Genomic DNA, 51948 nt, shown 5'->3' on the forward strand with positions numbered 1-51948 from the left:
GGGTCCTGACCATCCCTCGACGGCTGCGAGCTACAACAACCTGGCTTCCAATCTGGACGCCCAGGGGCGGGCGGGTGAGGCGGAGCCGCTCTATCGCAAGGCGCTCGAAATCCGCGAGCGTATGCTGGGTCCTGACCATCTCTCGACGGCTGCCGCTCACCTTCCGCTTCATACTGATTGAGGTGAGGAGGTATGGTCTTTCCGGCTTGCGTCTGCCCCGGCCGAGCCTAGCCCGGGAAGGCTGACCGCGACGTGGTCGCGAATGCGACCCGCGCGGCGAGTGTTCGTCCGCGAGAAGCCTTACCACCCGTTCAGTCCACGATTCGTCCGCCAGGGCGACAAGGGGCTCGTTCAGCGGGATGCCGGCCCCAACCGCAGACGCCCCGCGGGACGCGTGCTGCGGAGTACGCTGGAACCCCGCGGAGGCTGAGCCGTTGTCGGCTGAACCTCGACGGGGGCGCGACGGGAGAGACATCCCGTCCGGCCCTCTCGAGGGCACTGGCAATCGGGAAGCAGAGCATGCGCACTTTGGTGATTCTGGCCCTCGCGTTCGTGGCCGTCGACGCCTTCGCCTTCCAGTGGCGCTACAGCACCGAGGCGTGCAACACCATGAGGCCGTATTGCCCTTCGATGGTCCAGGACGTCAAAGACATCTTCCGCGGCGCCCGCTAGACGCCGACGGCCCGAGCACGATCGCCGAGGCCGCCGCGCTTTGGCCGCTTTGGCGTCGCATCCTGCGTCCGGATCGATGGACCGGACGATGTTCAGCAAGCTCGCAGCCACGGCCTTCGCCGTCATCGCTCTCGCGGTGGCCCCTGGACGGGCCTTGGCCTCCTGCGCCTCCGCCGGAGCTTCGATCACGTCGCCCACTTCGGCGCCCTGCGCAGCCGTCGCCCCTTCTCGCGAGCGTAAGGTCACCACGGCCAGAACGGCCCCTGCGACTGCGCGGGTCAAGGCGCCGAAGCCGGCCTCCTCCCAGCAGGACGACGACGACCAGGACCCGTCCGTCGCCATTCCCCTGGCCGGCGGCGTGAACCTGGACGGCCGCATCGGGTCCCTGCGCGCCGGCGATGGCCAGGCCACCAGCGTCGACGACGTTTCCAACCGCCGCCGGGGGACGGTGCTGCCCCGGACACGGGCCTTCTCCGGAGACGGCTTCAGGACCGCCGGTCCCCAGGCCCTGCGCAAGCGGGCGGGCGACGGCGCCGCGGTCGGATTGACGTTCGACCTGCCGCAGTAGACGCGACGAGCGTCTGCCGCCCGCCCTCGGCAGCGGCGGTCACATCACGCCGAACGTCGCGAAAGCCTCGCAGGCACTCATGCCACCCCGGATCGCCTTGGCGACCCGGTTTTCGGTACTGGCCTTCTCGAGCGCGCGGGCAATCGCTTCCTGTTCCGCCTCGCGCGGGATGATGAGCACGCCCTCGCGGTCGGCATAGACGAGGTCGCCGGGCGCGACGCGGACGCCGCCGATCTCGACCGTGCAGCGATAGTCGATGACCTTGCCCCGAGGCCCCTGGTCCTGCGCATAGAGACCCCGGCTGAACACGGGGAACCCCAGCGCCTCGATCTCCCCGGCATCCCGCGCGAAGCCATCCAGGATCGCGCCCGCCGCTTTGAGGATCTGTGCGCGCGTCGACATGAGGCCGCCCCACAGCGCGTAGCGCAGCGACGAGCCGGTGGCCACGTAGACCTCGTTCTCCCGCAGGTCGTCGAGAGCCTCCATCATGAGGCCGAAGGGCTTGCGCGCCAGCGGCCCGATCGAGCCGGCGTCGCCATCCGAGAACACGTCCGCCTCCAGCACGGGCATGGCGCGGCCCACGATCTTCATGCCCGGCTGCAACGGAGCGATGCCTGGGCTGAGGAACTGGCGACGGTAGCCCATCACGTCCAGCACGTCGCCGATGACGGCGGTGAAGAGGTCACTTCTCAGCATCTCGAAAAGGGCGGCGTCACCGGCCGCCGCTGACCCTGTGGTCATCGCTCTGTCTCCCCTTGAATGGCCCCTTGAGCATTTTCCGACGAAGTGGATTCCGGTTCGTCGAAAGAAAATGCGACAAAAAAAGAAGCTGGAGCGGTCGACATGACGCAATCAGGTCGACCGCTTTAGAACCCGTGCAGGGCGCCGCCATCGACCACGAGGACGTGGCCGGTCACGTAGGCTGCCGCGGGCGAGGCGAGGTAGGTCATGGCCCAGCCGATGTCGCTCGCCTCGCCGAAGCGGCCCATCGGGATCCGGCCCATGATCCTGCGCAGCCGTTCGGGATCGGTCCGGGTCGCCTGCTGGAGCAGGGCGGTGTCGATCCAGCCCGGCGCCACCCCGTTCACCCGCACCCCGTCGGGCGCGAGCTCGGTGGCGAGCGCGCGGACCATGCCGGCCTGTGCCGCCTTGGCGGCGGAGTATCCGATGACGTTGGGAATGCCGAGGAACGAACTCATCGAGGCGGTGAAGAGGATGCTGCCCCGCGCCGCGCGCAGCTGCGAGAGGAAGGCCCGCGAGAGAGCGAAGGCGCCGCGCACGTGAACGTCGAGCACCGCGTCGAACTCGTCCTGGGTCATCTCGCCCAGGGCCTTTTTCCGGGTGTTGCCGGCGTTGTTGACGAGGATCGAGACCGGGCCTCTCCGCACGGCGACGTCGTCGGCGAAGGCTCCCGCGTTCTCGACCCGCGTCACGTCGAACACCGCGTGCCCCGCCTCCGGCCCGAGCTCCGGAACGGCGGCAGCGAGCTTCTCCGCGTTGGTCCCAGCGATCGTGACGCGTGCCCCGGCCTGCGCGAAGCAGCGGGCGATGGCCAGCCCGAGGCCGCTGCCGCCCCCGGTCACCAGCGCGTGGTGACCCTTCAATCCGAAGATCGCATCGAGGCTCATGCCTCGTCCTCCCCGTCGAGCCTGACCATGATCTTGGTGAAGGCGCCGGGCTCCCGGTCCCACGCGGCCATGGCGTCGGGCGCCTCGTCCAGCGGCACGATCCGGGAGACGATGGTCTGCGAGGTGTCGGGCTCCTGTCGCAGCCAGGCCACCACGGCATCGAAATCCTGCAGCTGGGAGCCGCGCGATCCCCGGATGTCGAGTTCCTTCAGCAGGAACTGCTTGGTGTCGTAGGCCACGGGATGCTTGGCGTAGCCGACATAGACGACACGTGCGCAGGACGCGGCGATGTCGACGGCCTGGAGGAAGGTCACGGCCGAGCCGACGGCCTCGATCACCACGTCGCTGCCTTCGCCGCCGGTCGATGCCCGCACCCGGTCGGCGACGTCCTCGCGCGACGCATCGACGACCTCGTCCGCGCCCAGGCGGCGCGCCACGTCGAGCTTCTCGGCGCTCAGGTCGACGGCGATCGTCCTCGCGCCGCGGGCACGGGCCCCGAGCAAGGCGCCGAGCCCGATGACCCCGCTGCCCAGGATGACCACCGTCTCGTCCGCCTGAATATCCGCCCGCCGCACCGCGTGGAAGCCGACCGCAAGCGGCTCGACCAGCGCGAGATCGCGCAGCCGCAGTCCCTCGGCGGCAACCACCTTGGTGGCCGGCACCACGACGGCACCGGTCATGGCGCCCTCGCGCTGGACGCCCATGGTCTGGTTGTTGCGACAGGCGTTGAGCCGGCCCATGCGGCAGGCGTGGCAGGAGCCGCAGTTGAAGTAGGGCAGGATGGTCACCGCCTGCCCGGGGGCGAGGCCGTCGACGCCGTCGCCGAGCGCCTCCACCGTGCCGGCGATCTCGTGGCCCAGCACCCGGGGGTAGGAGATCAGCGGGTTGGCACCCCGGAACGAGGTCAGGTCGGATCCGCAGTAGCCCACCATGCGCACGCGCACGAGGACCTCGCCCGCGCCGGGTGCCGCCGGCCAGGGCCGCTCCACGATGCTGATGCGGCCGGGCTCTTCGAGTTGAAGCGCGCGCATGCCCGTCACACCTGTGCGATCGTGCAGTTGTCGATGTCGTCCCAATCGATCTCGACGCCGAGGCCCGGGCCGTCCGGCGGAGTGGCCATGCCGTCGCGGATCGGCAGCGGGGCCTTCAGCCCGAACGCGAAATTCTCGATCGGATAGAGGACCTCGAAGAAGTCGCAGTTCTTGATCGCGGCCGCGCAATGCAGGTTCACGATCTCCAGGGGGTGGAAGATCGAGGTGTGCACCTCGCAATTGACCCCAAAGGCTTCGGCCAGCCGCGCCGTCTTCATGACGCCGGTGACGCCGCCGGTCCACGACACGTCGGCCCGGACGCGGTCGACCACCCGCGTCGCGATGCACTCGGCGATGCTGTAGGGGTGCTTCGCCAGCACCTCGGTGCCCACGACCGGGATCTCGAGCGTGCGCGTGAGCTCGCGCAGCGCGTGGACGTCCTCGTCGTAGAGCGGTTCCTCGAGCCAGTAGTAGCCGAGCCGCTCGAGCTCGCGACCGAACCGGATCGACTGCTCCAGGTTGAACATCGAAACCGGGTCCGACATCAGCCGGTAGTCCGGGCCCACCGCCTCGCGAACCTTGCGATGCACGTCGATGTCGTAGTCCAGGTCGTGGCCCGGCGTGTGGAGCTTGTAGGCCTTGAGGCCTTCGGCCTTGGCCCGCAGCGCCTCCGCGACATAGGCCTGCGGGTCGGCCAGGATCATCGAGCTTGCATAGACCGGCACGCTGTCGCGGAAGGCGCCCAGATACTTGTAGAGCGGCTGTCCGGCATCGAGCGCCGACAGCAGCCAGAGGCAGGTGTCGAAAGGACCGTAGCCGTAGATGGGCAGGTGGCCCCACCAGCGATCGGCGACCCGGAAGTCGTGCCACGCCTTCTCCCGGTCCAGAGGGTCGCGCCCCAGGAAGAAGGGACGCAGCGTGTCGGCGATGAGCCGGCCCGCGCCGGCCGCCGACCGACCCGCGAAGCCGAACGTGGTGGCCTCCAGCCCCGTGTCGGTGGTCATGGTGACCACGATGAACTCGAACTTGGCGAGGTCGCCGGTGCGGAACGCGTTGGCCGCGAACTCGCCGGGCCGGCGCTGGCAGCAGCGCACCTTCACGTCGGTGATTTTCATGATAGCTGGCCCTTGTCCGGCGGCATCGACACGGGAGGGAGCGGTCCTGGACGGATCCAGGACCGTGTCCTCGTCAGAAGCGGGGCAGTTCGACTTCGCCGCCCATCCACTTGCGCTGCAGCTCGCCGATCTCCCCATTGGTCTGGAGCATGAAGATCTCGGTGTTGAGCCAGTGCAGGAAGTCCGCGTCGCCGCGACGCAGGCCGATGCCCATCGGCGCCTGCGACACGATGAACTGGACCTTCAGCTTGGGATTGCGCTGCTCGATGGCGCGGGCCAGCGCGCCGCTGGTCACGATGCCTTCGACCTGGCCGGCCAGAAGGGCCTGCGAGGTGGACGCGTCGTCCTCGTAGCGCTGCACGGTGGCGCCCTGCGGGGCCTTGCGGGTCATGACGATGTCGTTGGTGCTGGCCCGGGTGACGCCGGTCTTCTTGCCGACGAGGTCGTCGAGCTTGGTCGCGGGCTTGTCCGACGCACTGACGTAGACCTGGCTGTCGACGTAGACCGTGTTGGTGAAGGCGATGGTCCGCGCGCGCTCGGCCGTGATCGAGAACGAGTAGATGACGATGTCGAGCTTGCCGGAGGTGAGGTTGGGGATGCGGTTGGCCGCGGTCGTGTCGACCAGGTTCACCTTCACGCCGAGATCGCGTGCGATCAGCTTGGCCAGCGACACGTCGTAGCCGTCGGGCTGCATGTTGGCGTCCATCAGGCCGTAGGGCGGGGTGCCCAGCCCGACGCCGACGTTGATCACGCCGCGCTGGATCACGGCGTCGAGCGTGCTCGTGGTGGTCTGGGCCTTGGCCGGAAGCACCGTGGCGGCAAGCGCCACGAGACCCATGGCGAGATTTCTGAGATTCATGATGAAGTCCTCCCTGTTGATTGGTTCAGGCGGGCGTGGTGGCCAGTCGCTGCTCGAGGCGGCGGCTGGCGTAGGCGAGCGTCGAGCAGATCGCGAAGTAGATCGCCGCGACGCAGAGGTAGACCTGGAGGGGCTGGAACGTCGCGCTGGACACGATCTGGCCGGCCCGCGTCAGCTCGATGAAGCCGACGATGGACGCGAGCGCGGTGTTCTTGACCAGCTGGACGCAGAACCCGACGGTCGGCGGCAGGGCCACCCGGACGGCCTGGGGGACCACGATCTTCTGCATCGTCCGCCACCAGCCCAGGCCCAGCGCGAAAGCGCCTTCCCACTGGCCGCGGCCGACCGACTGGACCGCGCCGCGCCAGATCTCGCCGAGGAAGGCACCGCTGTAGAGGGTGAAGCCGATGGCCGCCGCCGCCAGCGCCGGCAGATCGAAGCCAAGTCCGGCGATGCCGAAATACACGATGAACAGGGTCACCAGCAGCGGCGTGCCCTGCAGCACGTAGATGTAGACCCGCGCGATCCCGTCGACCCAGCGGTTGCCGGAGATCCGCATAAGCGCGATGAGGGCACCGCCGACGGCCCCGCCCACCAGCGCGATCGCCGACAGGAGCAGCGTCCAGGTCGTGCTCTGGAGCAGGAAGCCGACGTGGTTCAGGCCGAAGGTCTGGAACATGGCCGCCTACCGCTCCGCCGCGCGGAACGTGAACAGCGAGCGGTCGACCGCGCCGAACGCCGTCTTGAACACGGCCGTCAGGCCGAGATAGAGCGCCGCGACGACCAGGTAGGCCTCGAGGCTGCGGAAGGTCTGGCCCTGGATGTCGTTGGCCACGCCCGTGAGCTCCGGCACCGAGATGGCGGACACCACGCTGGAGGCCAGCATGATCAGGACGAACTGGCTGGTCAGGGCGGGGTAGATCGCCGAAAGGGCAGGGACCAGCACGACGTGGCGGAACACCTGGTGGGGGCGAAGGCCCAGCGCCAGGGCGGCCTCCCGCTGGCCCTTGCCGACCGTGTCGATGCCCGCACGGATGATCTCCGTGAGGTAGGCCCCTGCATAGAGCGTGAGCGAGAGCACCGCGGCCGCCATCTCGGAGATGCGCAGGCCCACCGCCGGCAGCCCGAAATAGACGATGTAGATCTGCACCAGGAAGGGCGTGTTGCGGATCAGCTCCACATAGCCCATGGCGATCCCCGACAGGATCCGCGAGCGCGACCGACGCATCGCGGCCCCGACCATGCCGAGCATCGTGCCCAGCACCAGGGCCGAGGCGGAGAGGATCAGCGTCAGCAGCGCGCCGTGCACGAACAGGTCGCTGCGCGACAGGATGCCGGAGAAGTCGAGGTAGCCCATGGTCCCGCTCACGCCGTGAGGGAGGCCGGGGCCTGTCGCCCGGCGAGAACGCTGAACAGGTGGAGCGTGTTCTTGCGACTGCGCTCCAGGTGGCGGCGCATGGCCTCGACGACCTTGGCGCAGTCGCGCGCCACGACGGCCGCCAGGATGTCCTCGTGCTCTTCGACGGAGCGGCTGTAGTCGCCGGGGACCGACACGAACACCGTGTGCGTCTGGCTCACGATGCGGGCATGCGTCTCCGAGATCATCGGGATCCCGGCCGCGTCCACCAGGGCGCTGTGGAAGAGCCGGTCATGCGTGAGCGCCTTGGCGAGATCGTCGAGGGAGGAACTCGTGGCGTAGCGGCGGTGCTGCTCGACCGCGCGCGTCAGCCGGCGCACCAGCGCGTCATCGATGCGGCCGGTCTCGAACGCGACCTCGACCGCGCCTTTCTCGATCAGGATGCGGGCCGCATAGAGCTGCTCGACATCCGTCTCGGTGAGGCTGCGCACGACCATGCCGCGGCGCGGAACGGTGGTCACCAGCCCGTCGGCCTCCAGCCTCAGGCAGGCCTCCTTCACCGGCGTGGGGCTGATGCCCAGATCCGCCGCCAGCTCGTTGACGAGGAGCCGCTGCCCACCCGCCAGCTGGCCGCCGACGATGCGGGACCGCAGCTCCCGATAGGCCTGCTCGGCCAATGTCGTCTTGATCACGCTCATGCCTCCAGATCAGCGCATCGCGGCTCGCCAGGCAAGAAAAATTAAAAATAAAAAATTTTATTTTTGCTGGCACCCGGAGCCGTGTATGGGTCGAGGGTCACAGGCGGGTCAGGCCGCGGCCCGCGCGGCGCCCGCCGGCCCACGGAAGGGAAACACCGTGAAGATCGTCTCCGTCGACCCGTTCATCCTGCACCTGCCGCTGACCAGCGATTCGATCTCCGACTCGACCCACAGCATCACGCACTGGGGGGTGGTCGGCGCCCGCATTGCCACGTCCGACGGGCTGGTCGGATACGGTTTCACCGGAACGCATGCTCACCTGCCGTCGGACCGGCTCGTCACCTCGTGCATCGCCCATTGCTACGCGCCGCTCCTGCTGGGCGAGGACGCGGGCGACCATGCCCGGCTCTGGACGAAGCTCGCTCGCAATCCCGCCCTGCAATGGGTGGGACGCGCGGGCATCACCCACCTGGCTCTGGCTGCCGTCGACGTCGCCCTGTGGGACCTCGCCGCCAAGCGTGCCGGCGTGCCGCTCTGGCAGCATCTGGGCGGCGCGCGGCCGGCGCCCGTGGAAGCCTACAACACGGACATCGGCTGGCTCTCCTTCGACCTGCCCACGCTCATCGACAAGTCCGCCCGGGCGGTGGAGGAGGAAGGCTTCACCCGCATCAAGGTGAAGGTCGGCCACGCCGATCCCGGCACGGACATCGCGCGGCTGGCGGCGCTGCGGCAGCGGCTCGGCTCGGCCGTGCGGATCGCCATCGATGGAAACGGCAAGTGGGACCTTCCCACCTGCCAGCGCTTCTGCACGCTGGCGCGCGACCTCGACATCTTCTGGTTCGAGGAGCCGCTCTGGTACGACGACGTGGCGGGACACGCGAAACTGGCGCGCTCCACGTCCATTCCCGTGGCGCTCGGGGAGCAGCTCTACACGGTGGATGCCTTCAATGCCTTCGTTTCGGCCGGGGCCGTCGCCTATGTCCAGCCCGACGTGACGCGGCTCGGCGGCATCTCGGAATACATCCAGGTGGCGGATCTCGCTCATGCCAACCGGCTGCCGGTGGCCCCCCATGCCGGCGAGATGAGCCAGGTGCACGTGCACCTGAGCACGTGGCATCCGGCAAGCGGCATCCTGGAATACATCCCCTGGATCAAGGACCAGTTCGAGGAGCCGATCGCGGTGCGAGACGGCCTCTTCGCGCGCCCTCAGCAGCCTGGCGCCAGCACGACGCCCAAGGCGGAGGCGTTCTCCCGCTTCGGGAAGCCGCTGTCCTGAACCGCAGCTAGTCGAACCGCGGCGGTCCCGAGGTTCCGGCCTGGGCCGGGGCCTGTGCGAAGACGTGGGCCGAGCCGGTGACCGTAATGACGACGGCGGACCCCGGGGAGGGGGCCTTCGGGCTCGGGCAGGTGAGGTGGAGCAGGCCCAGCAGGCCGGCCGTCGGCGAGCCCGGAGCCTCGTCCAGGATCTCGACCGTCACGGCCGAGTGCCCGCCCTCGAAGATCACCTGCCGGACGCGGCCGGCCGCGCCGAACGTGGCCGCGGCGCCCGTCGGCGCGGGGCGGAACTCGATCTGCGACGGGCGGAGCATCATCGAGACGGGCCCGACGCGCCCGCCGGGCTCGGCGGCGACGAGGCCCAGCGCGCAGCGCACGCCCTCCGGTCCCGCCGTGCCGCGCAGGATCACCGCATCGCCCGTGAACAGGGCGGTGTCGGGATCGGCGGGGTGCAGATAGACCTGCTGCGGCGAGCCCACCTGGGCGAAGCGCCCATCGCGGATCACCGCGACCTGGTCGGCGAAGGAGAGCGCTTCCGACCGATCATGGGTGACGAGGATGCTGCCGATGCCCGCCTCGCGCAGCACGCGGCCCACCACGTCGCGTATGCTCTGGCGCAGGCCGGTGTCGAGGGCGGAGAAGGGCTCGTCGAGCAGCATCAGCCCGGGCCGGCGCGCCAGCGCGCGGGCCAGCGCGACGCGCTGCTGCTGGCCGCCCGACAATTCGTGGGGGCGCCGGTCGGCCATGGAACGGGCGAGTTCGACGGCGTCCATGAGCCCGGCGATGCGCTTGCCGCGGTCCTCGCCGGCCTCGAGCCCGAACCCGATGTTGTCCGAAACGCTCAGATGGGGGAACAGCGCGCCGTCCTGCGACACGATGCCGATGCCGCGCTTGTGCGCCGGCACCACCGCGCCCGGGCCGGCGAGCAGCCGGTCGCCGAGGCTGATCGTGCCCTCGTCCGGCATCTCGAAGCCGGCGACGAGGCGCAGGAGCGTCGACTTACCCGATCCCGACGGCCCGACGATGGCCGTGCGCCCGCCCGCCTTCACGTCGAGGTCCACGCCGCCGAGCGCCTCGACCTGGCCGAAGCGCTTGGCCAGGCCGCGAATGACGAGGTCGTTCATCGGCCGGACATCCGCCGCGACTGCGCGTGCAGGATCAGGGTCAGGGGCAGGGTCGCGATCACCATGACAGCGGCATAGGGGGCCGCGGCGGCATAGTCCAGTTCGCTGGTGAGCGACCAGAACGCGGTCGCCAGCGTCCGCGTGCCGTTGGGGGCCAGCATCAGCGTGGCCGTGAGCTCGGTGGCGGTGCCGAGCGCCACCAGGCCGAAGCTCGCGGCGACGCCGGGCGCCGCCAGCCGCAAGGTGACCTCCAGCGTGGCGCGCATGGGCGAGCGGCCGAGCGCCTGCGCCGCCCGCTCCAGCTCCACGGGCGCCTGGGCGAGGCTCGGCCGCAGGCCGGCGAGCGCCCGGGACAGGAACAGGAGCACATAGGCGACCATCACCGTGGCGGCGGTCTGGTAGAGGGGCTGGGCGACGCGCACCGTCACCGCCACCAGCGCGAGGCCGACGACGACGCCCGGCAGCGACGAGACGTAGAGATGGCACGCCTCGAGCACGCGCTGGGCCCAGCCCGGCCGGCGTACGCAGAGCCAGGCCATCGGGAAGGCCGCGACGGTGGTGGCGGCCGCGCCCGCGGTGGAGAGCGCCACGGTCTGCCAGAAGGCGGAGACGAGCTCAGGCCGCCAGATCTCGGTCCCGCCTGCCACGATCCAGCGCCCCATGATGACGGCCGGCACGCCGAGCACCAGCGCCGCGCAAAGGACCAGGAACGCGATGCTGGGCCAGCGCCAGGCGCCCAGCCGCACGCGGGGCGCGACCCGCGCCGAGCCGGGTCCCAGGCGGGCGTAGCGCTCGTTGCGCCGCAGGAGGCCGTCGCCGAACAGCAGAGCCAGGCACATCACCACCAGCACCGCCGACATCATGTCGGCGGCCGGGCCCCCGTAGGACGACTGGAACTGGTCCATGATCGCGGTCGTGAAGGTGTCGAACCGGATCATGGCGTAGAGGCCGTACTCGGACAGCAGGTGCAGCGCCACGAGAATGGAGCCTGCACCGATGCCCAGGCGGAGCTGCGGCAGGACGACGCGGTGGAAACGGCGCCAGGGGCCGTTGCCCAGCGAAGCGGCCACGTCCTCCAGCGCCGGATCGAGCCGCCGCAACTGTGCGGCGATCGGCATGTAGAGGAAGGGGTAGTAGGAGAGGACAGACACGGCCACGGCGGCCCACAGGCCGTGGAAGCCGGGCGCCAGGGTGTTCCAGGCGTAGCTCTGGACGAAGGCGGGGACGGCGAGCGGGGCGACTGCAAGCCAGGCCCAGGCGGGAGCGGCGGGAAGGTCGGTGCGTTCCGTGAGCCAGGCCGTCGCCAGCGCCAGCGCGATGGCGGGCGGAAGGGTCAGCGCCTCCAGGAGCAGCGTGTTGACGAGGAGCTCCAGCACGCGGGGCCGCAGCAGCGTCGCGACCACGACCGGGCCGCCCGCGTGGATGGCCGCCCACGCCACGAAACCCAGCGGCACGAGCGACAGCAGGGCGACCAGGAGCGCGGCCCACGTCATCGCGCTGGCCCGCTGCCCGGGATCGCCGCCCCGCAAACGCCACCAGCCGCCGGGGGACCGGCGGCCGGGCACTCTGGATGTCACTGCCGACACGCGGCTCCTCGCATCAGTGGACCTGAAGGGGGCCAGGCCTCACAGGAGACCGGCAGCCGTCATGAGCTCGATCACCTTGGGGCTGTCAAGCTTGGTCGGATCGACTTTCGGGGACTGCAGGTCGTCGAGCGGCACGAGCTTGGGATGGGAGGCCTGGCCGACACCCACCGCATACTCGAAGGCGTTGCCGGTGCGCAGGATCTCCTGGCCGCCCTTGCCCGCCACGAAGCGCAGGAAGGCCTCGGCCTCCGTCGGACGCTTGGTGGAGGCCAGGATGCCGCCGCCGGAGATCGACACGAAGGCGCCCGGATCCTGCCCGCGGAAATAATGCAGGGCCACGTTGCCGCTGTTCTCGCCGGTCTTCGCCTGGTCGCCGAACCAGTAGTAGTGGTAGATCACCGCGCCCTGGATCTCGCCGGCGTTCACCGCCTTCATGGCGGTGCTGTTGCCGCGATAGGCCACCGAGTTCTGCTTCATGGCCACGAGCCAGTCGCGGGTGGCGGCCTCGCCCTTCAGGGCGAGCATCGCGCTGACGATCGCCTGGAAGTCGGCGCCGGACGGGGAGGCGGCCCAGCGGCCTTTCCACTCGGGCTTGGCGAGGTCCATGATCGACTTGGGCAGCGTGTCGGCGTTGAGCTTGCGCTTGTCGTAGGCGAACACGGTGGAGCGCGCGGCGATGCCGACCCACTTGCCGCTCGACGGACGGAACTGCTCCGGCGCCAGCGCCAGGAGCTCTGGCGACAGCGGCTTGAACAGGCCGGCACGCTCGACGACCGCCATGGCGGGCGAGTTCTCGGTCAGGAACACGTCGGCCGGGGAGGCCGCGCCTTCCTGCACGATCTGGTTGGCGAACTGCATGTCGCTGCCCTGCCGCATCACGACCTTGATGCCGGTTTCCTTGGTGAAGGCATCGACCCAGGCCTGCGTCAGCGTGTCGTGCTGGGCGTTGTAGACGACGAGCGGGCCGTTGCCCTGTGCCACGGCCGGCGCTGCCGCAAAGGCGGCCAGCGCCACCACGAGGCCCCTGACGAGGCGGGGGAAGTCTCTGAGCATGTCCTGCAGTCCCATCAACACGGCGTTACGGGGCGACAGCTAGGGCAACTGGACAGAACGCGTCAACAATTATGTTCTTTCTTTATAATAATTCAAAACTGGGAAATTCTGAGCCGCCCGAGCAGACCGGGACGCTTTGCTGGCCGGCGGCAAGTATTGACGGAGAAAGCCCGTTGATTGACCGCGGTCCTCGGGCCGCCGGCCCCTTTGCGCTCTGTCAAGGCGGCGATGCGCGATCTGTGGTTTGCTTGGCACCATGCGGAGGAGCGACATGGGCAAGACAGACGAGATCTCGAACGGCAGGACGCGACCGACCCGGGCCAACGGAGCGCGCCGACCGGCCGCGAAGACGGCATCGCCCGCCACGGCCGACATGCCCGAGCCCGCGGCCGTCGAGGCCGTGGCCATCGAGCCCGCGGCCCCCGCGCCCGACGGCGGCGACACGGGCCGCCCGATCGTGACGGCCGCGGCTGCGCTGGGGGCGGCCACCGGCGCGGAGCGCAAGGCGCGCTCGCCGGCGAAGCGGCGCCACGACCCCGACGCCATCCGGCGGGCCTTCGAGACGGGGGAGTTCCCCTACGCCACCCGGCTCACCGAGAAGGCCTATCTCGAGCACGTGCTGCCGCTCCAGGTCGAGCTGCTCAAGCTCCAGAACTGGGTCAAGGAATCCGGCGAGAAGATCGTGGTGCTCTTCGAGGGCCGCGACGCGGCCGGCAAGGGCGGCACGATCAAGCGCTTCATGGAGCATCTCAACCCCCGCGGCGCGCGGGTGGTGGCGCTGGAAAAGCCGACCGACCGCGAGCGGACGCAGTGGTACTTCCAGCGCTACGTGGAGCAACTGCCGGCCGGGGGCGAGATCGTGTTCTTCGACCGCTCCTGGTACAACCGGGCGGGCGTCGAACGGGTCATGGGCTTCTGCTCGCCGCAGGAGTACCTGGAGTTCATGCGCCAGACGCCGGATCTCGAGCGCATGCTGGTGCGCTCCGGCATCCGCCTCTTCAAGTTCTGGTTCTCGGTGACGCGCGACGAGCAGGCCCGCCGGTTCAAGGCCCGCGAGACGGACCCGCTCAAGCAGTGGAAGCTGTCGCCCATCGACCGCGCCTCGCTCGACAAGTGGGATGACTACACCGAGGCCAAGGAAGCGATGTTCTTCTACACCGACACCGCCGATGCGCCGTGGACGGTGATCAAGTCGAACGACAAGAAGCGCGCCCGCCTCAACGCGATGCAGTTCTTCCTGTCCTCGTTGCCTTATCCCGACAAGGACCAGCACGTGGTGCGCGGGCCCGACCCCCTGATCGTCGGCTCGACGGCCGCGGTGCTGGGCATGGATCCGGGCCTGATCGGGCGCACAGTCCACCCCGATATCAAGCGCGGCGGCTGAGACGGCGCGCCGCGACCGCGGCGCCGACCCGAATCCCGCGAGAGGGGACGCGCGAACCGCCGGTCGGTCGCGGGTCCCCGCGCGTCGTTCTACCCCCTGGGGCATTGCACCTCATCCAAACGGGGCAGTGAGAACGCGCCAAATGCGACCGCCGCGTTAACTTAACCCAATGGTAAACGCAGGCGGAGGCTGGGCGGGCTCGGACCGGCGGCGGAGCTTGCGGTGACGGCCACGCAGCCGGCCCGAGTCTCCGCCTGCAGCCAAAAGACCAATGAATCCAGTGCCTCGACCGTGTCGGCTGTGTCCGATGGAGCCAAAGTGGCCTCCTGGCGGTGTCACGCGCGGGTTGCCTCGGGATTGCCCGGATGAGCCGCACCGGTCCGGTGACAATGTTAAATAGAACTTTACATATAAACGCGAACTGATTAGGTTGAAGCATCACTTAACTCACCCCCCGGAATGAGACGGGGGTGCCGAAACGGTCTTCGACCTTCGGTCATCGGGAGTGCCACATGGGCAACGGTACGCGAGCGATAGTGGTAGAGGCCGATCCGATCTACCGCGAAGGTCTCATCCGGGTGATGACCGCGGCGGGCTTCCACGCGGCGCAGGCGTTCGACGGGCTGGACCCGTTCATGACGGGCGTCGAGCCGTCGTCCGACAACCTTCTGCTGCTCATGGGGCTCGGCCATGCCGCGGCGGGCGTCGGTCCCGACGTCGAGAGCCTTCGCCGCCGGTTCCCCGGCGCCAAGCTGGTGATCCTTGCTGAAACGGGCAGCGAGCGCGATCTCGTCGATGCCCTGCAGGCCGGCGTCGACGGGCTTCTCGTGAAGCCCATCGGCTGCGACGCCCTGGTCAAGTCGCTCGAACTCGTGATGCTCGGCGAGAAGATCTTCCCGGCGCACTTCATCCGCCTGCTCGCCTGCGAGCCGGCGCCGGTCCCGGTCAAGACGGCCGATCATCATCGCGTCTTCGAGAAGCTGTCGGCGCGCGAGATGGACGTGCTGCAGGAGCTCAGCCAGGGCAGCCCCAACAAGATCATCGCGCGCCGGTTCGGCATCACGGAGGCGACCGTCAAGGTTCACGTGAAGGCGATCCTGCGGAAGATCTCCGCCCGCAACCGCACGGAAGCGGCCATCTGGGCGTGCAACTACCTGGCGCAGGTCGACCCCGGCAAACTGCAGTCGAAGGCCGTCCCGCAGCTGGCGTTCGCGGGAAGCCATTGAGCCCTTTCCAGCCCGGTTTTTCCCGAGGGAAATGCCGGGCTCGGCCGTGGCGTTTTGGCATCACGTCCGCTCTTTAAATCAATCACTCCGCACGTGTCTGTGAGTGGGTTGATCCGAGGGGAAGAATCAACGTTAACGCGAGTTGACACCCGTTTCCCGTTGCTTAACGGTTCGGATGAGTTCAGGGATTTAGGTGTCTTCCTGATTGGAAATCGAAATGCGCGCAACAAGCTCCGCTCCCGAAGGTCGAGCCATGTCCGGCGACGGTCGCGTTCCGTGGGTCGACTACTCCAAGGGTATCTGCATCATCCTCGTGGTCATGATGCATACGTCCCTGAACGTGACCGCGCGCGTCGGCGACGCCGGGTTCATGGATCATGTCGTCGCCTTCGCGCGTCCTTTCCGGATGCCCGACTTCTTCCTGCTGTCGGGGCTGTTCCTGTCGCGCGTCATCGACCGCAATTGGCGGTCGTTCAGTGACACGCGCGTGGTCCACTTCGCGTACTTCTATGTCCTCTGGACGCTCATTCTGTTCTTGTTCAAGCTGCCGATCGGCCTGGCGAAGCACGACTACGAGCTCCTGACGCCCTTCGCATGGACGTGGATCGAGCCCTACGAAGCGCTCTGGTTCATCTACATGCTCCCGATCTTCGCCGTGGTGTGCAAGCTGGCCATCAAGGTGCCGCCGCTGCTCATGCTCGCCTTCGCGGCCGTCCTGGAGAGCCTACGGATCCACACGGGCTGGACGCTCGTCGACGAGTTCGCGGCCCGGTACTTCTACTTCCTCGTCGGCTGGTACGGAGCGCGCTACTTCTTCAAGTGGGCGCAGTACATGTCGGCGAACCTCGGCGTCGCCGTCGGCTACCTGGCGGTCTGGGCGCTGGTCAACGCCGGCATGGTCTTCGCGACGGCAGGTCTCTTCCCGGGACTGCCGGCCGACATGCCGGCCAGCCAGCTTCCCGTGGTCAGCCTGGTGCTCGGGCTGGCGGGCAGCCTCGCGGTGATCACGCTCGGCTGCATCATGAGCCGCTTCAACCTGTTCGACTTCATCAGGTACTGCGGCGAGAACTCGATCGTGGTCTACTTGTCGTTCTCCATTCCGATGGTCGCCGTGAGGGCCGTGGTCCTGATGGTGCCTGGAATGACGGCAGGCTGGGCGACGCTGATCGTGACGGCCAGTGCGGTGGCCATCCCGCTCGTGTTCCATGCCCTGATCAAGAACACGAGCCTGCGGTTCCTCTATGAGCGTCCGGCGCGGTTCCGGTTGACGGGCCCCCGCACTGCGCCCGTGCCCGCATAGGTGGTGCGGCTTGTTAAGCGCGCCGGGCTAAAGTGCTCGTCCGGCGTGCTTCTTGCCTTCCGTCAAAGTGCGAATTGTAAGTTCATGCTCAGATCCGAATCAAACCGTTGAATTCTGGAACGAGGCCGACTTGATGCTCGACTACCGCCCCAGGACTTCCACCGGTGCCGGCCAATATGCCGTTTCCGCAAGTCTCGTGGCCGCTTCAGAGGAGTGGCTGCGTGAAATCCTGCGCATCCTGCAACGTCGCAGCAGGATGATCATCCTGATTGCCGGAACCATCCTGGCCCTGGGCGTGATCTACACGCTCGTGGCGGCGCGGATTTACACGGCGACGGCCACCATTCTGGTCGGGTCGAACCGGGTCAGCATCATGGCCACCGATCTGGCCAACTCGATGGGCTCGACAGAGACTTTCGTCGAGAGTCAGGTTCAGATCCTCCAGTCGGAGGCCATCGCCCGCCGCGTGATCGCCAAGCTGGAGCTGATGAAGGACCCCGAGCTGAATGGGGAACGTCCCGGTCTGGTCGGCCGTGTGGTCAACAGCGTGATCGACACGGTCGACGGCGTTATTCCTTCCTTCATGCCTCTCGACGGCCTGCGCGCAGGCGTGCAGCCGCGGGATCTGCCGCCCGAGGTGCTCGAGCGGCTGGTGATGCGCAACCTCCTGCGCAACCTCTCGGTTTCGCGACCGGTCCGGACCTTCGTGATCCGGCTGTCCTACTCGTCTCAGAGTCCGTCCAAGGCCGCCACCATCGCCAATGGGTTCGCCGAGGCGTTCATGGTGGACCAGCTCGAGGTCCAGTACGACCAAACGCGCCGGGCCGCGGCCTGGCTGAACGAGCGCCTGGAGGAGATGAGGGGCAATGTCGAGGCCGCCGAGCGGCGCGTGGAGGCCTACAGGGCCGAGAACAACCTGACGGCAGTCAGCGGGCGCCTTCTCGCCGACCAGCAAATGCAGGAACTCGACAGCCAGCTGACGGTCGCCCGTGCCAACGTGGCCGAAGCGCGGGCCAAGCTCGCGCAGATCGAAGCGATCATGAGGTCGGGCGCCGATCCCAGCGCGATGCCCGAGGCTCTGACCTCTCAGGCCATCGCTCAGCTCAAGGCCCAGTTCACCGAGGTGAGCCGCAACGCCGCGGACCTTTCCAACCGCTACGGCGCCAAGCATCCGCTGGTGCTCAGCGCCATCGAGCAGCAGGCCGGCATTCGCAAGCTGATCGACGAGGAAGTGCAGCGTATCGCGCAGACCTACAAGAACCAGGTGGACGTCGCCCTGGCACGCGAAGACTCGCTCAAGCAGACCTATGCTGAGCTCGAGGCCCGGAACGTCGAAGGCAACCGCGCGCAGATCAAGCTGCGCGAGCTCGAACGGGACGCAGCCTCCACGCGGCTCGTGTTTGAACGGTTCTTGAACCGCTTCAAGGAAATGACCGCCAACGAGAACCTTCCCAACCCCGACGCGCGCGTCCTTGCCCCGGCGTCCTTTCCCGCCAGCGCCGACCAGCCCAAGGTTCTGCTGATCATTGCTGCATCGCTCGGATTGGGCCTTCTGCTGGGCTTTGGCGCGGCATTCACGGTCGAACAGCTCGACGCGGGGCTGCGGACTCGGTCGCAGGTGGAGCAGTTGTTCGACCTGCCGTTCCTGACGTTCGTTCCGATGGCGCGCGGACGCTCACAGCAGGTGATGACCAACTTTGCCATCGAGCATCCGCTATCGAGCTACGCGGAGGCGATCCGCTCGCTGCGGATGAGCATCCGCCTCATGTCCGCCGCCGAGGAAATCAAGGTCGTCGCCGTGGCGTCGGCGCTCCCCGGGGAGGGCAAGTCGACCACCGCGATCAACCTGGCGAAGTATGCCGCCTCCTCGGGCAGCAGGACGCTCCTGATCGACGCGGACATGCGGCGGCCGACGACGACCCTGATGATGGCCAAGGCGCCTGGCACCGGCCTGCGTGAGGTGATCCAGGGCACGTCGAAGCTCGCCGACGCGGTGATCAACGACCCGCGCACCGGCCTCGATTTCCTGCCCACGGTGCGCGGCAACACCCAGGCGAACACCGGTGAACTCCTCTCGTCGGAGGAGTTCGCAAACCTGGTAGAAGTCTGCCGCCGCTCCTATGACCTCGTCGTCATCGACGTCTCGCCGATCCTGCCGGTCGTCGATGGTCGGGCCGTTCTCAACTACGTCGACAAGGTCGTGCTGATCGTCGAGTGGAACAAGACCTCCCGGCAGGTTCTGAACGAGGCTCTCCAGCTCATCAGGATGTGGAGGGAAAGCATCCTCGGCGTTGTCCTGAACAAGGCCGACATGCAGCGCATCCATCACTACGAGAGCTACAACGTCAAAAGCTACTCCAGCAAGTATCCGACCTACTACGGTCAGAGCCACTGAGCTGATAGCGGCATTCGCAACGGATCGACACCTGTGAAGAAGACCTTGATCTATCGGCTGGCCGCAGCGCTGGCGCTTGTCGTGGTTGGCTTGCCAGCCGCCGCGCAGGCTCAATATCGTCTCGGTGCGGGGGACAAGATCGAGGTCTCGGTCTACGGCGCTCCGGACCTGCAGCGTCGCGGCGCCATCAGCGCGGACGGCACGTTTCCCATCCCGCTCGTCGGCAACGTGACGCTGAAGGGGCTGACGCTCGACGAGGCCAAGGAGCGCCTGCAGGGGCTCCTGAAGGACAAGGGAATCGTCAAACTGCCGGACGTCTCCATCGACGTTTCGGAGTATCGACCGTTCTTCATGTCGGGCGACCTGTCACGCCCGGGCTCCTATCCCTATCAGCCGGGTTTGACCGTCCGCCAGGCGGTGGCTCTGGCGGGGGGCTACGACCTCGTGCGGTTCCATTTCGGCCAGAACCCGTTTGTTCAGGCCGCCGAGCTGCGCTCGGACTACGACACGTTGCGCAACGACCTCATGCGCGAGCAGCTTCGGCTGCGCCGCGTCATGGCTGAACTCGACGGCAAGCCGACCGCGAATTTCGGCTCGTTCTCCGACGTTCCGACCGATCCGGCCGTCTTCGACGAGGCCGTCGCCATCGAGCGCAGGCGCCTCGCCGAGAACCTGGACAGCGCCAAGCGCGAGCGGGCCTCCCTCGGACGCTCGCTGGACCTGGCGCGCGAGCGCCTCGTGACGCTGAAGGAGCAGGCCACGGAGGAAGTGGCCGGAACCAAGCAGCAGGACGATCAGGTCGACAAGGTTCGCCAGCTCTACGACAAGGGTCTCGTGGCCGCACAGCGGCTCCTCGACGAACAGCGCTCGGCGCTGCTCAACCGCTCGCGCCTGGCGTCGATCACCAGCGAAGCGGCGGCGGCCAAGCGTGCGGTGGAGGAGGCCGAGCGCCAGACGCAGCGCTTCGAAGAGAACCGCACGGCAAGCCTCCTGAAAGAAAAGGCCGAGGCCTTGTCGACGCTCGATCGGCTTCAGTCCCGGATCACGAGCACGGCCGAGAAGTTCGCGATCATCGGTTCCGCGCGCTCGGCGGTCGTCACGGCCGCCGGAACGGTGCCCGAAGTCACGATATTCCGCCGCACCGGTGAAAAGGCGGTCCGGATCCAGACGGACGAGGACGCGACCCTCCTTCCGGGCGACGTGGTGGAGATCACCCTGAAGGCCGGAAAGCTCTTGGGAATGGCCGTTCAGTAGGGAAGGCCGATCGGAGCTCACATGGCCAGCGAAACGCCGTCGTCCCATCCGTTCAGCATCCCTTTCGTCGCGAGGACGGAGGATGAGTTCGCGCAAGAGCTCGCCACCTCCAGCCCGCCGGCGGGCGGCGGAGCGGCGCTGATCGTGACGGCGAACGTGGCGCATATCGTCGAACTCAGGCGCAACGCCCGATTTCGCCGCGCCTACTCCCACGCGTGGCGGGCCACGGCGGACGGAACCCCCGTGTACCTTTATGCGAACGCGCGAGGGGCGAACCTCCCCGGGCGACTGACCGGCTCCGGATGCTTCGCAAAGCTGATGGATAAGTTGCGGCCCGACGCCCACAGGTGCTTCTTCGTTGCTCCGTCCGACGAGGCGGGCGCCCGATGCTGCAAGTGGCTGCAAGAACGTGGCTTTCCTGCCGAGCAGAACGCCTACGTGGTGCCTCAATACGGATTCGAGCAGGATGACGCGGCGTCGCTGAGCTTGGCGCGGGCCATCCGGGCCCACCGGGCGACCCATGTGTTCTTCGCCGTGGGTGCCCCGAAATCGGAGATCTGGATCCACGAGCATAGCGGCGAACTGGGTGATTGTTTCGCGATGTGCATCGGCGCCGGCATCGAGTTTTTCGTGGGCATCAAGAGCAGGGGCCCGCACTGGATGGGGGCCGTCGGCATGGAGTGGCTGTTCAGGTTGCTGAGCGAGCCACGCCGTCTGGGGTCGCGCTACCTCGTCGAGTCGTGGTCGTTCCTGGCTGCCGTCTGGGACGACGTAACCGGTCGCCGCCTCGTGCGAAGCGAGTAGCCCTTCATCGGATCGAACGCGGGGCCCCTGGCCGACGCAACAGTGGCGGTATGAGTATGTCGGACAACGCACCAACCCGTACGATGCCGACGACGTCGGCCCACGGTGTCGCCGCCCGCGCCGCTCCCGCTCGCTTCATTCATCTGGACTTCCTCCGGGGCGTCGCCGCGCTGATCGTCACGGCGGGACACCTGAGACATTTCCTGTTCGAGACCTATGCCAACATGGCGGCGGCCGGCGTTCAGGTCGGGCTCTTCTGGAAGGCGTTCTATTTCATCTCCGGGCTGAGCCACGAGTCCGTCATCGCGTTCTTCGCCTTGAGCGGCTTCCTTGTCGGAGGCAAGGTCCTCTCTGACCTCAGGCGCGATCGGTTTTCGTGGATCACGTTCCTCCTGAGGCGTTTTTCGAGGCTGTGGATCGTCATCCTTCCCACCCTTGCGCTCACGTTCCTGTTCGATCGCCTGGGCGTTGCCTTCTCGGATGGGGCGCTCTACGCGGGAAACTACTACAAGATCTACTCGTCGGGCCCGGATGGCGTATCTGACCTGAAGCTCACGACTTTCCTGGGGAACATCTTGTTTCTCCAGAAGATCTTCGTTCCGACCTACGGCACCAACACGCCGATGTGGAGCCTGGCCAACGAGTTCTGGTACTACATCTTCTTCGCGGCCGCATTCTGGGCGCTGCTGCGGCGCAGCGCCGTGTCGATCCTCGTGGGTCTGCCCCTCGCCGCGGGCGTTGCCTTGCTGGTTCCGACCTATTTCTACGAAGGGGCGGGAATCTGGCTGGCCGGCGCCTGTTCGGCCTGGATCGCCCAGGAACGCAGCTTCCACCGTGTTCTTGCAGACTGGCGGGTGCGCGTCGCGTGCCTGGCGATCGCGGCAGCAGGGATCGTCCTCACCAAGGCGGTACCCGATCACATGTCCGACCTGGCGCTCGGCCTCATGATCAGCGTCGCGCTTCCCGCCCTGGCTCACACCCGGAGTTCCAGCAGGGCTTACGACGCGACGGCCAAGTGGCTCTCCGACATCTCGTACACTCTCTACCTCACGCACATGCCGCTGGTCGTGGCGATCGTCGCGATCGTCTTCGCGCCCCAGCGCTCCGTCCCGAACATCGGTCAGTTCGGGATCTTCCTTCTGCTGCTGACGATCTGCCTGATCTGGGCACGGGCGGTGTGGCACGTCTTCGAGCGGAACACCGATGTCGTCTACGCGAGCCTGAGCAAGACGTTCTCAGGTCCGGCGGTTCGCCTCAGCACCCGCGGGGAACCGTCCCCCTGACACGCCGAGCATCGCCCGCATCCCGCGCACTCTCGCCGCGATCGCGCGGCCTCGCCCGACGACTCGCCTTCATGACACCGCTGTCAGGCATCCGCTTCGTCGGTCAACCTCAGCAGCATCGACGCGCGCAGAGTTCCGAGGAGCAGCCAGAAATACCAATTGAAGCTCAGGTAGCCGAGAATATTGTCCGAGTAACAGATCGACATGTAGAACGCGACGAGGGCGATCGTGAAGGCTGCCGCCTCGCGAGACCTGCGGTAATTCTTGAGAGCCCCCCAGGCTATCCAGAGGAACAGGGCGACGTAGGCGAGAAAACCGAAGACACCGGTTTCGAAGAGCAGTTGCACGTAGACGCTGTGTGCGTTGAAGCCTTCGGTGTCCAGGAAAAAGAAGGTGGGCGCATGGATCTGGAATGAGAACAATCCGTAACCGAAGATCGGGTCCTGTCTGATCCATGTGAACGCGGCGTCCCACAGCATCAACCTCCACTCGTAGGAGTTGACGATGATGCCGTTGCCGATGAACTCTGTTTCGCCCTTGAGGTCGAGCAGGCGCTCCTGGATCTGCGGGACGAGCAGGAGCAAGGGCGCGAACAGAGCGCCCCAGAGCAGCTTGCGATGGTGGAGGAGGGCGATCAGGCCGAAGGCCAGAGCGATCCCGACCCACGCGCCCCGGGTCTGCGTCATGACCAGGAGCAGGCTTGCCGCTCCCCCGACGCCGGCGAGCAGTGCCCGCTCGGCCGTGGTGTGGCTGTAGAGGCGGGAGAACCACACGAAGACGAGCGTGATCAAGAGGACGGCCAGGTAGAACGCAAAGATGTTGGGGTGCGGAAACGTCGACTGCGCGCGCTCCGCGTCGAACCGAATGAAACCGTAGATGATCGGCACGGCACTCGATGCGATGATGACGTTCAGGATCTTGACGATGTCGCGCGGGTGCCGGATCAGCCCGAAGGGCGCCGCGAACAAGGCGCAGTAGGTCAGCAGCGTGGCCAGGTATCGCACCGCCCCGACCTTGTCCGGGGTATGGAGGATGGAAAACCCGCACAGGACGAAGAAAATCGGCCACACCGGTCCGATCGCATTGCGCTTGTCGCCCGAGGACGCTCGCAACAGGATCACCGCTGCCGCGATCACCACGATGTTCAGGACGGCACCGATGGGACCGCCCAGGGCATTCAGGGCATTATCGAGTGACGCACGGACGAGCAGGACCCCGAACAGCACCTGACGTGCCGCATTGGCAAGTCCATAGGAGCCTTGCGGTGCAGCCAGGACCTGGCCATTGGGATCGAGCACTGTCTCTGAAGGCGACTGCACCGGCGATGCTCCATCACGTACGAATGCGTCAGCCGCTGATCATGTGCCGGCGGCTGCGCTCGGCGCTTTCCTGTAGATCAGGATGTTGCCCAAGGCGAAGGGCGATAGCCGGTCCCGCATCATGATCCTGTGATTGAGAGTATACACGAGCCGCTTGCCCCACTGGGTCGGCACGCGCGTGTAAAGCTCGGTCCATTGCTCCGAGAATGCGGCGGCCCTGTGGAACCCTCTCTTTTCGAGGAAGCGGTCGAAGTAGGCGAAGTTGGACTTGCGGACGAGAAGCCCGGCCCCGTCGTCGGTTTGACCGTCGGACGGAAACCATTCCTCCACGCCTCTCTCGCTCCAGTTCCGGGTGTTCCGGCGCCGGCCAAGGATCGCCTTGGCCGCGCGGATCAGCGGCTCGACGACCTTCACGTCGAACGACTCGCAACTGTTTTCCGAAAGGACGAGGTAACCGCCGGGCTCGACGACGCGGCTCAACTCGGAGAGGGACTTGTCCAGTTCGGGGACGTGCATGAGGACGCCCCAACTGAACACGACGGGAAAGGCACTGTCCGGAAACGGCAGTTCCAGCAGGTTGGCTTTCTGAACCGATACGGACATGCCTTTGCTCGCGGCAATCCTTTGCCGAGCGTGTTCCAGCGCAACGTCCGAAAAGTCGACGCCCGTGACGTCGAACCCGTGCGCCGCGAGCCGAAGGGCGTGATAGGCGTAGCCGCAACCGGCATCGAGCAGGCGGGTCCCCGGCGGCATGGACAAATGCTTTGCGATGAGCGCTATGGCGTCATCGTAAAGGGCGTCCATGGCAGGGTTAAGATAGTCGTCCTCCCACTCGGCGTGGATCTGGGGCATTTGCAGGAAAGTCTCGCTGTGCTCGGATTTGCTCACCAGTATGCTCCTCAGGCGAACGAACCATCCATGGACGACGTAGCCTATCTTGCCATGTGTCCAAGCGAAACGGGATTAACCCGAATTGGCTCTGAGCTATCTGTAGTCCACACCAAATTCGCCCTGCTTGGTAAATGTAGCCAGTTGTCAAAGACGTTGCTGGTCTATCCGTTCAGTTGGCGCTCGATACTCTGGCCCGCTCGTGCTACGCAGGCCGAAGCCCTGACCGAATGACGAACGTGGAAAGCTCGCCGTTTGCTTGCTGATGGCGATGGAGTGAACCGAAGGTGCATGACAGATCTCTTCGCATTTTAACAACGCAGGGAGAGTTGGCGTCGGTCAGATCGGATTGGGAGGACCTCGCGCAGGCCGCCGGCAGCGTTCTCCTCGATGTCGATTACGTTCTGGCGTTCCTGGAAGCGTTCGGTCCGGGATCGGTCTGCGTCTTCGTCCTGGAGCGTCAGGGCCGCGTGCGGGCCATCGCTCCGTTGAGGGTTGCGCGGCGCGGTGGAGTCAATTGGCTTGAATTCTTCGATGCCCCGACGCAGGAGGTCCATGCCGGCTTCCTGCACGAGACCGCCGATGACGCCTTCGCTCTTTGCGAGCACCTGGTCCGCCACGGGATGCCCATCAAGCTCGTCCGCATTCCTCGCGTGTCGCCGGTCGTCGAGGCTTTCTCACGGCTTCGCGCACGGCGGACCTGCGTCTGCAGGACCAGCCACGGCGCACCGACTGCCGAAGTCCGCTTTCCCGATGGAGGACCGGACAAGCTCACGAGCGCGGACGGCGCGAAAAAGCTGCGTTATCTGCTCCGCAAGGCCGGGGAAATCGGCGACGTCTCTTTCGCGTTCAACACGCCGGGGGAGGGTGAGGCAGGAGTGCTTTTCGACCAGTTCGTAGACGTCGAAGCCGCCGGCTGGAAGGGCCAGCAGCGGACGAGCCTTTCGCATGATCCGGTCCAGCGCGCCTTTTTCCGACAGGTGGCCGGAAAGGCCGCAGCACGGGGGCAACTCATGATCGGGATTATGAGCATCGCAGGTCGGCCGGCCGCTGCGCGTCTGTGCAGCGCCAGGTACGGTGCGTTGTGGGACCACAAGATCGGCTACGACGAACAGTTCGCGGCCATTTCGCCGGGGATCCTCCTGACGGCCGAGACACTGAGGTGGTCTGCCGCACGGGGGTTCGACCGGCATGTCTTTCTCGGCAATCACGAGAAGTGGCAGGACCGTTGGCGTCCCGATGTCCATGAGACCGTGACGCTCACGATCTATCCGCGCGCAGTGGCGGGGATGATCGGCCTCCTGGCAGACGCATTTTCAGCGGGATTACGCCGCGCCGCGGCGAAGCGCGCCCCGGCTACAACGTCCTGAGGCTCACATGCTTCGCTCGAAGGGCCCGTCGTCGCCACGCACCGCGTTGGCAGAAATGCTTCTCCTGCGCGGCATCTTCGCCGTCGTTTCCCTCGGCTCGCTGGTCGTCTTCGGCCGTCTGCTGGATGCCAAGCAGTTCGGTCTGATGGCCATGGCGACGACCGTATTGTCCGTCGTTGGGATCTTCCGGGATTTCGGACTGGCGGCTGCCTGCATCCAGAGGGAACACCTTTCACAGGACGACCGCGACGAACTGTTTTTCCTCAGCATCATCGTGGCAGGGCTGTCGTTCGCGTTCGTGGTGGTCGCAGCGCCGCTCTTCGCCAGGCTTTATGGCGAGACGGACCTCGTGCCCATTCTCATTGCCTCGTCGGTCTCCTACCTGGCGTGGGGACTGCAGGCGCAGCACGCCGCCAACCTCCGTCGCCAGATGCATTTCCGACCGATCCTCGTCGCCGAAGGTTGCGGCGTCGTGATGGGCCTCGTGGTCGGAGCGTGGGTCGCCTTCGTCCGCCAGGACGTGTGGGCACTCGTCGCCACGAATCTCACGCAGGCGGTGGTCACCGCGATCCTCATGTTCGCGGCCCATCCCTGGCTCCCCGGTGCCTGGAGGCGACCCAGCCACTTGCGGGAATACCTGCTCTTCGGCCGCGACTACATGAGCCACGGCCTCCTGAACTACCTCTCGGGCAACTGGGGTCAGATCGTGCTCGGCATCCGCATGGGGGCCGTCGACCTGGGATACTTCAACCGGGCCCAGCAGATTTCCGCCTTTCCGCAAACGCTCCTGCTGAACCCGCTCCAGGAAGTCTCCACGCCGATGCTGAGCAGGCAGCAGGAGGACAAGGACCGCTACCACGCCACCTACATCGAGCTTCTGCGCCGCGCCACGCTCGTGATGTTCCCCATCGCGATCCTGCTGCCCATCCTTGCCGTGGATGTCGTCCAATTCCTGTTGGGCGGCGGATGGGAGGAGGCCGGCCGCGTGCTCGGATGGCTTGCCCCGACACTGGCGGCGCAGGGCGTCGTGATGGCCGCCCAGGTCGGTCTGCTGTCGATGGGCCGCGTTGCCGAGATGAGAAACTTCGGCCTGCTCGATTCCGCTCTCAAGCTGATGGCGAGTTTGGCCGGCCTTCACTTTGGGACCGTCGGCGTCGCAGCGGGCATGTCGATCGCGAGCCTGCTCGTCGCAGCGCCGGTCGGTCTTTGGATCGTTTCACGTCGGGGGCCGTCGTTCGGCACCCAGGCCGCGGTCGTCCGCGACTCGGCACTCGCTGCCATGGCCGCGGGGCTCGCAGCCCTCGCGGTGTCGAGCAGCGTTCACGCGATGATACCCTCCGCGTTCCTGCGGCTCGTGGCGATCACGGGTTGCGCCATGATCCCCGCCGCGGCGGTCGCCCTCGTCCTGCCCGGGTCCCGCGCGACCATTCTGGCTGTCCTGAAGATTGTGGCGAGGCGACGGTCGGCGGTCGCCTGAAAGGTCAATCGGCCGAGGCTTCCTCGGCCGGATGCGGGCGGTTCTTCTTGACGATCTGGCGGATGCGTCGCGCGCTTTCGCGCAGCCCGAGCGCAGCCGTGCCCACCACGCTGAGCGACTTCCTCAGCTCGAAGAGCGGACTGGTCGCCGGGCTCCATTCCTGCTTGTAGCGTTCGTCTCCGATCGTCAGATCGACGGCCTTGAGGCCGTTGTCGAAGGCCCACATGAGTTCTTGGTCGAGCAGCATCTGGCCAGGAGAGAACGCCGCCCACTGCTCGCCACGGAACGTGGGCATGTACCAGAAGAGACAGCCGCCCTCGACGAGACCGAGGTGAACCGCGATCGGCTCTCCGGACACGCTCAGGACCGCGACGTGAACCCGCGCAACCAGCAAAGGATCCGACACGAGTTGTTCGCAGAAGCGGACCGCGTCGCCATTTTCCAGGACGTTGATGTCCCAGTTGCGTGTCTTGGCCCGTTTGCTCCGCTCTTCGATTGTGAAGGCCAGGGCGCTCCGCCGGGCCTGCGGCTCCTCGACGACCGCGAACGAGACCTCGCCCTTCTGGGACAGCTTCTTTGCCTTCCGGCGACGGGTCGCACGGCTGGACGTGCTGACCTTGGCCGCGAGAAACGTGTCCCATGCGCCATCCAGAACGATGGCATGGCTGGAGTACTCCATGGGCGTCGAATCCGGGTCGCCGGCCAGCGGATTGACGATGCCGCGTTCGCCGATCCGGGGCGGCATCTTCTGCAGGTGCAGGATGTCAGCCCGGGGCAGTCCTGCGTAGAACGCCGTTCGGATCGCGGCCCCCTCGGCTTCGTCGACGTCGTCACGCAGGAGCACCGGCGCGATGTAGTCCGACAGGCCACCGTCCATGCCCTTCAGCATCGATAGACCGTAGGCGCGCCTGCTCACCATCGGCATGAGCATGACGGGGTGACCCTCCTGGTCGTCCACGCGGACGAAAAAGGGGCGCTCGATTTCACGGTCGAGAACCAGATCGATCCAGTTCCTGATCCAATAGGCCGATTGGAAGGGAGACGCGAAACCTCTATTCAGAGCCTCATTCGCGAGATCCGCATAGGCTTCGAACGAGTCCGTTGTGGTCGCCGTGTAACGCATCTAACCATCTTGCAATGAAACGGGCCGCGGGCCATCGAGGAAGCATTACACGAAAATCGACTCTAACAACGTTAACGTTCAGCGATTAAAGCTCGCTTAGTGAACGAAGATATACCTTGTTGCGAGCAGGCGGAAACTGGAGTGATGACGAGCGTCTCGGTTGTAATCCCTGCGTACAATGCGCGGGAGACGGTCGGTCCTGCCGTGCGATCCGTGCTGGAGCAAAGCCGGGCTCCGGACCAGGTGGTCGTGGTGGACGACGGCTCCACCGACGGCACAGGCGCGGTCCTGGCGGAGTTCGGAAACCGGATCGTCGTCGTCCGCCAGAACAATGGTGGCCTCGCTGCCGCGCGCAATGCCGGGTGTTCCCAGGCGACCGGCGACATGATCGCGTTCATGGATGCCGACGATCTCGCCCACCCGGATCGCATCGCCTTGCAATTGGCGGCAATGGAGGCTCGACCCGACGCCGTCCTTTGCCACACGGAGTTCTCGTCGTTCGGCGACGGCGATCCGATCGAGCGCTTCCAAAGTCGATACTACCGCGTCATGCAGGTCCATGCCGATCTGGCGAAGGCGTGTTTTGCCAGTGAAGGGACGCTGCTCCTCGAGGACGTGTCCGGCGCGGGTTCGACGGTCGTCCAGGTGGGACGCCTGCGCGAGCTTCAGGCGCACGGCAATGCGGTTCACCCGCCGACCTTGCTGTTCCGCCGCTCACTCCTGGAGTCCATCGGCGCATTCGATCCGGCGATCCGCAACATGTGCGACTGGGAATGGCTGTTCCGCGCGAGCGGGCAAGGCCCATTCTGCTTCATCGAGAAGCCGCTGCTCGACTACCGCCTGTCGCCCGGCCAACTGTCGGGACCAAGGCACAAACTCGAGGCCATCCGCGACATCATCGCCATCGCCGAGCGGATCAAGGCGACCGAGCCGACACTCTATTTCCGCGAGCGGCGGACTTTCGACCGCGAGATGGGCACTTACCAGCTCGACCTCGCCCGGGCTCTGGCTACATCGGACAAGACGCGAGCGTTCCATGCGTTTCGGCGCGCCCTGTCGCTGGGCTGCGCGCCGGCACAGGCTGGGCGGGTCCTCCTGAGACTTCTCGCCCCCGCCGCCGTGCTGCGCCGGCGGGCCGCGGCGCACTGAAGAAGAGGAAAAGCCCGGAATGGCTCGTGTCGACATCATTATGCCCGTGCGCAACGGAGAGCGGTTCCTCCGGGAGACCCTGGCCACGCTCCAGGCCCAGACCTTCCAGGACTGGCGCCTTCTGGCCATAGAGCACGCCTCGACGGACGCCACGCCCGAGATCCTTGCCGAATGGCGCCGCCGCGATCCGCGCATCGAAATCTTGCCGTTCGCCAGGGAGCGCTCCCTCTCGGAAGCCTTGAACTTCGGACTGGACGCAGCCGACTGCGCGTTCGCCGTGCGGCAAGACGCGGACGACCTCTCCAAGCCCGAGCGCATCGCGACACTGGTGGATGCTTTCGAGGCAGCGCCAGATGTGGCGTTCTTCGGCTCCCACGGTGACATCATCGATCAGGACGGGCGCAAGATCGCTGAAATGGACGTCCCCCTCGGCGACGACGCGATCCGGGCCGTGTGCCTCTTCGGCGGCATTGCCTGTCACCCGTCCGTCGCGTTCCGCATGAGTTGCCTGCGCGAGGTCGGAGCTCGGTATGGGGAGTACTTTCTCGATGCCGACCCGAGAGACCGCGATCACGTCGTCCCGCGGCTCGCCGAGGACTATTTTCTGTTCGGCCAGCTGGCGCTTCTGCGGCCAGGACGAAACCTCCCGCAGAACCTTTTCCAATACCGCGAGCACGGCGGGAACATCAGCAAAGCGAAGGTCGCGGATACCATGCGCGCCGCGGCGCGTGCGTCCGCTTGCCTTGGCCGAGCTTTCTCAGCCATCCACGGGACGGCGCCCGTTCGGCCGCTTCCGTTCGTCAATCACGGTGACATGCTTCTCGATCTCGGCGGGGAGTGGGATTTTCGTGACGACTTCGAAGTCCTGTCTGAAGCTCTGCCGCGGGCCTTCGGTCCCTCCGCCAGTCTGGCGCGCGAACTGAGCTTCCGGTCCTGCCTCAAGGACCGCAGGCGGTTGCCGATGGCACTCGGCTTTGCCATGCACGCGCAACGCCACGGTATGCGCTCGTCCGAGAAGAACAGCGTCAAGACGTGGCTTCTGCGTGGACTGCGTGACTATCCGATCGAAAGGATCGCGGACCCCGTCGCGGAACTGGACGCCTGAAGACGTCCCTGCCGCTCAGCGCGGCTCCACCGGCTGGCCGGTGAAGAGGCGCGCCAGGCGCGCCGCCTCGTCGTTGGACGAATGCATTTCCAGGACGCGATTGCGCCCGGCCGCGCCGCGGGCCCGGACTTCGTCGCTGCTCGCATCGAGGCAGGCGCGCAATGCGACTGCCAGGTCGTGCCGCGAGCCCGCGGGGACGACCCAGCCCTCGACGCCGTCCGACACGAGCTCCGGAATGCCGCCGACGAAGGTGGTCACCACCGGTCGCGCCAACGCAAGGCTCTCCATCAGCGCGACGGGAATGCCCTCCATCAGGCTCGGCAGCACGACGGCTCTGGCGGCGAGGATCTCGTCGCGCACGCGCGCGCCGTCGATCCAGCCGGTGATGCTCACCACGTCCCGCAGGCCGTGCTTGGCGATGAGCGCCTCCACGGGCGCCCGGAGCTCGCCGTCGCCCGCCAGGACGAGCTCGAAGCGCCGACCCTCCCGCACGAGCTCCGCCACGGCCTCCACGAGAAGCAGCTGCGCTTTCTCATTGCAGAGCCGGCCGAGGCACACGAGCCGCTGCGGAAACTCCGCCGGCACGGGCGGCTCGGCGAGGAACGAGTCGTCCACCCCGCAATGCACCACCTGGATCTTCCCCCAGTGGGGCAGCGCGCACCACCGGTAGAGCTGCCCCCGCCCGTAATGGCTGACTGCGACAACGAATCGGGCCTGCGCCACCTTCTCGGGCAGGTTCAGCGCGATGGGCCGGTCGACCTCGTCGGCGCCATGCACGGTGAAGCTGAAGGGCAGGCCGGTCAGGATCGAGGCCAGCAGCGCCACGTCCGTGCTGTTCGTGCCGAAATGCGCGTGGATGTGGTCGAAGCCCTTCTTGCGGGCCAGCGCCGCCACCGCCGCGGCCTCCAGGAGATAGGCCATGTGATGGGCCAGCGTCCGATCGCTGCGGCGAGACATCCGCGCGGCGGTGAGCAGGGCCTTCCAGAAGGCCGCGGGCTTGGACAGCGCCACACCGGCCGCGCCCAGGATCAGCGGCACGAGGCCGGGCCGCAGGATGTACTCGGTGCGCGACTGCTCGCTGAGGTCCGTCGCATCAACCAGGACGTCGCTCCAACCCCGCACCGAGACGCGCTCGACCGCGACGCCGGCCTTCTCCACGCCGAGGATCTCGCGGCGGATGAAGCTGTGGCTGACCTTGGGATAGTGGTTGACGATGTAACAGACGCGCGTGTTCGCCATGACTAAAGCTCGAATTCGCAAGAGAAACGGGGCACGTACACGCGTGTCATGGGCGTGAACGTCCGCAAAGGTCGATGAACTCGAGGCCGCCGGCTTCGTTCAGCGTGTGGAGGCCGGTCCACGCGCGGTCGGTCGGAGGGACGATTCGCGCCATCGTCGTCTGGCGGAAGACGCCCGCCTCCGGATCGAGCGCGTCGACGCGGCAGAGCGTCAGGGCTCCGCCATACGCGCTGCTGCAGTCCTGGGCCGGACGCCAGGCGGTCCCGTCGATGACCTGCATCCGGCCGGCCGGCCGGGACGACCGCGCGTCGACCAGGACGGGATCGGCGGAGAACGCGGTCCAAGGCCCTTCCAGGCGCGGGGCCGACCAGACCATCAGCGCGTCATGGCTGGCGGACCCGGCATGGCGGACGGACGCGAACATGAACAGGCGTTCGCCGCCGAACAGAATGGTCGCGTCCGTGGCGGCCACGCCGTCGACGAGGATGGCGTGACGCTCCCACCCGCGCGGAAAGTCCGTGCAGCGCCACAGCTCGATCGTGTTGTTCCCGGACGTCTCCGGCACCATCCAGATCGTGCCGTCGCGCTCGAAGATGAAGGGATAGGAGAGGTGGTAGCCGGTCTCGATGATCGGAACAGCCGGGCCGACCTGCCGGCCAGCCTCGATCTCGATCACGGAGATGATCCCCCGCATGGTCGCGTAGGGGTACTCCTCGCAGAACAGATGCATCCGGCCGTGGGTTTCGAACGGAAAGGGATCTGCGAAATAGCGGGCGCCGTCGTCGGGGACGAACGTCCATGCGGCGTCGGGAAGCGCGCGCCGGTCCCAGATCCGGTCGCCCGCCGCCGCGGGCCTGAACGCGATGCGCCAATGGTGCGGTCGGCCGGAAGCCAGGCGGGTCAGCCGGTTCGCGACCTTGCCGATGAGCTGGGCGGCGAGGAAGACGAGGGGCGAGCGACCGGCCGAGGCCGGCAACGCCGGACCGTCGAGCCGCCGCCGAGGACCGCCGGCGGCGGCCATCAGGCCCAGGGTCTGTACACGCGAGAAGGCCTGGTCGGCGGAGCGCGAGAGGACGGAGAAGTCGTCGATCGCCACCAGTCCCTCGGCCACGATCTCGCCCGATGCCACGTCGCGGAAAGCGATGCCGGGGGCCCGCTCGTCGAGCAGCGCCGCGAAGATCGCGTCCTCGGACGGCGTTCCGTCATAGACAGGCACGAGGGTGCGCGTGCCGGGGGCCGCGGGGGAGGGCGCGCCGCTGAAGTCGATCACCAGGTCGGGCTCGGCCCGCGACGCGTCCTTCGGCCAGTCCGAGGGGGCCAGCAGGTCCGTCCGCGACGCCTCCGGCCGGCCGAAGAGGGTGTTCTCCAGCGAGAAGAGGAGCGTCAGCGCGCTCGGCAATCCGGGCTGCCCGTCGACCGCCTGGACCGAGACGCGGTGGCCGCGCTCCTCGAGCTGTCGCGCGAACTCCAGGATCCAGCGCCACGGCCGGCTGCGGGCGACGCGGATGTCGATCGAAGGGGCCATGGTGCCGGTTTCAGTCCCGTTCCGTCTTGATCCATCCGTCGGGGCGCCGGCCGAAGAGGAGCGGCAGGTAGAGGCGCACCTTCCACAGGATCAGCGCGGGCGCCATGGCCAGCGCCCGGTAGTGGACGCCGGACGCCCCGGCGATGGCCATGCCGGCCAGCACGTGGAAGGCGAGGCCCACGATGCTCAGGACAGCGAGCCAGACGAGGCCCGAGGACCCGAGGATGGCTCCCCCGAGCAGGCCGACGAGAATGACGGCGACCAGCATGGACAGCGGCGGGACGAGGAGGTCGGCCAGCGAGTCGAGGGCCACGCCGGATCCGCGCAGCGCCTTCGACAGGAGGCGCGGGACATAGGTGCGCACCAGTTCGAGCCGGCCGGCTTCCCAGCGCTTGTTCTGGACCTGTGCTCCCTCGAGCGAGGCCGGGACATGGGCCATCACCGTGGCCGTGTCGTCGAAGATCACGCGCTCGCCCTGCAGGACGAGGTCGAGGTGGAACGCGGCGTCCTCGGCCAGCAGCGATCCCCACGAGTGGCCCCGCAGGAGGTCGGGCGCGAACGCCATGCCGGTGCCCTTCACGCCGGCCGAGCCGCCGAGATTGGAGCGGCCGAGCGGACGCAGCCCGTTGACCAGCAGCATGGCGGCGGCGCGCGCGGCCTTGCTCCACGACGCCTCGGGATCGGCGACGCCGTAGAACACCTGCACCGCCCGGGCGCCGATGGCGAACTGCCAGCCGATCCGCTCCAGGAAGTTGGGCGACACCTGCGAGTCCGCGTCGATGAACACGAAGGCGCTGACGTTGGTCGGGTCGATGCGCTTGATCAGCCAGTCGAGCGCATGGCCCTTGCCGCGCAGCCCGGCATCGGACCGCTCGTGGACGGTGAAGCCCGCCTGGCGACCGATCTTCGCCGTGGCGTCGGTGCAGTTGTCGGCCACCACGTGAACCGTGAAGTTCTGGGTCGGAAGGGTCTGCTTCGCCAGGCTCTTGGCCAGGAGCGGCAATTGGCTGGCTTCGTTGTGGGCCGGTACCAGGATGACGAGCCGGAAGTCGGCCGGGACGGGCACGCGCTCGCTCACGCGAGGCGGACGGAACAGCGCTGCGATCGTCAAGAGGACGAGGTAGGCGACCGCAAGACTGGAACCCAGCGACAGGATCCAGAAGAGGGCCGAAAGCAGCAGTGAGACCAAAGCCATGAGGTCAGGCATTCCTGTTGGGGGCCGCTTTGGGGCGGCGCGAGAAGAGCCGTTGCCGTTCTGCACCTATGGCGAACAACAGGCTACGAATCCATGTACGCAGGGGAACGCTGGCGAAATGCGTGCGCAGATGGCGAAGCAGGAGTGAAGAGTCGCCGGTTCTCATCAGCATGTAGCAGTGGGACGTGTTGACGTGCTTGCGCACGGCCGCTGCCGCGGGGTGCTCGAGCCTTGCCACCGCGTCGACCAGGTGCTGGTGGCTTGCGACGGAGCGGGGAGACGGTGCCCTCGTGAGGGATCCCGAATCGTCGCCGTGGCTGGTGGCCAGCAGTCGGGCGATGAAGGCGCGACGTCCGGTGTTCAACAGGGCCATCCAGCACAGGATGTCCTCGCCAAGAGAGATCCCGACCGGAAAGCCTCCCGTGCTCAGGATCGCGTCGCGCCTGACGGCGACGGCCGAGGACCAGACGGGCGGCCCTCCATAGCTGGCCCAGAGCCCGAAGAAATCGTAGTCGAAGGCGACGTAACCGTTGGTGCCATACCCCCAGTCGTTGACGACAGGATCGGTCGGATGGTCCTCGACATAAGCCGTGCTCACCATCGTCAGGTCGGCCGAACCGTCGATCACGTCCGCGATCGCAGCGAGGAAGCCGGGCTGCCATTCGTCGTCCGCGTCGAGAAAGGCGACCCAATCCGTTCGGGCTGCCAGAACACCCGCATTGCGCGCGGACGAGACCCCTGCATTGTCCTGGCGGATGAGTTCGAACCGGGGATCTCCGCCGATGGCGTGCAACGCACGATCGCCGCTGCCATCCGTGGACCCGTCGTCGATGATGACGGCACGGAAATCACTCGAAGACTGAAGCTTCACCGACGCGATGGCTCTTCCGATAAAATTTGCCTTGTTGAAGAGAGGAATGACGACAGTGAATTGAGAGCCGGCCGGCACGACAACCTTTAGCTTTGCGGATGGAGCGGAGGAGGTGGTTTCAACCATGGTCGATGCGATGTTGCAAGTTCGTCATTTTCCACAGTTGATAAGGGAGTATCATCTATAGATTGTGGTTGATGCCCTAACACAGTCGTTTAACGTGACGCTCTGACGAAGGGTGGTTAAACCGTGCTCGAAAGGCACACATCCCGTTCCACTTATTTGGTAGCAGCAGCCTTGAAGGCAGACGCATTGGACGCATCGGCAGCCGCCTCGGACTTCGGCTTGTCCGTGCAGGCTCACAGGGACCCCTGGATCCTGGAGGCCGACTGGCGGGCTCTCGAGGATAAGGGCGACTGTTCCCCGTATCAGCGGTTCGCGTGGGTCAGCGCCTGGTACAAGCACGTCAGCGCCGCGCGTCGGCAGCAGGTCGTCGTTGTCACCTTCTCTAATTCAGCCGGAAAAATCATCTGCCTCTTCCCGCTGGTCGTCGACACGGCAGGTCCGCTGTCGATCTTGCGGTACGCGGGCGGCGACCACAGCAACATCAACGGCCCGATCCTCGACCCCAGTTCGGTGGGCGACCTTTCGGCGCTGCCCACGTCCGTGTGGCTGACGAGCCTGGCCTCGGCGGTAGGCCGAATCGATCTCATCGACCTGAAGCGTCAGCCGCCCATGTGGGGCGAACATCCGAATCCGCTGGCGCAGGTCCGATCCTACCGGACCGAATCGATGGCGGTCCTCCTGCTGCAGGAAACCCCGGGGCAGTGCCCGCCCAAGCTCAGCAAATCCACCCGCCGGAAATTCACGCAGAAGCAGAAGTGGCTGGACGACATCGCCCCGACATCCTATCGGCGCCTCGTGGAACCTGCGGACATCCAGGCTGCGCTCGACGCCTTTCTGCTCCAGAAACGTCAGAGGCTGGCCAAGCAGAAGATCGCCGATCCCTTTGCCGAGAAGGGCGTGGAAGCCTTCATCCGTGAGGCGGCGACCCCGCAAGCCTCCGGCTGTAAGCCTGGCTTGAGCGTGTACGCACTGACGTGCGGAGCGGAAACGGTCGCGGTCATGGGGTGCTGCGAAAGTCGCGGCCGCCTCAGCGGCTCGATCATCTCCTACGACGCTTCGCCGCAGTACAGCCGGTGCAGTCCCGGTGAGATCCTCGCCCTGTCCGTGATCAGGGACGCCTATCATGATGGGCTCGCCGTCTTCGACCTCGGAGCTGGCAACGATGCGTACAAAGGGCGGTTCTGCGACAAAGGCGAGGATCTCGTCAGCGTGACGTGGCCCGTGACGTTCGCGGGACGGATCATGGACGAGGCGGTCAGGCTGTCTCGATCCGCCAAGCGGCGCGTGATGCGCGCGCGCGAACAGTTGAAGCGGCCCGCTGCGGCGGCGCAACCGGAAACGGCGGAGACGGCCGGCCCGGCGTGACACGGCCCCGGCGATGAGGACAGGACCTTCCCGAGAGGTCGTCAGCCTCGGTGGCTGGGCAGTAGACCCGGCTTCGTGCCAAGCGCCCGATGCGCGTCCCGCATCCCGGCCAGCCGGGCGATGGCCTTGCGCAGGCGCGGCTCGACCACGCGCGCGATCATCCAACTCAGTCCGAGAATGAGTGCGATCGGCGGCAGCGGCAGCAGCGCGTCGGAAAGGGGTAGGCCGGCTTCCCGTTCCTGGATGATCAGCGACACCATCATGTTCTCGTGGAGGAGGTAGACGGGATAGGTGATCAACCCGAGCGCAGGGAGAATGCCTCGCCCGATCACGGCCTGCAGGGGCGCGCTGGTCACGGCTCCGACGAAGAGCGCAGTCATCGACAGCCCGACAAGGACAGCCTCCTCACCCGAAAGGACGAGGCTCGATGCGGCACCCGCGATGAGGGCCATGATCAGGTAGCGATGCTGCCCATGTTTCCAGAAAAGATACATGCACGCACCGACCGCGAACCAGCCATAGTACTCGGTGCCCAGCACGGTCACGAGATCGCCGATGCGCCCGGGATTGCTGCTGAAGGCCGCGTTCGCCAACGACACCGCGTGGGAGGCCACGAACAGGGCGAAGGTCAACACCGCGACACGGACGCTGCCCAGCACGAAATAGCCGATCCCGAAAACGAAGTAGAATTGAACCTCGACGAACAGCGACCACATCGCGCCCTCGGCGAGAGGCCAGCGCAGCCGCGTGACGACGTGGAGCCAATAAGGATCGATCAGCAGCAGCCCCGGGACCAGACTGGCGGCGGTGGGAGTTCCAGCGGGCCTGTGCCAAAGCAGAGGTCCCGTCACGTAGATGATTGCCGAGCAGATCAGAATGGCCGGAAACAGCCGCAACCAGCGCTTGCCGATGAAGATGCTGAAACTGGTGCATTTCTCGAGCGTCATCAGGATGACGAATCCCGAGATCATGAAAAACAATTCGACGCCGGGCTTGCCGCTCGAGAGTACAGGAAGTCCGACATATTTGTCGCCATACGGAAAATACTCGGGCCACCGCGAATAGCCGTGGAACAAGACGACAAGTGCGGTCGCAATGGCACGGAGGCCGTCGATATGACGGAGGCGAGACATTCGGGCATGAGCTCCGCAACGAACTTTGCGAATTTACTCCTGCCTAAAGGCCAATCAATTTAACGTTACCCAATGTTTCGTTAAGCTTAATGTGTCGGATGTCGGGGCTGTCACGGTTTCCCGAAATCGTGAGGCAGGAACTGCAGCCGGTGCCATGGGAAGCCTTCGAGGATCGCGTATTGCGGTGTCCCGGCAAACAGCGCGTCGTAGGGGTTGGGCTCTCCGCGAACCGTGAAGCTCTTGGGATTTTCGGCACGCAGCATGATGGCTCCCGCCTTGTCCCAGACCACGAAACCATAGGTTTGAGCGGCCCTGGCGATCATCTTTCCGATGGGATGCATGTCCAGTGCGTTCACGTCGACCGCGGGGTCGAGACGAAAACGCAGACCCTGAGGTATCCGGTTCGGCGCGTTGTCGGGGTTCTCGCCGTCCGATCGGTTGGCAGGCCAGGACACGACCGAAGACGCGGCCGTTTCGACCAGGGCGATGCCGATCGCGTGCTCGATCCGGCCGGACTTGAGTTCCGCCACTGACAACTGCCCACCGAGGAACGGCAGTCCCGTCGCCGTCGTGCCATAGGGGCGCGGCCAGATACCGGGATTGCGGGACGCATTCGCCATGCGCCCTCCCCAACAGGCTTCCCAACGCCCCTCTGTCTGCCGTGCCTGCCAGAACTCCCAGATCGTGTCGGTGCTCGGCTGGTAGATCGTCATCTCGGCGTCGGTGCCCCCGGCCTGTTGGGCTCCCGGCGGAATGGGAACATCCTCCCATTGCCTGGCCAATCCGGCATCCACGGTCCCCCGCGAGAAGCAATCCCATACCTGGACCTTGGTTGTCTTCTCGTTGCCTTTCACCACGTAGACCGGGCTGGCGTAGTCGACCGTGTTGATGCCGACCGTGCCGTAGTACATGGCCTTCTGACGTTGGAATTCCTTGACGAACTCCGCCGACTCCGGATGAAGCGGGGTATTCGCTGGAAGCTTGCGGTACCAGAAGCTGTCGGGGGAAAAGACGCGCGGCTCTCCTGCGAAAGCGGCCGGGGCAAGCGCGAGCACTGCCAGGAGTGCCATCAGCTTTGTGACCATGGACTGCTTCTTCCCGTAAAAACCCGTGATTTCGCTTCTCATACCGCACACTGCGGGCACGCTTCCTGAAACATCTGCATCGCTTCAAGTTCCATTGGAAGAGCTAAAAATTGCTATGGTTTCGACGAAGACTAAAACGATCGCGATCCTGACTTGTTTCTGCCTCCGGGTCGTTTCGCATTCTGTCCCCGAACAACGCTCACCGGCTTGACCTTGCTGCGGTGCGAGAGCATGTCAGACATGCGGCGGCGGCGGCGAGGGGGCAGCAGGTGATCGGGAGATTGTTTCGAAGGCCTGCCGTGCGCGATCACGAACCGCCTTCCGGCGGAAGCACGGCGTCGATTCCCGGGGGGCTTCGGATCTATGCCGTGGGCGATGTCCATGGCCGCGTCGACCTGTTGCGTGAACTCCGCGATCTCGTCGCTGACGATCTGACGGGCTTCAGCGATCCCGTGATCACGGTCTTCCTCGGGGACTATGTCGACCGTGGGCCGGACTCGAGGCAAGTCCTGGACATGCTGGTCGCGCGCGATTGGCCCACGCCGATCATGGCGCTACGCGGCAACCACGAACTCGCCTTCATGTCGTTTCTCGACGAACCGGCGATGTGGGCGCAGTGGCAGAGCTACGGAGCCCTGCCCACGCTCGCCTCCTACGGCGTCGACGTGCGAAAGCTGATGACGAGCGGCCCGACCGGCGAGGTGCTGACGGCGATCCACGACGAACTTCTCGCCGCGCTCCCGCCCGACCACCTCGTGTTCCTCAAGGACCTGCGGGATCGCACGGCCGCCGGCGACTACTTCTTCTGCCATGCCGGGATCCGGCCCGGCGTGCCGCTGGAGCAGCAGTCGGCCATGGACCTCGTGACAATCCGGGAGCCGTTCCTGTCAAGCGGCGAGACGTTCGGGCGGATCATCGTCCACGGCCACACGCCGCTGGAAATTCCCCAGGTCCGGGCGAACCGCATCGGCATCGACACCGGAGCCTACGCGACGGGGCACCTGACAGCGCTCGTCCTGGAGGAGGACACCCGGGCCTGGCTGACCACGGGCATGGGAACGAAGGGGCGGCGGTCGGAACCCTGATCGGAACTGCGCCAGCCTGGCGGCAGGACCCGGCGCGAGGGACTGCCGGAGCCGGCAGTCCCGGGTCTGCGTTCGCTCAGTAGGCCTGCTTCTGGAAGAACAGCACGGCGACGGTCCGCACCAGGATCTTGACGTCGAGCGCCAGGCTCCACGACGCGATGTATTTGAGGTCGAGCTTCACGCGGGCGTCGATCTTGTCCGGGGTGTCGGCTTCGCCACGGAACCCGTTCACCTGCGCCAGCCCCGTGATGCCCGGCAGGATGTTGTGCCGCTGGGCATAGTTCTCGACCATCTTGATCCAGGCTTCGTTGTGGGCGATTGCGTGGGGGCGCGGTCCGACGAGGGACATCTCGCCCCGGATCACGTTCAGGAGCTGCGGAAGTTCGTCGATGCTGGACTTGCGCAGGAAGGAGCCGACCCGCGTCACCCGGGGGTCGCCGCGAACCGCCTGCTTGATCTGGGCACCGTCCTCGGCGACGCGCATCGAGCGGAACTTGAAGATCCGGAATTCGGTGTTGTTGAAGCCATGGCGGCGCTGGCGGAACAGCACGGGGCCGCGGCTGTCGAGCTTGATCGCGATCGCCGTGAGCAGGAGCAGCGGCGACAGCATGATCAGCGCGGCGGACGCGATGGAGACGTCGAGCGCCCGCTTCATCAGGAGCTCGCTCGGGCCCAGCGCGGCGCGCTTGAGCTCGAACACCGGCAGCGGTCCAAGCTGGGCCGGCCGCGAGATGTACTCGACGCTCTGCAGGTCGGGCAGCAGCATGACGGGGAGGGCCTGCTTGCGCAGCTCCACGATGGCCTGCTCGATCACGTCGGAGTGGGTCCACGGCACGGCGACCAGGATCTGGTCGATGCGGCCGGCGTGGCTCAGCGCGATCACGTCGCGCAGGCGGCCCAGGTCCGGCGTGGAGCCGAGGGCCACATAGGACGCCACGTGAACCGAGGGCTCGTCGGACAGGCGGTGCCGGACGGCTTCCTCCGTCTCATCGGCGATGCCGATGATGGCCAGGCGCATGGGCGGAACATGGTTGGCCGCCAACGTTTGCCGCACCGCCCGAGCGATCAGGAAGCGGCTCGACACAAGGCCAGCGAGACCGATGGGCGTCAGCACCAGGATCACGCCGCGAGAGTAGTAGGCGCCGGACTTAAAGAGGAAGGCAACCGCCAGGAACACGCCCAGAGCGACGAACCACTTCATCGCGATCTTCGGCGCGGAAAGGATCGCCAGGGTCTTGAGCCGGTAAACGTCGCCACCCAGGGAGAAGGTGACGAAGAGGGCGGAGAGGACCAAGGCGCTCTCACGCTGTCGGGAAATGTCGACGTTCACGCCGGTGAGTTGTGAGTACACCAATGTCGCGGCGGTACTTGCTGCCACAATGATGCCGATATCGGCCACAATCGCGACACACGCGAACAGGAATGCAATTGCTTCGGCGCGGGGAATTAACCTTCCGAAGTGCTCCGCCTTTAACCGGCTGCCTTCCAAGTTGTCGTACAGCGCCATTGTTCTCGCCCACGCATCTTATGCTGGACGGAGTGTTAAAGGACGCAACCAATGGTTGTCAATTTGCGGTAATTGTTTGCTAACCAGCTTGCCGGTCGTGTGCCAAAAGGGCGTGCAAAAACAGCAACTTAGGCGACATTAATTTAAGGGCTACCACTTTAGGGCGCTTGAAGGGTTTTGGTAACGGAACCTTCTGCGTCGATACAATTATTAGTTGAATTTGCGCAGAGGTCAGTCTTGTCTTGATTGTGCTTTATTAATTCTGGTTAACCAGTGAACATCGATTTGAGCAGCGACTGTATAAAATCGTAACGCGCAGCGTGACAATGATTCGCGTGTTAAAGATCGATCTAATTCTTAATTATCGCACGTGCGAGATGCATGGCCGCGCCATCGCAACAGCCTAATTCCCGCCTCAAAGCAGTCAAATTAGCGCGGAGCGCGGAGGAAAGTGCTCATCCATCCGGCCGCGAGGTAGGACGCCTGAAGCGCACCTAGAAACGTCGCGACGTCCAGCGGTGAGAACGGTCTCTCGAACGGCGCGATCAAGATCATGCCCGCCGCAAAACTGGAGACCACGAAAAGTCCGATGACACTCAACGTGACAGAACTCAAGGCGCCGAGCAAAATTGGTAAAAAGAGAATGTAACCCTGCATTCCGGCGTGGCTCTCTGCTTTCTTCTTGTCGCGCACTACGACGGTAGACGCGCAATCGTTAATGGCTCATGCGACTCGATGCCAACCCAGCGGCCGAGTCGCAGTTGGTCATCGTTTGACGGTTAATGTGGTCAAAGGGTGTCCCGCCGTCCGCGAGCATACACCCCGCCCGGGAGCACCCGAACTGGACAGACGAACCGGCCTGCGGCAGTGAGAGGCCCTGGCGAGGCCGGGACGCCGAAATCCGTCCCGGCCCCAAGGATGGGACGGTGTGGTGACCTTATCCTCGGTTTTCGAATGGCTCGAGCGAAGCCACCTGCGGGCGGCGGCGCTGCTGTTCGTCCTGGCGCTCGCCTTGTTCCTGCCGGGGCTGAAGGGACTTCCCCCGATGGACCGGGACGAGCCGCGGTTCGCGCAGGCGACCCGCCAGATGCTCGAGACGCGCGACTTCGTGGACATCCGATTCCAGACGGAGGCCCGGCACAAGAAGCCGGTCGGCATCTACTGGATGCAGGCCGCGGTCGTGGACGCCGCCGAGCGCGCCGGCATCGAGGGCGCGCGCGGGCTCATCTGGCTCTACCGGCTGCCGTCGCTCCTGGGCGCGATTCTGGTGGTGCTGCTCACCTATGCCGTCGGCGTGGGCCTGAGCACCCGCCGGGCCGCCTTCATGGCGGCAATCCTGATGGCCGCGGTCATCCTGCTGGGGGTCGAAGCGCGGCTGGCCAAGACCGATGCCGTGCTCAGCGCCACCGTCGTCGCCTGCATGGGGGGCCTGGCGCGGGTGTGGATGACCCGCGAGGATCCCCGCGCGCGGCTGCCCTGGCCCTGGTTCCTGGGGTTCTGGGTGGCGATGGGCGTCTCGGTCCTCGTGAAGGGGCCAATCGCACCGGCCATCGTCGGGCTGACGGCCGCCACGCTGTGCGTTGCCGACCGGTCGGCGGCGTGGCTGCGGCGGCTTCGGCCGCTCTGGGGCCTCCTCATCGTTCTCGTGATGGTGGCCCCCTGGATGGTCGCCATCACCATCAAGACGGGCGGCACCTTCTTCGAGGAGGCCGTGGGCCAGGACATGCTCGGCAAGGTCGCGGCCGGCCAGGAGTCCCACGGAGCCCCGCCCGGCACCTATCTCGCCGCATTCCTCGGCACCGCCTGGCCGCTGGCGCCTTGGGTGCTGCTCGCCATTCCGTTCGGCTGGCGGCAGCGCTGGTCGGACCCGGTGCTGTTCTGCCTCGCCTGGGCGATCCCCATGTGGATCGTGTTCGAGGCCGTGCCGACCAAGCTGCCCCACTACGTCCTGCCGCTCTATCCCGCGCTCGCCATCCTCGCCGCGCTCGCGGCCGAGGCCCGGGCTCTCGCCGTGGCCGGGATGGTCCCCCGCCTCGTGATGGGGCTGCTTCCGGCGCTCGTCGTGGCGCTGGGCGTGGCGGCCACCGCCGGCGCCGTCCGGCTGGACGGGGTCGTCCCGTGGGCGGGCCTCGCGCTGTTCGCACTCGCCAGCGTGGCGGCCGTGCTGGCCTGGCGCTCCTATTTCCGCTCCTTCTTCGGCACCTCCGCCATCCAGGCGGTCGCGGCGTCGGTCCTCGTCGCCTTCGGAGCCTATTGGGCCACGGTGCCCCTCCTGCGCGCCGTGGCGATCAGCCCGCGGCTGGCCGAGGCGGCGAGGGCGGCCGAGTGCGCGCCGACCGGCCTGGCCACGGTGGGGTATCGCGAGCCGAGCCTCGTGTTCCTCACGCGGACGGATCTGGAGATGACGGACGGGCCGGGCGCTGCCGGCTATCTGCGCCAAGGAGCCTGCCGCGTCGCCTTCGTCGAAAAGCGCCAGGAGGAGGCCTTCCTCAAGGCGGCGGGCGAGGCCGGGCTCCAGCCCAAACTCCTGTCGCGCGTGACCGGTCTCAACCTGAACGGCGGCCGGGCTCTCGACATCGGGGTCTATCTCGGTCCATGACGGCGCCATGAGCGAGACCCTGACCACACCCGTCGTGTCCGTCGTCGTGCCCGTGCGCAACGAGGCCGGCAACATCGCGCCGCTCGTCGCCGAGATCCAGGCGGCTTGCGCCCCGAACGGACCGTTCGAAGTCGTCTACGTGGACGACGGGTCGAGTGACGCCACGCCGGCCGTGCTGGCCGACCTGCGCGCCGCCCGCCCGTGGCTGCGGCAGGTCCGGCATGCGCGCTCGTGCGGGCAAAGCGCTGCCGTTCGCTCCGGGGTCCGCGCCGCGCGCGGCAGCATCGTCGTCACGATCGACGGCGACGGACAGAACGATCCCGCCTACATCCCGCGCCTCGTCGAGGCGCTCGTCGCCGGCGGCCCGGGAACCGGGCTCGCGGCCGGCCAGCGGCTGGGGCGCAAGGACACCGGCTTCAAGAAGCTGCAGTCGCGCATCGCCAACAAGGTCCGCAGCTTCGTCCTGAAGGACGGCACGCGCGACACCGGCTGCGGGCTCAAGGCGATCCGGCGCGACGTCTACCTGGCATTGCCCTATTTCGACGCTCTGCATCGGTTCATGCCGGCGCTGGTCCGCCGGGAAGGCTACGCCGTCGCGCTCGTCGATGTCGTGGACCGGCCGCGCCTGACCGGCGTGTCGAATTACGGCTTCTTTGACCGGCTGTGGGTCGGCATCCTCGATCTCGCCGGCGTCTGGTGGTTGATCCGCCGGCGCCGCAGCGTGCCCGAGGCGACGGAGATCACCTGATGCTTCTGGCCTACTACCACGGCCTCGCCGACTATCTCTACGACGTGTTCGTGGCGCGGTTCGACTTCTGGCTCGCCTTCGGCATCGTGGCCCAGCTGCTCTTCACGGCACGCTTCATCGTGCAGTGGATCGCCAGCGAGCGCGCCGGGCGCAGCGTCATGCCCATGGCGTTCTGGATGTTCTCCATCAGCGGCGGCATGATGACGCTGATCTACGGTCTTGTCCGGCGCGAGCCCATCATCATCATGGGGCAGGCGCTGGCGGTGGGGATCTACGTGCGCAACGTGATGCTCGTCCTCAAGGAACGCGGCAAGAGGACCTGAGGCCATGGCCATCGGCCCAGACCTGCAGGCCGTCCTGTCCGAAGCCACCCGTCTCCTGTCGCGCGCCGTCGCCGACCGGCGCAGCCCCATGCACACGCCCACCATCGCCACGGTGGCCGCCGATGGGCGGCCGCGCCTGCGCACCGTGGTGCTGCGCGGCTTCGACACGGCGCGCCGCGAGCTGCGCTTCCACACCGATGCCCGCTCCCCGAAAGTGGCGGAGATGACGGCCGAACCGCGGATCGGAATCCACGTCTACGACCCCGGCGCCAAGGTGCAGATCCGGGTCGACGCGACGGTGAGCCTGCACGCCGACGGAGGCATCGCCGACAACGCCTGGCTGACCTCCCAGCCGATGAGCCGGGTCTGCTACGCGACCCGGCCGGCGCCCGGTAGCCCGATCGGGGAGGGCGGTTCGTTCTCGCTCCCGGCGAACCCGCAGGAGGTGGAGACCGGCCGGGCGAACTTCGTCGCGGTCATCGCGCGGATCGACGCGCTGGAATGGCTCCACCTCGCCCAGACCGGGCACCGCCGCGCCTGCTTCAGCTGGACCGGCGACGACTGCGAAGGCACCTGGCTGGCGCCCTAACGGCCCAGGCCTTCACTTGGCCCGGGCGAGCCTGGCGAAGCCTTCGGCGAGGTCGGCCTTCAGGTCGTCGAGATCCTCGAGCCCCACCTGGATTCGCAGCCCCTGGCCGCCGGGGTTCCACGTCGTCGCCGTGCGGTACTCCGAGCAGTCGAACGGGATGATCAGGCTTTCGTAGCCGCCCCACGAGTACCCCATGCCGAACAGCTTCAGGTCGTCGAGCATGGCGGCGAGCTGGTCGCGCGTGACCGGGTGGATGATGATCGAGAAAAGGCCCGAGGAGCCGCGGAAGTCCCGCTTCCAGATGTCGTGCCCGGGAGCGCCCGGCAGTCCGGGATGCAGCACCTCCTTCACCTCGGGCCGGCCGCGCAGCCATTCGGCGAGATCGAGCGCCTGCCGCTCGTGTTCCTTGAGGCGCAGCGCCATCGTCCGCATGCCGCGCAGCGCCAGGAACACGTCCTCCGGGCCGGGGCAGATCGCCATGGCGTCGTAGGTGTCGCGCAGGGCCTTCCAATGCGCGGCATTGGCGGACACGAGGCCCAGCAGCAGGTCCGAGCTGCCGGACAGGTACTTCGTGCCAGCCTCGATCGCCAGGTCGACGCCCATGGCGTGGGGCGGGAAGAAGAGGGGGGTCGCCCAGGTGTTGTCCATGAGCACGGTGGCGCCGCGCCGGTGCGCCACCTCGGCGATGGCCGGGATGTCCTGCATCTCGAAGGACTGGGAACCGGGAGCCTCGGTGAACACGGCGGCCGTGTTGGGCCGCATCAGGTCCTCGATCCGCGCGCCGACGCCGGGATCGTAGTAGGTGGTCTCCACCCCGAAGCGCTTCAGCATGCCGTCGCAGAACAGCCGCGTCGGGCGATAGACGCTGTCGGTGACGAGCAGGTGGTCTCCCGACTTGAGGCAGGAGAGCAGGGCGATGGTCACCGCCGCCAGGCCGGACCCCACCACGACCGTGCCGGCCGCGTCGCACAGCTGCGTCCAGGCCGCTTCGAGCGAGTCGGTCGTGGGCGTGCCCCGCGTCCCATAGGTGTAGCGCGAGCGCCTGTTCGTGATGGCGTCCAGCGACGGGTAGATCACCGTCGATCCCCGGTAGATCGGGGTGTTGACGAACCCGTGCTGTTCGGCAGGGTCGCGCCCGGCGTGGACGAGGCGTGTGCGGGTGCCGAAACGGGCGACGTCTTCGGGCGTGATCTTGGACATGCGACGGTTCCGTGAAGGAGGAGACCACCCCCTTATCGGTGGCGCCCGGCCAGGGGGTCAACCCCGGCCGGGCGACCCGGCGACCGGGCTTGACCGTCTCCCCAAAGTTCCATCAGATGGGACCATGCGGCGCTTTCCGGCCCCGACGGCGGCCAAGCGCGCAACATCCGATCCCCGGCAAGCGGGGACACAATCTAGAGTGGGAGCCACTACGTCATGAAGACCCTGATCACCGCGGCGCTCGGCGCCGCCCTCGCGCTGTCGGCGACGACCGCGTTCGCCCAGCAGAAGCAATCGACGCTCGACGCCGTGAAGCAGAAGGGTTTCCTGCAGTGCGGGTCGAACCCCGGCCTCGCCGGCTTCGGTCTTCCCGATGCCCAGGGCAACTGGACCGGCCTCGACGTCGACCTGTGCCGCTCGATCGCCGTCGCCATCTTCAATGACCCGACCAAGGTGAAGTTCGTCCCGCTGTCGGCCAAGGATCGCTTCACGGCGCTGCAGTCCGGCGAAGTGGACGTGCTGATCCGCAACGGCACCTGGACGATGTCGCGCGAGACCTCGCTCGGCCTCGAGTTCACGGGCGTGAACTACTACGACGGCCAGGGCTTCATGGTCCGCAAGAGCCTGAAGGTCGCCTCGGCCCTCGAGCTGGGCGGCGCGTCGGTGTGCGTCCAGCAGGGCACCACGACCGAGCTCAACCTCGCCGACTACTTCCGCGCCAACAAGCTCGAGCTGAAGCCGGTCGTGTTCGCCACGTCCGACGACACGTTCAAGGCCTATGACGCCGGCCGTTGCGACGCCTTCACGACGGACGCCTCGGGCCTCTACTCGGAGCGCCTGCGCGCCTCCAAGCCGGACGACCACATCGTCCTCCCCGAGATCATTTCGAAGGAGCCGCTCGGGCCGGCGGTCCGCAAGGGCGACGACCAGTGGCTGGATCTCGTGAAGTGGGTGCACTTCGCCCAGGTCACCGCCGAGGAGCTCGGCGTGACGAAGGCCAACGTCGACCAGATGCGCAAGTCCGAGAACCCGGACGTGAAGCGCCTGCTGGGCACCGAGGGCAAGTTCGGCGAGTCGATGGGCCTGAGCAACGACTGGGCCTATAACATCGTCAAGCACATGGGTAACTACGGCGAAAGCTTCGAGCGCAACGTCGGCGCCGGCTCCCCGCTCAAGATCGCCCGCGGCCTGAACGCGCTGTGGACGAAGGGCGGCCTCCAATACGCTCCGCCGATCCGCTGATCGGCCTGAAGACGACGGGGTGCGGCCGAACCGCACCCCGCATTCGCGGCATCTAAGCTGGCACCAGAATTGCCTGCCGCGAGACAGAGGGTGGGGTAAGTCATGAGCCAGGCACACGGCGGGGCGGCAGGTCCGCCGAAGGTTTCGCCGATCAACGATCCGCGCGTCCGTAGTTTCGTCTTCCAGGCCGTTCTGGTCCTGGTCGTCGTCTTCCTCTTCGTCGAGGCGTTCCTGAACGCCCGCGAGAACCTGCAGCGCCAGAAGATCGCTTCCGGCCTCGGCTTCTGGGACAACATTGCCGGCTTCGGCATCAGCCAGACCTTCATCGCCTATTCGGAGGCCACGAGCACCTATGGCCAGGCCTTCTGGGTCGGCCTGATCAACACGCTCGTCGTCGCCGCCATCGGCATCGTGCTGGCGACCATGCTCGGCTTCACCATGGGTGTGGCGCGGCTCTCCAAGAACGTTCTCGTGGCCGGCGTCGCCCGCTGGTACGTGGAGATCGTCCGCAACCTGCCACTGCTGCTGCAATTGCTGTTCTGGTACAACGCGGTGCTCAAGGCGCTGCCCGCGGTGCGCGACAGCGTCCAGCTGCCCTTCTCGACCTTCCTCAACCAGCGCGGCCTGTTCATGCCGAGCCCCGTGCCGCAGGCGGGGTTCACGGCGGTCTGGGTCTCCTTCCTCGTGGGGCTGGCGGGGTCCTTCGCGTACTCGTCCTGGGCCCGCAAGCGCCAGGCGGCGACCGGCCAGCAGGCTCCCGTGGGGCTCGTCACGCTCGGCCTGGTCATCGGCCTGCCGGTCCTCGTCTTCCTCGCCATGGGCCTGCCGCTGCAGTTCGACGCGCCGAAAGCCGGGCGCTTCAACATCACCGGCGGCATGGTGGTGCAGCCGGAGTTCCTGGCCCTCCTGTTCGGGCTGGTGATCTACACCGGCGCCTTCATCACCGAGGTGGTGCGCGCCGGGATCATGGCCGTGTCGCGCGGCCAGACCGAGGCGGCCTTCGCGCTGGGGCTGAAGCCGAACCTGACGACCAAGCTGATCATCATTCCGCAGGCCCTGCGGGTGATCATCCCGCCGCTGACGAGCCAGTACCTCAACCTGACGAAGAACTCCTCGCTGGCGGTGTTCGTGGGCTACCCCGACCTTGCCAACGTGTTCACGGGCACGGTGCTCAACCAGACCGGCCAGGCGATCGAGGTCGTGGGCATCACCATGCTCGTCTATCTCTCCATCAGCCTGGGAACGTCGATGCTGATGAACTGGTACAATCGCCGCAAGGCGCTGGTGGAGCGGTGAGGGACACGCCATGACCGCGACAACCGACTTCGGCGGATCCCCGATTCCGCGTGGCGACCAGCCGGTCCGCTTCGTCCGGGCCGACACCGTCGCCGCGTCTCCGCCCCCGTCCTCGGAGGTGGGGCCGATCGCCTGGATCCGGCATCACCTGTTCACCGGGCCGCTCAACATCTTCCTGACGGTGGTGATCGCGGCGCTGGCGCTGTGGCTGCTGCCGGGGCTGATCCGGTTCCTCTTCATCGACGCCGTGTGGTCGGGCAAGGACCGCGAGGCCTGCATCATCACCGAGGCCAGGCCCGTCGTCGGCGCCTGCTGGGCCTTCGTGGCCGAGCGGGCCGGTTACTTCACCTACGGGTCCTATCCCATCCCGCAGCGCTGGCGCGTCGACACGTTCTTCGTGCTGCTCGGCCTGGGCGTGGTGTGGCTGCTGAGCATGCGCTTGCCGCGCAAGGATCTGGCGGCGCTCTACTTCTTCGTCGGCCTGCCGATCATCAGCTACGTGCTGCTGGTGGGCGTCCCGGCGCTGGGCCTGCCCTATGTCGAGACGACGCTGTGGGGCGGCATCCTCGTCAGCATCGTCTGCTCGGCCGTCGGCATGGTCGTGTCGCTGCCGCTGGGCATCCTGCTGGCGCTGGGGCGACGCTCCAGCATGCCCGCGGCGCGCCTGTTCAGCGTCACCTTCATCGAGTTCGTCCGCGGCGTGCCGCTGATCACGGTGCTGTTCATGGCCAGCGTCATGCTGCCCTTGTTCGTGCCGTCCTACCTGCAGCCGGACAAGCTCCTGCGCGCCCTGATCGGCATCGCGCTGTTCGCCTCCGCCTACATGGCCGAGGTGGTGCGCGCCGGCCTGCAGGCGCTGCCGAAGGGACAGTACGAAGGCGCCATGGCGCTGGGCCTGCCCTACGGCCTGATGATGCGGCTGGTCGTCCTGCCGCAGGCGCTGAAGATCACCATCCCCAACATCGTCAACACCTTCATCGGCCTGTTCAAGGACACGACGCTGGTGGTGGTGGTCGGCATCTTCGACTTCCTGAAGGCGATCGAGGCCGCCCGCATCGACCCGCGCTGGGCCGCTCCGACCGTGAGCACGACCGGATACGTCTACGCCGCCATCTTCTACTTCATCTGCTGCTACCTCATGTCCCGGTACGCCCGTGACGTCGAGGCACGCCTGGCCAAAGCCGACAAACGCTGAGGGGAAACGACATGAGCGCCGCACCCGCGGGACTGAAGCCTGCGAAGCTCAACAACGAGATGGCGATCGAGATCGTCAGCATGAACAAGTGGTACGGCGAGTTCCACGTCCTGCGCGACGTGAACCTCACCGTGCGCCGTGGCGAGCGTCTCGTCGTGTGCGGACCATCGGGCTCCGGCAAGTCGACCATGATCCGGTGCATCAACCGGCTCGAGGAGCACCAGAAGGGCAAGATCGTCGTCGACGGCATCGAGCTCACCAACGACCTCAAGCGGATCGACGAGATCCGCCGCGAGGTCGGCATGGTGTTCCAGCACTTCAACCTGTTCCCGCACCTCACCATCCTCGAGAACTGCACGCTCGCCCCGATCTGGGTGAAGAAGATGCCGAAGAAGGACGCCGAGGAGGTGGCCATGCATTACCTTCGCCGCGTCAAGATCCCGGAGCAGGCGAACAAGTACCCGGGCCAGCTCTCGGGTGGGCAGCAGCAGCGCGTGGCCATCGCCCGCTCGCTGTGCATGAGCCCCAAGATCATGCTGTTCGACGAGCCGACCTCGGCGCTCGACCCGGAAATGGTCAAGG

General features: G+C 66.6%; 48 protein-coding genes. 25 read left to right on the plus strand and 23 right to left on the minus strand.

Annotation, left to right across the window (positions count from 1 at the left end):
• The 3 genes from Q0Q47_RS24865 to Q0Q47_RS24875 form a co-directional block, all read left to right on the plus strand.
• Positions 1–181, plus strand: a 181-nt coding sequence (locus tag Q0Q47_RS24865; protein ID WP_293866479.1) for a tetratricopeptide repeat protein, incomplete at its 5' end; no start/stop codon positions are given.
• 338 nt (positions 182–519) lie between these two features.
• On the plus strand, positions 520–672 hold the full coding sequence (locus Q0Q47_RS24870; protein WP_293866482.1) for a hypothetical protein: 153 nt from the start codon (positions 520–522) through the stop codon (positions 670–672).
• A gap of 88 nt (positions 673–760) precedes the next feature.
• Positions 761–1240 carry a hypothetical protein gene (locus tag Q0Q47_RS24875; protein ID WP_293866485.1) on the plus strand — a complete coding sequence of 160 codons (480 nt, stop codon included), beginning with the start codon at positions 761–763 and terminating at the stop codon, positions 1238–1240.
• 39 nt (positions 1241–1279) lie between these two features.
• Here the strand turns inward: Q0Q47_RS24875 and Q0Q47_RS24880 are convergent, their stop codons facing one another.
• From Q0Q47_RS24880 to Q0Q47_RS24915, 8 genes are all read right to left on the minus strand, one after another.
• The gene (locus Q0Q47_RS24880; RefSeq protein WP_293866488.1) at positions 1280–1981 is read right to left on the minus strand and encodes an RraA family protein; all 702 of its coding nucleotides are present in this window, start codon (positions 1979–1981) and stop codon (positions 1280–1282) included.
• Between the two features lie 125 nt (positions 1982–2106).
• A complete protein-coding gene (locus tag Q0Q47_RS24885) occupies positions 2107–2868 on the minus strand; it encodes an SDR family oxidoreductase (protein WP_293866491.1) in 762 nt (253 codons plus the stop codon).
• Complete coding sequence (locus tag Q0Q47_RS24890; RefSeq protein ID WP_293866494.1) at positions 2865–3899, minus strand: zinc-binding alcohol dehydrogenase family protein; 1035 nt, start codon at positions 3897–3899, stop codon at positions 2865–2867. The genes Q0Q47_RS24885 and Q0Q47_RS24890 overlap by 4 nt, the downstream gene beginning before the upstream one ends.
• A 5-nt stretch (positions 3900–3904) precedes the next feature.
• Positions 3905–5014: an enolase C-terminal domain-like protein gene (locus Q0Q47_RS24895; protein WP_293866497.1), complete on the minus strand. Its 1110-nt coding sequence runs from the start codon at positions 5012–5014 to the stop codon at positions 3905–3907.
• Positions 5015–5087: 73 nt separating this feature from the next.
• Positions 5088–5873: a transporter substrate-binding domain-containing protein gene (locus Q0Q47_RS24900; RefSeq protein WP_293866500.1), complete on the minus strand. Its 786-nt coding sequence runs from the start codon at positions 5871–5873 to the stop codon at positions 5088–5090.
• Positions 5874–5898: 25 nt separating this feature from the next.
• Positions 5899–6552, minus strand: a complete 654-nt coding sequence (locus Q0Q47_RS24905) for an amino acid ABC transporter permease (RefSeq protein WP_293866503.1) — start codon at positions 6550–6552, stop codon at positions 5899–5901.
• 6 nt (positions 6553–6558) lie between these two features.
• The gene (locus tag Q0Q47_RS24910) at positions 6559–7230 is read right to left on the minus strand and encodes an amino acid ABC transporter permease (RefSeq protein ID WP_293866506.1); all 672 of its coding nucleotides are present in this window, start codon (positions 7228–7230) and stop codon (positions 6559–6561) included.
• A gap of 8 nt (positions 7231–7238) precedes the next feature.
• Positions 7239–7928, minus strand: coding sequence for a GntR family transcriptional regulator (locus Q0Q47_RS24915; protein ID WP_293866509.1), 690 nt, complete (start codon positions 7926–7928; stop codon positions 7239–7241).
• Positions 7929–8085: 157 nt separating this feature from the next.
• On the opposite strand from Q0Q47_RS24915, the gene Q0Q47_RS24920 reads away from it, so the two are divergent.
• Complete coding sequence (locus Q0Q47_RS24920) at positions 8086–9204, plus strand: mandelate racemase/muconate lactonizing enzyme family protein (RefSeq protein ID WP_293866511.1); 1119 nt, start codon at positions 8086–8088, stop codon at positions 9202–9204.
• A 7-nt stretch (positions 9205–9211) separates the two neighbouring features.
• On the opposite strand, the gene Q0Q47_RS24925 is transcribed toward Q0Q47_RS24920, so the two are convergent.
• The 3 genes from Q0Q47_RS24925 to Q0Q47_RS24935 all read right to left on the minus strand — a co-directional run bounded on the left by Q0Q47_RS24925 (position 9212) and on the right by Q0Q47_RS24935 (position 12966).
• Positions 9212–10327: an ABC transporter ATP-binding protein gene (locus Q0Q47_RS24925; protein WP_293866514.1), complete on the minus strand. Its 1116-nt coding sequence runs from the start codon at positions 10325–10327 to the stop codon at positions 9212–9214.
• The gene (locus Q0Q47_RS24930; RefSeq protein WP_293866517.1) at positions 10324–11820 is read right to left on the minus strand and encodes an iron ABC transporter permease; all 1497 of its coding nucleotides are present in this window, start codon (positions 11818–11820) and stop codon (positions 10324–10326) included. The genes Q0Q47_RS24925 and Q0Q47_RS24930 overlap by 4 nt, the downstream gene beginning before the upstream one ends.
• 132 nt (positions 11821–11952) lie before the next feature.
• Positions 11953–12966, minus strand: a complete 1014-nt coding sequence (locus tag Q0Q47_RS24935) for an iron ABC transporter substrate-binding protein (RefSeq protein ID WP_293866520.1) — start codon at positions 12964–12966, stop codon at positions 11953–11955.
• A gap of 271 nt (positions 12967–13237) precedes the next feature.
• Between Q0Q47_RS24935 and ppk2 the strand changes: the two genes are divergently transcribed.
• From ppk2 to Q0Q47_RS24970, 7 genes are all read left to right on the plus strand, one after another.
• Positions 13238–14350 carry a polyphosphate kinase 2 gene (gene ppk2 / locus Q0Q47_RS24940; protein ID WP_293866523.1) on the plus strand — a complete coding sequence of 371 codons (1113 nt, stop codon included), beginning with the start codon at positions 13238–13240 and terminating at the stop codon, positions 14348–14350.
• 512 nt (positions 14351–14862) lie between these two features.
• Positions 14863–15576: a response regulator transcription factor gene (locus tag Q0Q47_RS24945; RefSeq protein WP_293866526.1), complete on the plus strand. Its 714-nt coding sequence runs from the start codon at positions 14863–14865 to the stop codon at positions 15574–15576.
• 253 nt (positions 15577–15829) lie between these two features.
• Positions 15830–16876, plus strand: coding sequence for an acyltransferase family protein (locus Q0Q47_RS24950; RefSeq protein ID WP_293866529.1), 1047 nt, complete (start codon positions 15830–15832; stop codon positions 16874–16876).
• Positions 16877–17009: 133 nt separating this feature from the next.
• Positions 17010–19271 (plus strand): polysaccharide biosynthesis tyrosine autokinase, encoded by a 2262-nt coding sequence (locus tag Q0Q47_RS24955; RefSeq protein ID WP_293866616.1) that lies wholly within the window; start codon positions 17010–17012, stop codon positions 19269–19271.
• 33 nt (positions 19272–19304) lie between these two features.
• The gene (locus tag Q0Q47_RS24960) at positions 19305–20525 is read left to right on the plus strand and encodes a polysaccharide biosynthesis/export family protein (protein WP_293866532.1); all 1221 of its coding nucleotides are present in this window, start codon (positions 19305–19307) and stop codon (positions 20523–20525) included.
• 21 nt (positions 20526–20546) lie between these two features.
• Positions 20547–21329 (plus strand): WecB/TagA/CpsF family glycosyltransferase, encoded by a 783-nt coding sequence (locus tag Q0Q47_RS24965; protein WP_293866535.1) that lies wholly within the window; start codon positions 20547–20549, stop codon positions 21327–21329.
• 83 nt (positions 21330–21412) lie between these two features.
• The gene (locus tag Q0Q47_RS24970; RefSeq protein ID WP_293866538.1) at positions 21413–22612 is read left to right on the plus strand and encodes an acyltransferase; all 1200 of its coding nucleotides are present in this window, start codon (positions 21413–21415) and stop codon (positions 22610–22612) included.
• 83 nt (positions 22613–22695) lie between these two features.
• Here Q0Q47_RS24970 and Q0Q47_RS24975 read toward each other — a convergent pair whose 3' ends face one another.
• Together Q0Q47_RS24975 and Q0Q47_RS24980 are read right to left on the minus strand one after the other, a co-directional pair.
• Positions 22696–23931 (minus strand): O-antigen ligase, encoded by a 1236-nt coding sequence (locus Q0Q47_RS24975; protein WP_293866541.1) that lies wholly within the window; start codon positions 23929–23931, stop codon positions 22696–22698.
• 39 nt (positions 23932–23970) lie between these two features.
• Complete coding sequence (locus Q0Q47_RS24980; RefSeq protein WP_293866543.1) at positions 23971–24819, minus strand: bifunctional 2-polyprenyl-6-hydroxyphenol methylase/3-demethylubiquinol 3-O-methyltransferase UbiG; 849 nt, start codon at positions 24817–24819, stop codon at positions 23971–23973.
• Between the two features lie 329 nt (positions 24820–25148).
• Here Q0Q47_RS24980 and Q0Q47_RS24985 point away from each other — a divergent pair, with 329 nt between their 5' ends.
• Together Q0Q47_RS24985 and Q0Q47_RS24990 are read left to right on the plus strand one after the other, a co-directional pair.
• A complete protein-coding gene (locus Q0Q47_RS24985) occupies positions 25149–26189 on the plus strand; it encodes a GNAT family N-acetyltransferase (RefSeq protein ID WP_293866545.1) in 1041 nt (346 codons plus the stop codon).
• A 7-nt stretch (positions 26190–26196) separates the two neighbouring features.
• Complete coding sequence (locus tag Q0Q47_RS24990; protein ID WP_293866547.1) at positions 26197–27666, plus strand: lipopolysaccharide biosynthesis protein; 1470 nt, start codon at positions 26197–26199, stop codon at positions 27664–27666.
• Positions 27667–27670: 4 nt separating this feature from the next.
• Here the strand turns inward: Q0Q47_RS24990 and Q0Q47_RS24995 are convergent, their stop codons facing one another.
• Positions 27671–28789 (minus strand): GNAT family N-acetyltransferase, encoded by a 1119-nt coding sequence (locus tag Q0Q47_RS24995; protein ID WP_293866549.1) that lies wholly within the window; start codon positions 28787–28789, stop codon positions 27671–27673.
• 144 nt (positions 28790–28933) lie between these two features.
• Between Q0Q47_RS24995 and Q0Q47_RS25000 the strand changes: the two genes are divergently transcribed.
• Positions 28934–29938, plus strand: a complete 1005-nt coding sequence (locus Q0Q47_RS25000) for a glycosyltransferase family 2 protein (protein ID WP_293866551.1) — start codon at positions 28934–28936, stop codon at positions 29936–29938.
• Between the two features lie 19 nt (positions 29939–29957).
• Positions 29958–31043, plus strand: a complete 1086-nt coding sequence (locus tag Q0Q47_RS25005; protein ID WP_293866554.1) for a glycosyltransferase — start codon at positions 29958–29960, stop codon at positions 31041–31043.
• A 15-nt stretch (positions 31044–31058) separates the two neighbouring features.
• On the opposite strand, the gene Q0Q47_RS25010 is transcribed toward Q0Q47_RS25005, so the two are convergent.
• The 4 genes from Q0Q47_RS25010 to Q0Q47_RS25025 are packed head-to-tail and all read right to left on the minus strand — an operon-like array spanning position 31059 to position 35999.
• Positions 31059–32282, minus strand: coding sequence for a glycosyltransferase family 4 protein (locus Q0Q47_RS25010; RefSeq protein WP_293866557.1), 1224 nt, complete (start codon positions 32280–32282; stop codon positions 31059–31061).
• Positions 32283–32328: 46 nt separating this feature from the next.
• On the minus strand, positions 32329–33807 hold the full coding sequence (locus tag Q0Q47_RS25015) for a formyl transferase (protein WP_293866560.1): 1479 nt from the start codon (positions 33805–33807) through the stop codon (positions 32329–32331).
• Positions 33808–33817: 10 nt separating this feature from the next.
• Positions 33818–35002, minus strand: coding sequence for a glycosyltransferase family 2 protein (locus tag Q0Q47_RS25020; RefSeq protein ID WP_293866563.1), 1185 nt, complete (start codon positions 35000–35002; stop codon positions 33818–33820).
• A gap of 4 nt (positions 35003–35006) precedes the next feature.
• A complete protein-coding gene (locus Q0Q47_RS25025; protein WP_293866566.1) occupies positions 35007–35999 on the minus strand; it encodes a glycosyltransferase family 2 protein in 993 nt (330 codons plus the stop codon).
• A 171-nt stretch (positions 36000–36170) separates the two neighbouring features.
• Here Q0Q47_RS25025 and Q0Q47_RS25030 point away from each other — a divergent pair, with 171 nt between their 5' ends.
• Positions 36171–37364 carry a GNAT family N-acetyltransferase gene (locus Q0Q47_RS25030; protein WP_293866569.1) on the plus strand — a complete coding sequence of 398 codons (1194 nt, stop codon included), beginning with the start codon at positions 36171–36173 and terminating at the stop codon, positions 37362–37364.
• A 41-nt stretch (positions 37365–37405) separates the two neighbouring features.
• On the opposite strand, the gene Q0Q47_RS25035 is transcribed toward Q0Q47_RS25030, so the two are convergent.
• On the minus strand, positions 37406–38497 hold the full coding sequence (locus Q0Q47_RS25035; protein WP_293866573.1) for an acyltransferase: 1092 nt from the start codon (positions 38495–38497) through the stop codon (positions 37406–37408).
• Positions 38498–38607: 110 nt separating this feature from the next.
• Positions 38608–39582 (minus strand): hypothetical protein, encoded by a 975-nt coding sequence (locus tag Q0Q47_RS25040; protein WP_293866576.1) that lies wholly within the window; start codon positions 39580–39582, stop codon positions 38608–38610.
• Positions 39583–39881: 299 nt separating this feature from the next.
• On the opposite strand from Q0Q47_RS25040, the gene Q0Q47_RS25045 reads away from it, so the two are divergent.
• Positions 39882–40667 (plus strand): metallophosphoesterase family protein, encoded by a 786-nt coding sequence (locus Q0Q47_RS25045; protein ID WP_293866579.1) that lies wholly within the window; start codon positions 39882–39884, stop codon positions 40665–40667.
• Positions 40668–40743: 76 nt separating this feature from the next.
• On the opposite strand, the gene Q0Q47_RS25050 is transcribed toward Q0Q47_RS25045, so the two are convergent.
• Entirely contained in the window at positions 40744–42174 is a 1431-nt protein-coding gene (locus Q0Q47_RS25050; RefSeq protein WP_293866582.1) for an undecaprenyl-phosphate glucose phosphotransferase, read from the minus strand.
• Positions 42175–42603: 429 nt separating this feature from the next.
• A complete protein-coding gene (locus Q0Q47_RS25055; RefSeq protein ID WP_293866585.1) occupies positions 42604–42867 on the minus strand; it encodes a hypothetical protein in 264 nt (87 codons plus the stop codon).
• A 238-nt stretch (positions 42868–43105) separates the two neighbouring features.
• On the opposite strand from Q0Q47_RS25055, the gene Q0Q47_RS25060 reads away from it, so the two are divergent.
• Genes Q0Q47_RS25060 through Q0Q47_RS25075 form a run of 4 tightly spaced genes read left to right on the plus strand, consistent with a single transcriptional unit; the run spans position 43106 to position 46433 of the window.
• Positions 43106–44773, plus strand: a complete 1668-nt coding sequence (locus tag Q0Q47_RS25060; protein ID WP_293866588.1) for a glycosyltransferase family 39 protein — start codon at positions 43106–43108, stop codon at positions 44771–44773.
• Positions 44774–44780: 7 nt separating this feature from the next.
• Positions 44781–45521, plus strand: coding sequence for a glycosyltransferase family 2 protein (locus Q0Q47_RS25065; protein WP_293866591.1), 741 nt, complete (start codon positions 44781–44783; stop codon positions 45519–45521).
• Positions 45521–45844 (plus strand): lipid-A-disaccharide synthase N-terminal domain-containing protein, encoded by a 324-nt coding sequence (locus tag Q0Q47_RS25070; protein ID WP_293866594.1) that lies wholly within the window; start codon positions 45521–45523, stop codon positions 45842–45844. Before Q0Q47_RS25065 ends, Q0Q47_RS25070 begins: the two co-directional genes overlap by 1 nt.
• A gap of 4 nt (positions 45845–45848) precedes the next feature.
• On the plus strand, positions 45849–46433 hold the full coding sequence (locus Q0Q47_RS25075; RefSeq protein WP_293866597.1) for a pyridoxamine 5'-phosphate oxidase family protein: 585 nt from the start codon (positions 45849–45851) through the stop codon (positions 46431–46433).
• Positions 46434–46445: 12 nt separating this feature from the next.
• Here Q0Q47_RS25075 and metC read toward each other — a convergent pair whose 3' ends face one another.
• Positions 46446–47633 (minus strand): cystathionine beta-lyase, encoded by a 1188-nt coding sequence (gene metC / locus Q0Q47_RS25080; protein ID WP_293866600.1) that lies wholly within the window; start codon positions 47631–47633, stop codon positions 46446–46448.
• A 216-nt stretch (positions 47634–47849) separates the two neighbouring features.
• Here metC and Q0Q47_RS25085 point away from each other — a divergent pair, with 216 nt between their 5' ends.
• The 4 genes from Q0Q47_RS25085 to Q0Q47_RS25100 form a co-directional block, all read left to right on the plus strand.
• Positions 47850–48875, plus strand: a complete 1026-nt coding sequence (locus tag Q0Q47_RS25085; RefSeq protein WP_293866603.1) for an amino acid ABC transporter substrate-binding protein — start codon at positions 47850–47852, stop codon at positions 48873–48875.
• A 102-nt stretch (positions 48876–48977) separates the two neighbouring features.
• The gene (locus Q0Q47_RS25090) at positions 48978–50171 is read left to right on the plus strand and encodes an amino acid ABC transporter permease (protein ID WP_293866606.1); all 1194 of its coding nucleotides are present in this window, start codon (positions 48978–48980) and stop codon (positions 50169–50171) included.
• A gap of 10 nt (positions 50172–50181) precedes the next feature.
• Complete coding sequence (locus Q0Q47_RS25095; protein WP_293866609.1) at positions 50182–51366, plus strand: amino acid ABC transporter permease; 1185 nt, start codon at positions 50182–50184, stop codon at positions 51364–51366.
• An 11-nt stretch (positions 51367–51377) separates the two neighbouring features.
• A partial coding sequence (locus Q0Q47_RS25100) for an amino acid ABC transporter ATP-binding protein (protein ID WP_293866612.1) occupies positions 51378–51948 on the plus strand: 571 nt, incomplete at its 3' end.

Source organism: uncultured Alsobacter sp., from assembly GCF_945952055.1.
Classification (GTDB): Bacteria; Pseudomonadota; Alphaproteobacteria; order Rhizobiales; family Beijerinckiaceae; genus Alsobacter.

Coding starts and splice junctions, on each gene's coding strand:
- Q0Q47_RS25000 (WP_293866551.1), top strand. CDS start 28,934: ATGACGAGCGTCTCGGTTGTAATCCCTGCGTACAATGCGCGGGAGACG.
- Q0Q47_RS25035 (WP_293866573.1), bottom strand. CDS start 38,497: ATGTCTCGCCTCCGTCATATCGACGGCCTCCGTGCCATTGCGACCGCA.
- ppk2 (WP_293866523.1), top strand. CDS start 13,238: ATGGGCAAGACAGACGAGATCTCGAACGGCAGGACGCGACCGACCCGG.
- Q0Q47_RS25040 (WP_293866576.1), bottom strand. CDS start 39,582: ATGGTCACAAAGCTGATGGCACTCCTGGCAGTGCTCGCGCTTGCCCCG.
- Q0Q47_RS25025 (WP_293866566.1), bottom strand. CDS start 35,999: ATGGTTGAAACCACCTCCTCCGCTCCATCCGCAAAGCTAAAGGTTGTC.
- Q0Q47_RS24935 (WP_293866520.1), bottom strand. CDS start 12,966: ATGCTCAGAGACTTCCCCCGCCTCGTCAGGGGCCTCGTGGTGGCGCTG.
- Q0Q47_RS25090 (WP_293866606.1), top strand. CDS start 48,978: ATGAGCCAGGCACACGGCGGGGCGGCAGGTCCGCCGAAGGTTTCGCCG.
- Q0Q47_RS25095 (WP_293866609.1), top strand. CDS start 50,182: ATGACCGCGACAACCGACTTCGGCGGATCCCCGATTCCGCGTGGCGAC.
- Q0Q47_RS24905 (WP_293866503.1), bottom strand. CDS start 6,552: ATGTTCCAGACCTTCGGCCTGAACCACGTCGGCTTCCTGCTCCAGAGC.
- Q0Q47_RS25075 (WP_293866597.1), top strand. CDS start 45,849: ATGGCCATCGGCCCAGACCTGCAGGCCGTCCTGTCCGAAGCCACCCGT.
- Q0Q47_RS25010 (WP_293866557.1), bottom strand. CDS start 32,282: ATGGCGAACACGCGCGTCTGTTACATCGTCAACCACTATCCCAAGGTC.
- Q0Q47_RS24890 (WP_293866494.1), bottom strand. CDS start 3,899: ATGCGCGCGCTTCAACTCGAAGAGCCCGGCCGCATCAGCATCGTGGAG.
- Q0Q47_RS24910 (WP_293866506.1), bottom strand. CDS start 7,230: ATGGGCTACCTCGACTTCTCCGGCATCCTGTCGCGCAGCGACCTGTTC.
- Q0Q47_RS24990 (WP_293866547.1), top strand. CDS start 26,197: ATGCTTCGCTCGAAGGGCCCGTCGTCGCCACGCACCGCGTTGGCAGAA.
- Q0Q47_RS24995 (WP_293866549.1), bottom strand. CDS start 28,789: ATGCGTTACACGGCGACCACAACGGACTCGTTCGAAGCCTATGCGGAT.
- Q0Q47_RS24930 (WP_293866517.1), bottom strand. CDS start 11,820: ATGACGTGGGCCGCGCTCCTGGTCGCCCTGCTGTCGCTCGTGCCGCTG.
- Q0Q47_RS24880 (WP_293866488.1), bottom strand. CDS start 1,981: ATGACCACAGGGTCAGCGGCGGCCGGTGACGCCGCCCTTTTCGAGATG.
- Q0Q47_RS24945 (WP_293866526.1), top strand. CDS start 14,863: ATGGGCAACGGTACGCGAGCGATAGTGGTAGAGGCCGATCCGATCTAC.
- Q0Q47_RS24895 (WP_293866497.1), bottom strand. CDS start 5,014: ATGAAAATCACCGACGTGAAGGTGCGCTGCTGCCAGCGCCGGCCCGGC.
- Q0Q47_RS24875 (WP_293866485.1), top strand. CDS start 761: ATGTTCAGCAAGCTCGCAGCCACGGCCTTCGCCGTCATCGCTCTCGCG.
- Q0Q47_RS24915 (WP_293866509.1), bottom strand. CDS start 7,928: ATGAGCGTGATCAAGACGACATTGGCCGAGCAGGCCTATCGGGAGCTG.
- Q0Q47_RS24950 (WP_293866529.1), top strand. CDS start 15,830: ATGTCCGGCGACGGTCGCGTTCCGTGGGTCGACTACTCCAAGGGTATC.
- Q0Q47_RS25015 (WP_293866560.1), bottom strand. CDS start 33,807: ATGGCCCCTTCGATCGACATCCGCGTCGCCCGCAGCCGGCCGTGGCGC.
- Q0Q47_RS25050 (WP_293866582.1), bottom strand. CDS start 42,174: ATGGCGCTGTACGACAACTTGGAAGGCAGCCGGTTAAAGGCGGAGCAC.
- Q0Q47_RS25005 (WP_293866554.1), top strand. CDS start 29,958: ATGGCTCGTGTCGACATCATTATGCCCGTGCGCAACGGAGAGCGGTTC.
- Q0Q47_RS25065 (WP_293866591.1), top strand. CDS start 44,781: ATGAGCGAGACCCTGACCACACCCGTCGTGTCCGTCGTCGTGCCCGTG.
- metC (WP_293866600.1), bottom strand. CDS start 47,633: ATGTCCAAGATCACGCCCGAAGACGTCGCCCGTTTCGGCACCCGCACA.
- Q0Q47_RS24970 (WP_293866538.1), top strand. CDS start 21,413: ATGCCGACGACGTCGGCCCACGGTGTCGCCGCCCGCGCCGCTCCCGCT.
- Q0Q47_RS25070 (WP_293866594.1), top strand. CDS start 45,521: ATGCTTCTGGCCTACTACCACGGCCTCGCCGACTATCTCTACGACGTG.
- Q0Q47_RS24955 (WP_293866616.1), top strand. CDS start 17,010: ATGCTCGACTACCGCCCCAGGACTTCCACCGGTGCCGGCCAATATGCC.
- Q0Q47_RS25020 (WP_293866563.1), bottom strand. CDS start 35,002: ATGGCTTTGGTCTCACTGCTGCTTTCGGCCCTCTTCTGGATCCTGTCG.
- Q0Q47_RS24925 (WP_293866514.1), bottom strand. CDS start 10,327: ATGAACGACCTCGTCATTCGCGGCCTGGCCAAGCGCTTCGGCCAGGTC.
- Q0Q47_RS24900 (WP_293866500.1), bottom strand. CDS start 5,873: ATGAATCTCAGAAATCTCGCCATGGGTCTCGTGGCGCTTGCCGCCACG.
- Q0Q47_RS24965 (WP_293866535.1), top strand. CDS start 20,547: ATGGCCAGCGAAACGCCGTCGTCCCATCCGTTCAGCATCCCTTTCGTC.
- Q0Q47_RS24870 (WP_293866482.1), top strand. CDS start 520: ATGCGCACTTTGGTGATTCTGGCCCTCGCGTTCGTGGCCGTCGACGCC.
- Q0Q47_RS24885 (WP_293866491.1), bottom strand. CDS start 2,868: ATGAGCCTCGATGCGATCTTCGGATTGAAGGGTCACCACGCGCTGGTG.
- Q0Q47_RS25085 (WP_293866603.1), top strand. CDS start 47,850: ATGAAGACCCTGATCACCGCGGCGCTCGGCGCCGCCCTCGCGCTGTCG.